The organism is Bacillus cereus group sp. MG4 (assembly GCF_040460055.1).
GTDB lineage: Bacteria > Bacillota > Bacilli > Bacillales > Bacillaceae_G > Bacillus_A > Bacillus_A wiedmannii.
This window is the reverse complement of record NZ_JARVGZ010000001.1, coordinates 1,211,103-1,266,997: the sequence shown is the minus strand read 5'-3', so window position 1 is coordinate 1,266,997 and position 55,895 is coordinate 1,211,103. Positions and strand designations below refer to the sequence as shown.

Genomic DNA, 55,895 nt, shown 5'->3' with positions numbered 1-55,895 from the left:
AGGATTTTGAATTAAATGAGTATAAACAAATTACAAACAGCTTAGAAAACCTCATTTCACAATTTAAATTTAGGTGTGAAAAATAGAAATGCATACCAATAGGCAGCAAGAAAAAGAGCATTAAGAGATAAAATTGATAAGCTATTTGAACAAGGGTTAACACTTAAAGAAGCGAATGAAAACTCAAACAGTCTTACATAATTTAGATCAAGTTGCCGGGGAGATTTAGTATTTATGTTCTTAATCAAGGTATTGAATAAAGTGAAACTGGGGGTTTTGTTCATCCCCATTGATTATCATCCCTCACCAATTGGGCTTTTACGGGCAGTTGATCCCCCACTTAATTTCATTGCTTTCTTTGAAAAATATCTTCGAGCATGAATGAAGAACAACTAAAAAATACTTATTTGAATGTAAAGTTAATACATTAAAGGAGGAGTTTAAATGGAGCAATATTTAAAAGATTTTAAGTTACATAATAAAGTACCGAGTGAACTCATTGAAAAGTATAAACACGTAGTACCAAATGAAATAATAAATTTTTGGAGTAATTATGGATTTGGTACATTTATGCAAGGATATTTTAAAAGTGTAAATCCAGAGGAATTTAAAGAGATTTTGGAGGAGAGTAGTCAAAGATATAAGGATTCAATAGTATTGTTTGCTACAGGTATGGGAGACTTGGTTATTTGGTCAGATGGATATGTTAGATTACTTAATTACAGGTATGGTATAGTAAAGACCATTATGTTTACATTTAAATTTTTCTTTCAAAATATTGCTGATTTAGAATTCAGGGATGAAGATTTATCTTGGCAGCCTTATCCCGAAGCACTTAAACAATACAATGAGTTAGAGTATGATGAGTGTTTTGGTTATACACCTCTATTAGGGTTAGGTGGAGCAGAAAAAGTAGAGAACTTAAAAAAGGTCAAATTGAAGGAACATATTCTTATTATTACTGCTTTTATGGGGCCAGTAGAGGTATAAGGTTCGTTCTAATGAATTAGACTTACTACTTATTTTCTATTTTACAAGTACATATGAAATTAAAGCACTTGGTTGTCTACTTAAGGCAACCAAGTGCTTTTTTTATTAGTGCATGCAATGCTATAAAATTATTTTATATGAATTCAAGTTAACAAAATTTGCTAATATTATATAATTGAAAATATATTAGCAAAAGAAATGGACAATACCCCATTCTTCATAAAAAATCAAGAAACATTACTTAATGGAAGTGCACGTAAATAGGGTGGAACGAACTTCGGTAGAAAGAGTAAACAATAAAGGAGATATGTAATGAAAATAAATGATGCGGATTTTGGCGAACTTGAGTTTAATAATTATGATTGGATTGGATATAAAAACATTGCTTTTTTTGGGAACGAAGTTAAGGTGATGTTAATAGTTAGGGGAGAAGATGATGGTCATTTTGAGAAAGAACAATATACGGCATATAACTTTTTAATAGATAGATGGCTACAATTACAACAAAGTATTTTAGAGTCTATATTAGATTATTATAAACAAAAAAGATATGAACTTGGTTACGATGTTGAGCCTAACGAAAGTTATCCTTTAATAGAAACAGCTACTCAAGTTCTTGAAAAAATAACCTTAGTTGGAATTTTTATTCCGGATAATGATCTTATCGATTTTCTTGATATTGGACTTACATTTGACTGTACGTGGGATATGGAAAATGGATTAGGCCTTTGTCTTATGAAAGGTGAAGTAACAGAGGTAGGTTATCAGGATGTTGTACTTTAAATTTTGAAGCCTATTTTTATAGAGACAATAATATTGTTTTATTATTCATTCGTAATATATGAGCTGCAGCTTTAAAAGAAAAACCACCAAAAGAAGTAACAGTTAAGGTTGATGTAATATACTTTGGGAATGATATGAGTCTATACAAATTTATAGTTACTTACAATATAGATGGTAAGCCAGGTAATGCAAAATTAAAAATTTTATAAAAGGAGGGAAATGTAGTATGAAAGAGTTTGAAGATAGATTTAGTGAATTGCAAACTGATATGGTATCCATATGCATGGAATATGTTAAAGATAGAGCTGATAAAGTATATATTTACGCTTCATGTGAAGTTACCAACATAGGAGCTAGTTAATACAAAATAACTAGGAGGATTCAAATAATAGAACTGAATTTTTAACTATAGGCAAAAAGTATGTATTAAATGACGATCCTATTACTAATAATGATGAGAAGAAAGTTTAATAAATAGTTTGTAGATTTATGTATAAAAGAATGTGTGAATAGAAAGGTAGTAGAATTATGAAAGAGAAAGTATCCATATGGGTTGGAAATTTTGAGAGTAAGGATGAATTTTTGAATTATACAAATAATAAATATACAGAAGATGGAGATAGTATATCTTCTAATTTCGAAAAGGACTTTAATTTGATTTATTATGATCGTGATTTAGTTGAAAAGGAATGGGTTAGTCGATCAAAAAATAATATAAAGGATTTATTGAAAGGTTTTTCTTACGTTGATCAATTTATTCAACGATTTAAGTATACAAACTGTGAAAAGAAATTTAACGCAGCCATTTTAATTTACAATATGGAATACAATGCTAAGCAAAGAAAGGTTAAATATAAAAGTAACGAATTAGAATTTGTTGGAATTTATCAATATAGTATACCTATTGATGATAGATGGTAAATTTAAAGTTGGCTATAATTATGAGTATCTTCCAGAGGTAAATTCGTATGAATGACAATATGGGAATATACAATTTAACCTCATACCTAAATCTAATTTCAAAAAGAAATATTTGGACATTCATGAAGGGAAGAAAGTTTGAGTACAGTGGATTGTACTAGTACTGGATTGAGCATATTAAAACTTATAGTAGATTAATACAAATTCATATTAGTGTAAATGTCAAGATGATCATGTACATTTTCACTTGTTTAAGCATGTACAAATTTAATCGTTTTCTTTACTGAAATGATCTTTAATTCGGTATGATTGTCCTACAATGCTAACAACGGTAGCGTGATGTAATACACGATCTAGTATGGCATTAGCTATTTTAGGGTCCTGAAAGATTTCATCCCATGATTTGAAATTTACATTTGTAGTTAAAATCGTACTACGTTTTTCATAACGCATATCAATGAGTTGGAAAAATAATTTTGCATCCTCCGGATCAATTGGTAAATACCCAATTTCATCGATGATAAGCAATTTATACTTTGTGTAGTGTTTTAATCTTGATTCTAGACGATTCTCAAGCTTTGCACGCTTCAAATTTTGAAGTAAATCATGACACTTAATAAAATAAGTGCTTGTTCGTTTTTTAGCTGCTGCTATACCTACCGATGTCGCTAAATGGGTTTTACCAACACCACTAGGTCCTAAAAATACTATGTTTTCTTGTTGTTCTAGGAAACGTAGAGAAATAAAATCTAAGATTTGTTGTTTATTAATACTTGGCTGGAATTCAAAATCAAATGCATCAATCTCCTTTCTATGAGGGAATGCGCCCATTTTTACCATAGAGTGAATCATATTTTGTTCTCTTACATCAATTTCATAGTTTGTCAGCTTAACCAGTGCTTCCACGAATGACAATTGATTATTAATACTAAAATCAACGACTTCCCCTAAATGTTGTGTCATTTGTTTTAATTTTAAATACTCTAGGTTTGTGGTTAACTGTTGATAGCTATTCTTCATTTCTATATACCTCACCAATTACTGATAAATTTTGTTTCGCCAAATTGTCAATGTTCGGATATTTTGGTAGTGACTTAGCCAATGCGTTTTTATAATGTTCTTCTTTATAATTAAGCTTAGATTGACTGATTTTATGTTGTACAATTAACTTCATGTTATGATAAACATATATTTGATTATCATAGACTTGTAGACCAACGGTCTTACCTTGATACTCAGCTGGCACTGAGTATTGATTTGATTTGTAAGATATCATTCCTGACGCATTTACTTTTACAAGCTTATGTTTAATCTTATAGGAATCTCTTATTGTACTCGTAGGGAGTGGCTGTAAGAGATTCTTTTCTTGTTTTAAGGCAAACACCGGAATCTTACCAGTTCCCTGATGAAACGTTTGATTAATTCTTTTACATAACCTTTGTACAAATTCATGCAATTCTTCAAAAGTAAACTTGCCTTGATAAGCATGAATTTCATCTAGAAGTTTCATTGGAGCTTCTATTTTTCCTTTTGTATTTGGACGTCCTGCAATACAAGGTTGTACCTTAAATCCGAAATCCTGGGCAAATTGTGCAAACTTATTATTAATTGTTCCTGAAAAATGTTCTGTTCGAGCCTCATCCATTACAGTTTTCATATTATCTGTAACGATTACCTTCGGTACGCCACCAAACGCTTCAAATGCCTCTGTCATAAATGACAGTAATACACTTTGGGATTTTGAAATATTCAAGTGGAAAACTCTAAAGCGTGAATAAGATAGTAGAAGTACAGCCACATTTACAAATATCGTTTCACCATCTTTCGTTTCAAACTTTATGCTTTCTTTCCAATCTAATTGCGCTTGTTCAGCAGGAGGTGTTTCATAACGAACCTTTCCTGGTAAGTTTGAAGCAATACGTTTACCATCCTTAAAATATTTTTTGAATTCAGGTTTCCTATTGATATAGGCACGAAAAGTAGACTGGGAACATTGCAAACCATGATTATCCGTTAGATATTGCCATAGAACCCGCATATAGTAAAAAGTTTGTTTAGATTCATCTGATAAAAGATCTACAATCACTTCATAATAGGCATCGATTTTTGATGTTCTATTTTTGGTTCCTTTTGGTATAAAGCCATTCATGTATTTATCAATGGTACGTCGATCAACCTTCAATTCTCGCGCTAGTTGACTTTTATTTATTTTCATCTTTAAGTTCTCCATTAAATTTTTAAAATTAGACAAGTCTGTAAGACTTTTAATTGTAAATTCCGTTGGAATATCTAGTTTGATATACACACTAACCACCTCAAAGTCAGTATGTAGAATCCTGTTGAAAATGTACATGCTTATTCAAGTGTTAATGTGTACATTTAAACTAGCATTTATATATTAGTTTAATAATCAATGTAAAAAGATGATGTAATACATATACTATTAGAATGAAAGCATGAGGAGAGGCAATTTATGATAATAATGAATAATTACTCCAAGGTAGGAACATATATCATGTTAGAAACTAGCGGATATTCAATAGTAGAAAAGAACAAGGTAGAGTTGGTTAGACAAGGTGTTGGAGGATTTAGTGAAGATGGACAGGTAGTTGGTATATATATTAAAAATAACAAATTATATTTTTTCTATAATGAACTTTCATTTGAAACATTGATAGGTAATTTAATTTGTGTAAATAGGTATATTTCCAAATTTGAAAGATGTTTTAGTGTAATAATAGCAGGCCGAAATATCTGCCATATAGTTTACGAGCCTTTTATTGATCCAGGAATGATCTATTATGATGCAGATCCTGAAGAGTTTGATGTGTTACTATACTTAAGTAAATTATTGAAGAACGAGGATTCTATTAAGAGATTTTTGTACGGAATGGAAATGCTAAAAGAGCAGCATAAAGAATAGTGTTTTGGGTGTGGATACATTGAACTTTAAAATGTAGTACCATTACGAGTTAATTTGAATAACGCTATAAAAAATTATCGGCATCTTTACGGAGAAAAAAAGAAGTTGAGATAAGGGGATTAATATGCAAAATATTCAACTAGCTAAAGAAATTCGTACAGCCATTAAGCAAAATAATGTTAAAGGTGTAGTTGAGTTAATTGGTTCAGATACTGAGCTCTTGAATATGTCGATGAGACCGTTTGGAACTTTTCTTCATGTTGCAGCCACACATGGAAAGCTTGAAATAGTCAAGCGACTTATAGAATTAGGTGCTGATATAAATAAGCGCGGTGATGTATATGGTGGTGGGGCACTTAACCAAGCGGCTTCAAAAGGACAGTTTGAAATTGTTAGGTATCTATTGACTTGTGGAGCTGAAATGGATACGAGTGAACCGGAAAGGAATCCTTTGTTTGGTGCTATTCAGGGTGGATATATAGATATTGTAAAACTTCTGATTGAAAATGGAATTGACATTCACGTTAAGTACACGGGAGAATATATGAAAAATATGAATGCGTTAGCATTTGCACATGAACAAGGGCAAATAGAAATAGCGAATTTATTGGATGCTACTAAAAAAGGGGCATATAAAGATACTGGGGAAAATGAAAAAACTGAGATTTTAGATTATATAACAGAACAATTCGGCCCCATTGAGGATACTATCAGTGAAATCATACCCGGTAGTAAGGTATCAATTGATATTCAAATTATATTGCCATCAAAAAAACATGATTTTATAACTCTTGTGACTACTGGGATGAGTGATTTTGCAATGGATGATTCGGAAGACAGTAAGGGATTTAAGTATGCTGAATTAGTATTAAAGTTGCCTGCAAATTGGCCAATAAACAAAACAGAATTGACGTACAAAGATAATTATTGGCCTTTGAAGTGGTTGAGAATGGCTGCTCACATACCTCATAAATATGATGGTTGGTTAGAGGAAGGGGTCATTCTTCCAAATGGAGAACCTCCAATGCCATTTGCTTCTAATACAGAATTATCATGTATTTTAATCGGTAGATCTAAAGAGGTAAGAAGTTTTGTAGATTCAGAAAATAGAATGATTAATTTTTATACTTTAATACCTATTTATACAGAAGAAAGAATCAAAGCTTTACAAAAAGGACATGAATATTTAATAGGAAAATTTGATGAATGTGGTGTTTCAGATGTACTTGATATTAAAAGAGAAAACATTGGGTTAAAAGAACAAGACTAGAGGTATTACATTTACTTGTTATAATATGTTTGATACGTAAGAATATTATGCCAGTATCCATTGACCATGGATGCTGGTTTTTTAACAGATATAAAAAATTGTAAGATTGAGTATATGTTTTTGAATGAAATTGCTTTAAAACTGGGGTATGCTGTAAATATTACTGGTAAAATTATATCATTTAGATAACTAGATACATGTGATAGTTGTAGCAAAGTAATAGCTGAATTTGCTAATAAATATAAGAATATTGAATTGGAAGTTATTCGCAATAACGATGAAAGACTTAAACTATAAAAGAGGAGTGATATCATGGAAGACTGGGAATATAATGAAATATTTGAGGTGATTAACGAAGACTATAATAATTATTTAAAATTAAATAGGGGACATGATTATGCAATAGCAAGAACTGTTAATGAATATATAAATCTTGGAAAGGTAGAAGACTTTATTGTTGATACTGCTGTAGGTGAAATATGGTTATCCAAAAATAAGGTCTTTATTGGGTATGTCGAAGGGATAACAAAGAGATTAAGTATGTTTAAAGATTTAGATGTTACAAACGAACTGACACATGAAGAAATAGCAGACTTGACTAATAGGGTAGAGAAAGTACTAGATGGTCTTAGTAAGGTTGAGATAAATTATAACCTTTATTTCGAGTAGTTATTTGCGAAATTGAACAAGAATATTTTTAAATTATGAATTAATGATTTGTTTTTTATGGATATTTACTTTGGACAACATGAATGATGATATGCTGAAATTCAGAGCCCATGAAGGTAGTACCATCATGGAGTACAATGTGCGATGATAGAATAGAAAACAAAGTACGAGCTTAGGCAAAATGAAATTTTACATAGTGGTGAATATCAACACATGGAATGGGCATGAAACCAATAAACTCGTAAGTTTTTACGTAGTAGTTGTCAATACATATAAAAGGTGCCATAGTACTCTAAAACTTACAAAATTAATGCTATTTAAAAGAGATGAACTTTGAGTACTTGATTGTCAGCTAAAGACAACAAGTGCTTTTTATTTTAAGATTACAACATAGGGTACGGGTAATGTACCTAAAGGCTATTATCAATCAAGATGCAAATGGAAAAAGGCATCGACCTAATGAGGAATATGCCTGGGAAAGGCTCCAATACGGGTAGAGAAGTAAATGGAAAGAATGGGAAATTCAATTTCATCGAAAATCCATACAAAACGTGATGCTGAAATAGAATTTATGGCAAGTGATAATAAATGGTATCCTCTAGATCAAGCAGATATGGCTCATTTAACTGATTCAGTTTCATGGTGGAATAGTACATACAGGTAGATATTATGGAGCGGAGTCCCCAAAGGTTAGAGAATGGATGTTAGACTCCAATAATTATGTATTAGATCATGATAGTTTAAATCGATTCGCAGGTACAAAGTTAAATGAAAATTACTTGCCACCAAATAAATAATTATTGGGAGGATTTATATTGGAACTCAACGATCAAGTGTATGACCAAATTGTGAGATTATGTAACGAAGGAGATGCTTTTGTTGAAAAAGGAAAAGATGATAAAGCAATAGAGAGCTATATTGCTGCTCTGGATTTGGTTCCGTTGCCGAAGACCGATTGGGAAACAAGTACATGGATTTATACAGCATTAGGAGATACTTATTTTTTAAATCGTGAGTATGAGAAAGCAAAAAGTAATTTATATAATGCGCTAAACTGTCCGGATGGTATTGCAAATCCATTTATTTTACTGAGACTTGGAGAGAGTATATTCGAGTGTGGGGAGCTTGATAAAGCTAAGGAGTATCTGTTAAGAGCTTACATTTTAGACGGCTATAAACTCTTTTTTAAGGAGGATGATAAGTATTTTGAATTGATTAAGGATATGATTTGAGGAGGGTAAATATGGCTATTTTACAATCACCTATAAAAGAAGAATTTGAAAGTCTTTTGGAAAAAAGCAATGAACAATTTCATAATGGTAACTATAATGATTCTATTGTGTTACTAGAAGAGGCATGGGATATAATACCTAATCCTAAAGGTATTTATTGTGAAGAAAGTTACCATTTAGCTAAGGATGTTATCTCTACTTGTTTTATGGTAAATGATTTAAAAAAAGCAAAGGAGTGGGCAGATAAAATATTTTTAACTGGATTTGCGCGTATAGATTCCGGTGATAAGGAATTTATTGCAGGAAAAGTTTCTTTTGAACTAGGTGATTTAGAAACCGCAAAAGAATTTTTTAGTATTGCCAATAAAAAATCAGAAGGTAGATGTTTTGGGAATCCGAAGAATACTAAGTATCTGAAAGTTTTAAAAAGTTAAATGTTTAGCTGCGTAAAAAGAATTTAAGAAGCTGATTACATTATATCTGAAACAGTATGCCTGATTTATTACCATTAGAACATAGAAAAATTGGAAAGGAGGATTAATATGGAAAGTCCAGGAGCTGTTTCTCTTTGGTTTGGAAATGGTACTAGCAAAATGGTGTTAAGAAAGTATGTAGAAATAAAATATGATAATGAGGGGAACAGAATTCCTTCGCGTTTTATGACTGATTTTCAAATAGATTTCATTGAGTATAACCAAGACTTATTAGAATGTACATATAATGAACATGTTACATCTTCTTTGCCTGAATTACTACAGAATGCTTCGTATTCTGAATCAATCATAAGTGAACTGATAGACTTTTATGGTGAAAATTTAGAAGAACAATACAATACTGTCATTAGGTTATATGATTTTGAGTATGAAGAACTTGTTGAAGAAGCAAAACTGGATGGTGGAAACCTGAAGTATATGGGATCGGTAATTTATGAAGATTAGAAGTTTAATGTAATAATAGGGATGGAGTAAAAATGACAATGATACAATTTAATTCTTATCATCAAAAAGTAGAGATAAAGAGAAATTTAGAACTTATTAACTTAGAACATAAAAAAATTAGAGAGTATGTAAATTTTGATGTATGTTCTTTTGAGCAATTAGATGAATTTCAAGTAGGATACAGCATTGACACCGATGGAAACTCCCTTGTAACCGATGAGGAAGATACTTGGGACGCAAATTGGATTGTTATTGCATATGAAACTATGTGTGGAGATCCAATTATTATTGATTTAAGTGAGGAAAGATACCCTATATCTTCACTCATGCACGGAATGGACAGTTGGAGTGGTGGCGATTTTCTTGCAGATTCCATGGAATCATTTATTAATTTTATGAAAGATATAGGTGATTTTCTAACTGAGAAACAAGTGTTAGAAGGTAAAATAATGATACAAACTAAAGAATTGGAAATATTGCTAAATGAGTTTTTGGAAAGAAATAAATTTACTGATTTTGAAATATGGCACTCTTTATTAAGTCCATTATTTGATATTGCAGAAGAATATGAGCAAACAATGGAGATAAAAGTAAAAAAGATGAAGGAAGAAGGAAAGAAAATAACGGAGATTGCTCACATGCTTAATATAAAGCCTAAAGAAGTGTATGAGTATATTAAAAAAGTTTAATAGAAACTCTTCACTTTTAAGAGAATAATCAAGCACGATGAATGGAGCAATACAGGCAGAAAATGCTTGGATTTTTTATAAAGCCGAAACAAAAAATCTGCTGAAGAAGAATCCATTTTGATCAATCTTTTTTTCAAAATGGATTCTTTTTATTTATTGTAAAACCTAGGATTAAGAGTTGTTTTTGATTAGACTTTATTTCTATTGATCATATAAATATTCTTGAAGAAGTAGAAAGAGACCTTGAGATGTGTGCACTAAATCGTTTAGTAAATGGAAAAGTGGATAATTTTTATGAAAAGGTATTTAAAGTGTATAAAATGGGAGGATGGCCTTGTGGATGGAAAGGTGAGTACATGAAAGGGAAAATGATTGTCTACTTACCAAATGAAAAATGAAGGCTTACATACCGACATACTTTATGAATTTCATGAAATCTATTGCGAAACGATTATAGAGAGAGGACAGGCGATACGTTTAAATATCTTAATAGTTTAGGAGGGATTATTAAATGATTAATTTATTTAATATTCCAGATTTGATAGAAAAGTCAGCAGCGAGTGATATTGAAATTCAAGCAGTAGAAAATCGCATGAATGTTACATTACCTAATGTATATAAGGAATTATTGAGATGTACAAATGGCTTTTCAATCGGTGGTGGGTTACTTATTTATGGTACGGAGCATATTGCAGAAAGGAACGAGGTTTGGGAAGTAGATGAGTATGCAAGGGGGTATGTCTCAATTGGTGATGACGGTGGGGGTAACGTATTTTTAATGGCTCAACATGCAGAGGGAAAAGAGGTGGTAGTAATTGATTCTGGGGACATGAATCCAAGCCATGCTACTGTAATTACCACTGATTTTAAAAAATGGGTGAATAGTGGTTGTGTAAGTGAAATAGAACAGAAAACAATACATAAGTCATCTGATATTTGTAATATAGTGTTAGTGAAAACTCCTAGTGAAGGTTTGAAAGGTTTAATAAGAATAAAGAACGTATTAGGGCTTGAGATTTCCGCAATTGATTTGCTAAAGGGTTCAAAAAATCTTCCTTATATATTAGTAGAGAGATTTCCATACGGTAAGGCGAAAAAACTCATTGAAAAATTAGCAATTGATAGTACTATACTGAGTATAGAAGTGGCTGGAAAAAACAGTTAATATTAGAGGGTAACTTTCATATGATTAGAGAAATCGATATGGATCCAAGAGAGTAAACAGGGAGAGTTAAAAATGATAATAAATGATGCAGTTTTTGGTGAGATTGAGTATACATATGGATGGATTAAGGACATTACCGTTGAATTTTGTGGAAAAGAAGTTGAAATAGCATTGATAGTGAAAGGTGAAAAAGACAGTAAGTTTGATGAAGAACAATATACTGCTTATAATTCATTATTGCAAAATTGGGAACAACTGCAGCACGTTTTTTTACAAGCGATTTTAGACTATTACAAGCAAGAGCGTCAACAATTAGGGTATGATATTGGATTTAATGAAAATTATCCGTATATCGAAACAATTGACCAATTACTTAGGAGGATCACTTTAGTTGGAATTGTAGTCCCATATGGAGATATTCATGAAGAGCGAGATATTGGGATAACTTTCGATTGTACGTGGGATACAGAGAATGGATTAGGAATACGTTTACTAAATGAAAAAGTAATTGAAGTGGGGTATCAAGACGTTGCTATTTGAATTTTTATAGGAGGTAAAAATTTTCGTTTGTAAGGTGATTTTCATTTGGGAGTAGATTATAGGAGGCAGAATTATATGGGAAATATAGAATGGAAGTATGCGGATGACTCGGTTACTGAAGAATTTGTTACAAAAATAGGAGGATTAATGGGAATCAAGTTTCCAAAAGACTATATTGATTGTGCAAAGGAAAATCATGGTGCTAATGTAATGCCATATTGTATGGATGTTGAAGGAATAGAAAGAGTTTTTGGTTCATTACTTTCATTTGATAAGGAGAGTAGTGATTATATTGTAAACGATTACTATAATTATCGTGCCACTTTGCCTAATGGTGTAGTTCCTTTTGGGGTTGATCCAGCAGGAAATTTAATTTGTTTTGATTATAAGGAACATGAAGAAAATCCAATTGTCGTCTTTTGGGAACATGAAGGTGCGTGGGAAAAAGAAGCATTGATGAAAAGCGAAGGAATCACGGCAGAAGAAGCAGAGGAAGTAGCAAGAGAAAATCTGTTTTATATTGCTGATAATTTCACTGAGTTTTTAAATAAATTACATGATTAATAGAGAATAAAAACCAAAAGATTATCTTATAAGTGTTTTTTTTCCTTGCTAGCAAAGTTAAGGAGGCAGTACTTTAGTTGTTGTAACAAGAGGAAAACTAACTAAAGTTTTGCTTTATTTTAAACTTACAATCATCAAGTGGTTGATCGCTTTATGTCACAACGAATTATTGGTAAAACCTTATAATCAAAATTTAAAAAAATTAAATAAAATGTTAAAGTATGTAATTATTTGTTTTATAATGGAATTGTATTTTGGTAAGAATATTTTAAATGTTTGCAATGTAAATCAAACAGGAGGTTGTAAATATGGGGAGGAAATATGTAATTAGGATTCTAGCTTTACTCTCTGTCATATCTCTTTTCTTTAACTTAATGTTACCAAAGGCTAGCGCAGAAATTGAAAAGATTCCATCATTGAAAACAACAGCTACAAACAAAGCTGATGGCGGAAAAGAGATGCATGCAAAGGAGTCTATCACGATCCAAGACAAAGTAGAGTACACTAACTTAGTTGTTGGTAAAGAGTACACTGTAAAAGGTAAACTAATGAACAAAGTTATAAATAAGCCATTATTAATTGATGGAAAAGAAGTAACAGCAGAGACTAAGTTTACTGCAAAAGAAACGAATGGTTTTGTAACATTAGACTTTCCTTTCGTTGGTGCAGAGCAGCAAGGAAGAGAAGTGGTAGTGTTTGAAGAACTATATGAAGATGGTGTTTTAGTGGCAACTCATGCTGACATTAATGATGTAGGGCAAACGGTTCGATTCGTAGAACCAACAATCAAGACAACAGCAACAAATAAAGCGGATGGTGGAAAAGAGATGCATGCAAAAGATTCCATCACGATTCAAGATAAAGTGGAATACAAAGATTTAATCGTAGGGAAAGAATATGTTGTAAAAGGTAAACTAATGAACAAAGTTACGAACAAACCATTATTAATAGATGGAAAGGAAGTAACAGCAGAGACTAAGTTTACAGCAAAAGAAAAGAACGGTTTTGTAACATTAGATTTTCCTTTCGTTGGTGCAGAGCAGCAAGGAAGAGAAGTGGTAGTGTTTGAAGAGGTATATCAAGACGGTGTATTAGTGGCAATTCAATCTGACATTAACGATGTGGGGCAAACGGTTCGATTTGTAGAACCAACAATCAAGACAACAGCGACAAACAAAGCAGACGGTGGAAAAGAGATGCATGCAAAAGATTCCATCACGATCCAAGATAAAGTGGAATATAAAGATTTTATTGTAGGTAAAGAATATGTTGTAAAAGGTAAATTAATGAACAAAGTAATGAACAAACCATTATTAATAGATGGAAAGGAAGTAACAGCTGAGACTAAGTTTACAGCAAAAGAAAAGAACGGTTTTGTAACACTAGACTTTCCTTTCGTTGGTGCAGAACTACAAGGAACAGAAGTAGTAGTGTTTGAAGAGGTATATGAAGACGGTGTTTTAGTGGCAATTCAATCTGACATTAACGATGTAGGGCAAACAGTCCGATTCGTAGAACCAACAATCAAAACAACCGCAACAAACAAAGCAGACGGTGGAAAAGAGATGTATGCAAACGAATCTGTCACGATCCAAGATAAAGTGGAATACAAAGACTTAATCGTAGGAAAAGAATATGTTGCAAAAGGTAAACTAATGGATAAAGCAACAAAGAAACCTTTACTAGTAAATGGTAAAGAAGTAGCAGTAGAATCTAAGTTTACGGCAAAAGAGAAGAATGGTTCTATCATACTTGATTTCACATTTAATGCTTCTAAACTACAAGGTAAAGAAGTAGTAGTATTTGAAAAACTATATCAAGATGATATTTTAGTAGCAATCAACGTTGATATTGAAGATGCGGGCCATACAGTGAAGTTCAAAGCGGAAAAATTAGGAAAACCGCAGCAGGAAAAGCCGCAATTAGAACAACCTAAAACAGGAAAAACGTCAAAAGCTGGAACATTACCAGCTACAGGTGGAAATACGTCCTTTATGTGGTTCTCAGTCGGAGCCGGTCTTTTGTTATTAACTCTTGGAGCAATATTATTTATGAAACGTAGAAATGCATAATAATTAATTAGTCTTTTAGACAGAAGGTATGGATAGGAAATATAGTCATAAAGAAGGGCTCTCTTTTGATTCGTTTTTTCAAAAGAGGGTCTTTTCTTAGTAACATGCTGGTTGGTAAACGAAATGTTACTAAGGAATATATGTATAGAACTAGATACAAGTAATAGTTGAGAAAAAAACATTGTTATTTTACTAATGGGCTTGATGTATGATTACAAAAATTAATGAAAAATGGCGTTGAAGCAGCATTTGACTTTAATCGAGAGAATACTTGTAAATAAAATAGAATTCAGCCTTTTTTCTAGTATAGGGGGGATAGTTTGTGGAAAAAGATGAAATTGCAAACTTATTAGACAGTATGTTAGATAAAGAATTAGAGGATTTAGATTCCCCTTCAGATAATGATTGGAGGGAACTGGAGAAAAAATTTGGATGTCAATTTCCTAAAGAATTTAAATGCTTTATTGAACTAATGTCTGAATATGTATTTCCAGGGGATATTTTAAATGCTTCTAGTGGTAAGACGAACGGAAATGATACTATTGAATTTATTTATGATTATGAAATGAAAGAAGGTTTTTGGAAAAACGAATTAATCCCTTTTTATAGTATAGGTAATGGAGATTACTTTTGTCTTCATTCAAAAGAGGGCCAGCAAACGGGAGTTTATTTTTATTTTCATGAAGAGAATTGTGTAACTAAGGAAGCGGATAATTTTGAAGAATGGTTAAATCAATTACCAATTTATTTGAATTAATAACTAAAGATAGATTTGTATTCTAGAAGTTAATTCTTTTATTAAACTATAAATTTTTTGAAACCCTTCAATAAACTCTACTCAAAGTATGGAGGGAAATAAATGTCATTAGAAAAAAAGATATTTATTTTAAAAAGAATACGTTTTCTGGATCATGAAGATGATAGTATTGAGCTATTTGAGGAAATCTTAAATGAAATATTGCAAATGGCAGATAATAAAGTAATTATTGATTTGTGCAGTGTATTTCATGATGAAATAGATGAACCTTCGATTGTTGGTGATTTAATTGAATCGATTTTTTATATAATCGAAAAAAATGGAGTTGAAGATGGTTTAAGTAAACTGATTGAAGGGATAAGCATTGTTTTGCCACAAGCTAAATATTGTGCTAAAAGATTCTATAGAAGTCTTCTAACTTCAGATGATTTTATTATTCCATTTATTAATGTATTGAAGAAGGCTAAAACTACAAATAAAGAAGACGTTATTAAAATTTTGAAAGAAATAAGTGAGAAACAACCAAAACAATATTTTGAAAAAGTTGATTTGATAATGGTGCAATATTAGATGTTAGTGACCCAAATAGAAATCCTCTATTCTCAGCGATTTATGGTGGGCATCTTAATATTGTAAAGTATCTTGTTCAGAATGGTATTGATAGTACTGTAAAGTATACAGGGGATACTATGAAAGAGATGGGAGCTTACGAATTTGCTATTGAAAGAGGAGAAGTGGAAATTGCTGAATATTTAAAAATATAAACTTGAGATGGAAGCTATATATTGATGTAATAGAAAAGTTGAAAACTAATGATCATATTAATTTAATTATCCAATTCATTTAAAAGGGGAAATTTATATGGACTATCAATCTGAGGTTAAGAGATTATATAGTTGTAGATTTTTAAAAAATCAATCGGAATGTGAAGAGTTTGACAGTGTATTAGAAAACTTAGCAGATTGTGATGATGAGAAGCTTATTAAAGAGTTGTGTATAGTATTTGAGGATGAAACACAAGAGGAAGAAGTTATGTTTGGTCTAGTTCATTTTATTGAAGATTTTGAAATGGGAAAATATCTAACAGAGATGCCTAGAGCTTTACCAAAAATGGTTGAGAGTGCAAAAGAGTGGGCAATGCTACTAAACATAAGAATTTTAAATAATGATTTATATAGAAGTGAGTATGCTAAAGTACTTGTAGGAATGAATCATGATATACAACTAACGATAATTAATTTACTTAATGAAATTATTGCTGATAACCCTAAAAGATTTGAGAGGACTGCCAATGAGGTTCTTAGTCAATTACAAGGAGTTCATAAAAATAAATAAGAATTGTAGAACTACTGTATTATAGATAAAACTAAGAACACCCTAGCGAAGAGCTAGGGTGTTTGTGTTATATAGTTTCACCATATGCTTCCGAATTAGGAGCAGGAGTAATCAACGAACCTTTTGTAGCGTTTCCTATAATAGAATGAAAGTGTTTAACGTTTAAATATAGTAAGAAAAACAATTAAGCTTTTATTTTATTTAAAATGGTTACTCTATTAGTAGTGAATAATAAATAATTTTGTTTTACTGTCTTAATTAAAATACGATCAGTTGTACCATATGCTGTTCCAATTCGGATTGCGCTTTTTTCTTCAACACCAGCATATGTATTATCTTCCGTTACCTCAGTGATTTCACATAATGGAATATGAATTTTAGAGAATTGCCATGAAATAATTAGTTCATCTTTTGTTTTTTCAACATGAATACCTAACATATTACCAGAACCTTTCTATAATAAAATTTTACTCGTACTATTTTATTATACAAATTTATAAATTTTATTTCTATTTTTTTACAGAGAGTATACAATTAACAACGAGAAAATGTACATTATTACTTTCATTCCTATTATAACGAATTCTACAATAGAAAACAGAACGTATATTTGGTATAATCGAAATATACTTTATGAAACGATGTACATGAGTTTGAGATTTATGAAAAAAGTAAGTAATACATAATAATACATACGCTATAGGATTCAGTTCATGTTATACAAATCAATCGTTAGAAAGGAAAAGAAGTATGAATCAAATTTCATTCGAAGATTTATTTGAAGAAGAAAACAAACCAGAAAAGGTGGAGGTAGCTGAGATTCCCGTACCTTTATCGCCCTTACAAAAGGATATTTTAGAGTTAATTAATTCTGAAGAAATAAGTGCACTTGAGTTATGCGAACAATTAATACGAGCTGGTAAAGTATCAGATGAAAGATTCACAACGAATAAGCCTAAAGCATATGGGCAAGTATGCTTACTATTAGAAGGGTTTGTTAAAGAAGAAAAGCTTATTTTTGTCAAAAGTGATGAGAAAAGAGATAGAGTATATAAATTGAAAGACGAAGATTCTAACGAATAAAATGTATAAAGTATAGAAATGAAATAAGGAAGTCCTCATATTTGTGTTGAAAGATTATTTTTACATAAGCGTGGGGATTTTTTTGAGGGAGGATGTATGAAAGATTGGGAGTATAACGAATTATTTCATGCAATTCGGGAGGCGTATGAAGAGTTATTAGATGAAGAGAGAGGGTATCGATATGCTATAGCAAAACTAGCGGATGAATTTGATAATTTAGGAAAGATTGAAGATGTTATCGTTGATACTGCCATAGGAGAACAAAAGAGTAATCGTAAAGACTACTCTTGGATTTTTTTCTTTTCTTTCTTTTCAATTTCAGAAACGGACTTTTCAGGGTCTTTTATAAGTTTTCCCAGTTCTCCAGAACGCCCAAAATCATCTTCAAAATTCTTTGTAGTACTAATATGAGCTATAAACCATAAATTTTCATCTTTATTTATATACCCTTTCAATTTAGGAACACCCATTGGACTTACATCCTGTTTTGTAAATGTAATCGATTTTACATCTTTAATATTATAATGAATATACTTCGTTACTCTTGCTTCTTGTATTTTCCAAAACTTTTCTTCTTGTTCTTTATGTTTTAAGTATTCCAAAGTAAAAAAACCTCCTGCTATGAGCAACAAAGCAGATACGACCAAAATAAATACTTTCTTCATTGGAAATCTCCTTATGAAAAATTTACGATTGCATTCTTTTTAAAAAAGGATAGGGAAGACAAAAATAGGGTAAAGACTATTCTTATTTCTGTTCGTTCTCTTCCTTTTCAATTTCGGATACGGATTTTTCAGGATCTTTTATGAGTTTTCCTAATTTTCCAGAACGCGTAAATTGGTCTTCAAAGTTTTCAGTAGTACTAATACGAGCTATGAAATCTAATTCTTTATTATTATTTATATACCCTTTTAATCTAGGAACACCCATAGGACTTACACTCTTCTCTGTAAACGTAATAGATTTTACGTCCTGAATATTATAACGAATATACTTTTCTACTCGTACTTCTTGTACTTTCCAAAACTTTTCCTCTTCTTCTTTTTGTTTTAAGTATTCCATAGTAAAATATCCTCCTGCTATAATACAAATAATGGATAAAATAATTACCAATTTCTTTTTCATTTAAAATCCCCTTGTATTTGAATATAGTTAAAATATACCATTAAATGAGTTTAGATGTATGAAGGAAAGCATAGAAATTTTAAACGATGATGAAATAACAGCCACATTACATAAATCAGTAGGTCTTTAGTGTGTTGGATAATTACGGGTAAATATCAAATTATAGTAAAATGATACCGTATTCTAAATTTATCAAGTATATAGATGTAATTATAAAGTTGAAGGAAGGTACCTTATCAAAAGATAGTTCTCCCATTATAGAAGACAAAAAAGAACAAATTCCCTACATGAGAACTTGCTCTTTTTTATACTTAATGATTTAAATTACATTTATTATTTAGCGGAGCTACTTGTAAGATTTCTTAGTTTTTAACATTTGAAGGCTTTCTTTTTTCTTCCTCTTCAATTTCAGATACGGATCTTTCAGGTTTTTTAACATAGTTATCATATAGTTCCCCAGAACATCCAAAATCATCTTCAAAATTCTCTGTAGTACTAATATGAGCTACAAACCATAAATTTTCATCTTTATTGATATACCCTTTTAATTTAGGAACACCCATAGGACTTACATCCTGTTTTGTAAATGTAATAGATTTTACATTTTTAACATTATAATGAATATACTTTGTTACTCATGCCTCTTGTGCTTTCCAAAAAATTTCTTTTTTTTCTTTATGTTTTAAGTATTCCATTGTAAAATACCCACCTGCCATGAGTAACAAAGCAGATACGACCAAAATAATTACTTTCTTCATTGGAAATCTCCTTATGAAAAATGTACGACTGTATTCTTCTTAAAATGGGATAGGGAAGACAAGAGTAGTGCAGAGACTATTGTTTTTTCTTCTCTTCCTCTTCAATTTCGGATACTGATTTTTTCGGTTTTTTAACATAGTTATCGTATAGTTCTCCAGAACATCCAAAATCATCTTCAAAATTCTCTGTAGTACTAATATGAGCTACAAACCATAAATTTTCATCTTTATTTATATACCCTTTTAATTTAGGAACACCCATTGGACTTACACTGTCTTCTTTAAATGTAATGGATTCAACATCTTGAATATTGTAATGAATATACTTTTCTACCCGTGCCTTTTGTGCCTTCCAAAAAATTTCTTTTTGTTTTAAGTATTCCATTGTAAAATCCCCTTATAAAAAACTTACCAATGCATTCTTCTTAAAATGAGACGAAGAAGAAAATAGTAGTACAAAGACTACTATTGTTTTTTTTCCTTCTCTTCTTTTTCAATTTCAGATACTGATTTTTCAGGGTCTTTTATTAGTTTTCCAAGTTCTCCAGAACGCGAGAATTTATCTTCAAAGTTTTCTGTAGTACTTATACTAGCATTAAACCACAATTCCTTATCATCATTTATATATCCTTTTATATAAGGAATACCCATTGGATTTACTTTATGTTCTGTAAATGTGATAGATTTTACATCCTGAATATTATAACGAATATACTTTTCTACTCGTACTTCTTGTACTTTCCAAAACTTTTCCTCTTCTTCTTTTTGTTTTAAGTATTCCATAGTAAAATATCCTCCTGCTATAATACAAATAATGGATAAAATAATTACCAATTTCTTTTTCATTTAAAATCCCCTTGTATTTGAATATAGTTAAAATATACCATGAAACGAGTTGAAACATATGAGTGAATTCAAAAAAAATCCAATTGCGACAGATGAAGATTATTTCGAGTTATCAAGTAACGTTTATGACGATGATTCTTTACACAAAGGAGCGGAAATAAAAGGGGTCGATGGTAAGAAATGGGTAGTTATAGAATCAATTGATGCAGATTGTCAAAAAGTAAAAAATGGATTAGAAGCTATTGCAGTAGTACCGAAAAAAGATTACAAAGAAAATGCAACACATTATGATGATATAATCCTAGCATTTCGTGGAACAGAGCCTACGCAATTAGCAGATTTCGAAACAGATATCGATCAGATTACGTTTGGAATTAAAACACATTCTAAAGTAATTACTCCAAGTAACAGTCAAACTATAAAACCTGATTCTGAAACATCATTTTTTACTGGATTAGAATGGGCTAAAAATGACATCGTAGCAAAATATAACCCTTCTTCTCTTCATACTACTGGACATAGTAAAGGTGGTGCAGAAGCGGACCTTATCGCTGCAGAATTAGAATGTTATGCAACTACATGGGCTGCACCGAATCCCTATGGTGTACTAAGTCCTGAAGCAAAAAAACGAGTAAATGAAGGGAAAATGGAAAATAAAGCAACTGATTATACACATGAAAATGACCCGATTGGTAACCACACTCAATTCGGTGCACCTCTAATTGGTAAGCAATACACAGTGAGACAGAACGATACAAAACAAGGACTTTTTACACGTTTAACTATGGACGGACACGGCAGAGATACATTTATGGGATCCTTTCATTCAAATGGAAGTCCCCTATTAAAATTAGAACCTGAAGATATTATAAGACAAGCACAAAAAATTCAAATGCTCAGTAATCGATTATCAGATATAGCAAAAAATATAGAAGAGTTTCAAAGAAGAGAAGCTGAAGCGGTTCAAAAGTTGAAAAGTCAATTAAAATATGAAACAGGGCCAGGTGGGAAATATAATCTATTAGAAGCATACGAAATAGATGAAGCCATCTCACGAATTGCTAAAACGAAAGAAGGTGGGAATGACTATTTTCACGATGTACACATGGCAGAAGAATTAATTCATCTTTTAAGAAAAGAACAAAAAAGTTTAAGTAGATTTGGGGACGAAATTAGTGATGCAGCAAATTCACTTAGGGATAAAGATAATCAATTAGCGGGGAATTTTCAGTTTAGATAAGGAGAGAATTATATGATGGATTTTATGGGGGAAATTAAAAAGATAGAAAAGCAAATCGAAAGTGTTACAGGAGATTTAGCGGATCAGGTAGTTGAGGAGTTACAAGCTGCTAAAAAACAGATTGAAAGAGAAATGCAGCGTATGATGTTAAAAACAGAAGTAGGGTTTAAATCAATAGACATTATAAAAGAAGATACATATGCTCTTCAAAAAAACATAGGGGCATTTCATGAATTACAAACAAGTCTAAGAGATATAGCAGCAGAATTAGAGAAAAGTTTTGAAAGTAAAACTGGCAGTAAAATCAATGAAGAATTAAAGAAATATGAAAAACAAATTAACAACAACATTTTTAATGAACATGTTCACTTAGCAAACAGTTGTGGGAAAAAATAAGAGAAGAAGAAAAACTAAAGATAGTTTCTATTGCTTTAATTTACTGAAAGAGATGCACTGTGTAAATGCGAGGTTTGGATTGAACAGAAAAGTGTGTCTGGTGATAAGTTATATGAATGGATAAATAATACAAATTGTATAGAAATATATGAGTTCGTTGAAGGTGAGAGTGAATTAATGGGAAAGGCTAGAGTAGGAAATTTTGAAAAAGCATATTTGGGAAATGTAAATTTAACAGGAGCGATCCTTTTAAATGGGGATTTTACGGATGCGAATTTCACTGGTGCTAAACTTGACGGTACAGTTTGGAAGGGAGCAAAGATAGAAGGAGCCAAGTTTGAAGGAAGTATGAAAAAGCAAATATGAAATATGGTGAGAAGTAAATGAATTTTGAACATTTAAAGGCCTATGATGGATAGCATACGTTATAAACGAATATTAGAAAATATCTCTCATTGTATATAGAAATTACATAATAAAAATAGAAGTATATTACGATAAAAACTTACTTTTACAAACAAGCTTATCCATTAGCTAATATTGTAAAGGAGGATTGAAAATGTTAATTGATGTGTTAACGAAGGAGTACATAATACAGAATGGCCTTGAGTTTGAAGAGTGTTTAGAATATGGGGGACCTTATGGGTTAGGAATAGTAGAGTGTGCGGATGATGATAAAGAAAAATTGTTTACTGGCTTAGCTTATGATGTTTATGAGAATGGAAATATAGAATGTTATTTCTATGTAGAAAATGGTGTTAAACAAGGAGAGTATGTGGAGTTGTATATGGATGGAAATATAAAAAGAATCAGCAATATGAATAGAAGCACGGTTGAAGGCTACCATGTTGAATTTTTTCAAAACGGAATGAAGAAGCATGAGTCTGAATGTATTGCGGGACGTGAAATGACTTTTAAAAAGTATGATGAACAAGGGAATATTGTAGAACAAAAAATAGAACCAACTGAATTCGATATATTATATGCGAAAAAATTCAGTAGCGGTTTAAACAAGTAAGAAGCACTATATTAAAAATATTGAAGATTAATAAAATAACGAATTATAATTCGATTGAGAGATAGTCGTAGAAAGATATATAGGAAATGTGAAGAGGTATCGAAATATAGAAGTATGTTTATGGTGCGAACAAACAATTATAAATGAGAAAAAAGACTTGAGGACATTCAGTGGGGGCAAGAGATGAGTAAATTAGAATGGAGATCACCAGATAAGCCTTTATTGCGAGAAAATGTAAAGAATGTGGAAAAGGAGTTGGGCATTCATTTTCCTTTAGATTATATAGAATGTGTAATGAAGAATAACGGAGCACATGTTAGCCCAGAAGTATTTGAAGTTGAGGGGAAGAGAAAAGTTTTTGATACATTACTAACTTATGATATGGATGATGATGAAAATATTATTGAGGTATTCAATGACTACAATGACACATTACCGAGTGCATTAGTGCCATTCGCATTTGATCCAGCAGGAAATTTAATCTGCTTTGATTATAAAAATCATGAAGAAGATCCAATTGTCGTTTTTGGGAACATGAGGGGGCATGGGAAAAGAAAACATTGATGGAAAGCGAAGGGATTACGGCTAAGGAGGCAGAGGAAGTAGCGAGAGAAAATGTATTCTATATTGCTAATAATTTTACGGAGTTTTTAAATAAGTTACATGATTAATAGTGGGAAAGGGATTTAAACTTATTTGGCTGTGATAAAGCAAATAAAAGGAGTAGTAAAATGAAACCGAATTATTTTATAATCGCAATGTATCCGACTGTAGCATTTAACGAAGAAGAGATATTAAATCGTCTTCTAGATGTATTTGAGTCAAATGAAAATTTTGCTCCTACTCATTGGGGGAACTGTGAAACAGTGAAGGTAGAATATAACCGTCAGGAAATTATAGAAAAAGTAATTTCGGAGCGTAGAGTATCTGAAGTTCACCTGTATCGTGATAAAACAGTGCACTAGTAACTCTAAAATCAACCATTATGTATATTTTGGAGTTACTTGACGTTAACTCTACATCAGTAGAGTTAATAAATTATTTAAATAAAAAACTGTTAATATACAACTAGAATTAATGACGGGTTATATTCACTTAAGAATATAACCCTATTTATTAGAACCAGTAGTATATAAGGAGATTATCCCACGGGTTATTTGCAAATATTAGACGAGGAATATTTGACGCTGTAAAAGAAAAAACATTGACTCTTATATCATTATTGATGTTGTCCTCAATTTTCCTCATGTAGCACTTGAAAATCAGTAACGAGTGAAACGATTTTTCCTGCTTCATCGATTCCCCAATAGGAAGGGTAAAATCCATCTCCATAACCTGAACGGAATATAATGATATTACTTCCTGTTTCCTCACACACCACACAATTTCCCCAATCTTCATCATGTTCTGTTAGTATGTCATCTATAAGATCATCATACAAACTAGTAAATTCTTCTCCTAGTTCTTGTTGTAACCTGTCTTCTATTTCTTCTAACTTACCAATTGCTTCAACATCTGCAAAGCACCCTAAGCCTGTATCAACTGGGTAACCAAAAATATATCCGTCTTCCAGTTCACTGACATTTTGTCCTGGTTTTGTTGCCATCTTCCATCCTACCGCTTTTGACTCCGACAATTTCAATTCAGCACCAGCAATGACTCCATCTTCCTTATGCCACCAAGCAACAATTGGATATGTACCTGGCTGAATTGTTTGTTCGAAGTGATTTTCATTAAAAATAAGAGGATCACAAGCAACAATTTTACCTGAAGTAACTTTCAACTGTTCTAGTGATTCGGAACGCAGGGCCTCACTATCCGGTTTAGATAATTCACGTAATAACTTTGACATAATGTTTCTCTCCCTTTCCTTTTAAAATATTTGTTGGTGCTGCCTCCCATATATTTTTACATGAGTTACATTTGTGTTCTATGGTATTTCTAGCGCCTTTATATGTTCCTATAACTTTGATATTATCGCCATGAACTTCTAAAACCTCTGCGGCATATCGTACCCGCGTTTTCTAATAGTTCCGCAACATATTCTTCATGCGTTTTACGTTTTCGGATATGTTGCTCCCCCGTACAAGTGTAGATAGAACAAACCTTTATTCATTGAAAAATATAACAAATGAATTTGACTTTAAAATTAGAACCAGTTTTGAGGATGTAAATAATAATCTACCCGTTGATTATATTATTTTAAGGGTAAAAATGCATTAATTAAAAATTCAATAAAAGAAGATCGAACTAGATAGTCTTTCTAGATTGATCTTCTTATTTTATATTCTCAAAGGATATTCCCCTTCACTGCAACTCATTGCAATATGTCTACTTCTGTGACACATTACACAATTGTACAGAGATAATGAAGTAATATGAAAAATAATATAAAGATTTTAATTTAATCCTATATATTTTTTATAAATTCTAAAAGTAAATCCCTTATTTTTGGTATGATTGACAGAGATTATTTAATTTCTTATGAATATTCTTGAAAAGGGAGTGATGCTGTATGAAATCAATAAATGTAAATGGGAATATATATCATATTGAATCTGTTCCTTTTGAAGATAAGAGTGAGCAGGATGAAGAAGGATACTACGAATATTTTTACAAAGGAGTCAATTTATCGTTTCACTCGGACAAAGAAATAATTAAAGCCCGAATTTATGACGACGAAGAAATAATATATTTCTTAAAAAATCCATTTCTTGCTTTTGGTAAAGATTTTGAAGCTATAAAAGTATATATAATTAAAGAATATAATGTAAATAAATTTAAAATTCCAGGTGAAAAAAAAGCCTATATAGAATTATAGCTATAATTCTATATAGGCGTTACCATGACCAATTATAATAAAACAGGAAAACTCACAAAGTACTTATGCCTGTGGGCTATGAAAGGAATGTATTCGAAATTGAGTAAATCAAGTGAAATAAGTAGATTTGAAAATAGATTCTCAGAAAATGTGATTGAAATAGCAGCTGTCACAGGGGTATTAGGAATCGGTGCATCAAAAGGCGGTGACAACATTTTGTGGACTGCGTCAATTGATTTGATTGCGTGGAAAGACTTACATAACAATGAAACGATTACAAAAGAAGACATACGACTCGCATGGTTGGTTGATGATGCAATAAGTTATTTCGGATAAACGTGATGTGATTTGTTAGGAGGTGAAGTTAAATGAGAAATGACTTAACATGGCCAGTACCGGATGAGCCAGTTTCAGCAGAATATATAAACAATGTGGGAAAAGAGATAAGGTATATATTTCCAAGTGACTATGTAGAATGTGCTACAAATAATAATGGTTCAGCTGTGTTACCTTATAAATTTGAAATAGGCACGATAACAAAGGTATTTGGAACTTTACTTTCTTATGATGTAGATAGTAGAGAATATATCGTTAAAGTATATAACCAGTATATTTCTACTCTGCCAAATGAATTGGTGCCATTCGCATTTGATCCAGCAGGAAATTTAATTTGCTTTGATTATAAAAATCATGAAGAAGATCCAATTGTCGTCTTTTGGGAACATGAAGGGGCATGGGAAAAGGAAACATTGATGGAAAGTGAAGGGATTACGGCTGAAGAAGTAGAGGAAGTAGCAAGAGAAAATGTATTCTATATTGCTAATAATTTTACGGAGTTTTTAAATAAGTTACATGATTAATAATACTATCCATATAAAATGGTTCGTATAAATGTAAGCAGCAATAAAAGGCGGGAGAATGATGGATTTAGAGCATTTAAAAAAAGATATTTGGTATGGAAAAGTTTCTAATCATACAATTGAAACTCTTAAGTCTAACTTAAGGGATAGTTTAACAGAGACAGAATGCTGTATTTTAATTAACGAATTGTTAAAGTTAGGTGATTTCTCCGTAAAGGGGTTACTAATTGAACTTATGAATAGTACTGGAAATGAGCTTGTTTTACATTTATGTACTAGACTATTTTGTTCAGTAGCTACTCACGATGATTTATTAGAAACGACTAATTTGAAATTCCTTTCAAGTGCTTCAGAGGATGGAGTTCATAATTTTGTAGTAAGTGCTGGTGAAACTCTTTCATATCATGTAGTACCATATCTTTTAGCGTTACTAGAAGAGTGGGAAGATACCTTTGTTGAAAAAGCTATAAGAAATGAACTTTCATGGATGCTTGGAATTGAGGACGAGTATTATGAAGTATCGTTAGAAGAATTTAATGAAGCTTATTCTGGTTTTATCGAAAATAACGATACGCAAGAATACTATTATCGTAATAGACTATCTTTTCCTGGAGATTTGGCAAAGGAGTTAGTTTCGAAAGTTATGAGTTCTTTAAGAGATAGAACTACTTATAATGTTGTTACTATACCTTTTGTTTTATCAATTTGGAGTGGAATCAAATGTCCTATTCAATACGATACGATAATAACAAATGAAAAAAATAGAGAGTTGATGTCATATATCGATGTTCTAACAAAGAAAGAATGGAAGATTGGTAAAAAGTATTTTTATGGACATGTAGTCGTATAAGAAAACGATATATGTGATGAATATAAAACCATTCTATGGCACTCTGTTAAGGAGTGATTTTTACTATAACGGAAAGCTTTGATGGATGGTATGTTTTATGGAGGAAAATAAAAAAACAACTAGTAGCTCGGCTAAATGTAAAAAGACATAAACACATCAAGAAGGTGAAAGAATGATACTACCAGAGGATTTTCGAGAGAAATGGGATGTTAATAAAGATGGCCCACCCATTACATTTCCTGAAAAAGAATTAATAAACAAAAACTTTTCAGCTGAAGTGAAACGATTTTTGTCTATAGGAGGCTTGCCGGAAACACCGCCACCATATTTAGAATTTACTTCATCTCAGTCTTTCGTAAGGTCTATTATAAATGTATTTCATATGCCAGAAGAGTTTCGGAAATATTGGTATTTAGGAACAACAAGTTCTGGAGATCCAATTTGTATAATTGAAAAACAAGAAAAAATAGTATTTCTAAATAATAGTGATGCGTATAAAGAAGTGTTTATGAATTCTTCTATACAACAATTTGCAGCATGTTTATTAGTATATTCAAAAATGATTGATAAGGCAGTAGAGATAAATGGTGAGGATGCCTTTATCGCTAATAATATACCAGGGTGTACAATAAGTTGGTTGAAGGAAGAATTGAAAAAAATTGATGATAAGTGTATGGAAAAGGGTTCTTTTTGGTTTATTGAAATTGAGAGCTTATATGAATAATTGGAAGTGAAAAAGGGATATCCCGGTATTTTTATAGTTGTAAAAAGTTATTCTAAAAGGGGGAAGTTGGGTGAATCATAGACGCAAGAAAAAGAAGCCGAAACAAATAAGAAAAGAAGCTGTTCAGATAAAACCGATAGTAGAAGAAGAAAAAACACTAAAGAAGAGTAGCAACAAGTTGGTCGATATTCTCCTAGGTATTCTTCTTTTTCCAATTCTTATATGGGCTGTCTTGGAAGGTTGTACAACACAATTAAGCAAAGGGAAGACTTTCCTTATTATCGTTTTCTTTCTCTTAATTGCAGTAGGGTTATCTATGATAGGAAACAAATAAGGGGGAGTTTAGATGTTTAAGAAGAAGGAGAAAAAAAACATTTACGTTAGACTTGTAAACACACAAGGGGAAATCATTCGAGAGTTTGATTGTACAGAAAAAGACTTGCGGAAAGTAAAAGAAAATGGTGCTGAAATTCGTGTGGTTGGAGATAACTCATATGAGATGGTAGCAACCGATGAACAACTAGAAAAATTAGCAAGAGCCGAAGCGGAAATCGAAGCAGAAATTAAGGCGTGGGAAGACGCTTTAAATGAGAGTTTGGATGAACGCGAAGAAAGAGAAGCAAGACAAAAGGAATTGAAAGAAAAGAATAAATGGAGTACAAAGAAGAAAGTGACCGTATTTGGGCTAATATTCTTTGTATTTATTGGATTACCTATTATCGAAGGGTATCAAAATAGTAAATTAGTTGAAGAAGGTACATCATTACATGCAGAAATAGTAGGTAGGCATGTAGAGGAGGAATTCATATTTACACACCCAACATTAGTAGTTGAGGTAGATGGTAAAAAGCATAATGTATGGGTAAGTGAAGAGACATATAACGGAGCAGAGTGGTTAGGTAGACTAAAAGTCATCAAAACAAAAGATGGTAAAGTGGAGAAAGACCCTAGATATGAAGGCGAAGACTTAATCACGAGTTATTAAGGGACTAGATAAGGGTAGAAGGAAATGGTTCACTAGTTGTTTTAAATAATGTAAGTGGAAAGACTCAATTTGAGGAATTTGAACTCGGGTCGTTTACAGAGGTTTCGAATAGTTTAAATGAGTTAATTTCTAGTTTGAGGTTACAAAAATAGTAAAGTGAAGAATGTTTATATGAATTATAGACCGGCTAGATGGGGTGGGAAAGTGGAATATAGTGGAATGGTTTCAGTTTGGTTTGGAATTTCTAAATCACTCCAAAATCTTGAGGATTATGTCGATATAGATTACACGATAGATGGTGATTCAGTTCATTCAAAGTTTGGGACGAGCTTTGAATTCGGTTATTATGATGAGGATAATATTGAAATTTGTTTTTATGAGAATAATAAAAGGGAAGTTGAACATATTTTAAGTGATTTTTCTTATAGTGAACGAATTATTCCTAAAATAAAAAAGCTAGTAAATGGAGATAGTTTAGCGAACGATATTAACTTTGTTATTGTTCTTTATGATTTTAAATATAATGAAGCGAAAAGAGAAGATATGTTTGATGGTTTAGAGGTTACATTTATTGGTTCTATGCCGTACAGGTAGTTTGCAGGGAGCTGCAAATTCATTTCATAAACACATAGATAAACCTTGTAAAGGAGGGATACAAATGCATGCTTTGCCAAATCGTTTAGAAGAAGTTTTGGAAGAAGATATATATAAACGGGAAGATAAAGATCAGGTGAATGAAGTAATGAATAGATTAGATGTAAAAGTGTCTAATACATTTAGAGAGTTTTATTATCGATTTGCAGGACCATTTTGGGAAGAGCACGTTCTTTATGAACTACTTGATATTATAGATGAAGAGAATAATATTGAATACTACACAATTATTGCTCGAAAGAAACATGGATTTCCTAATAAGTATTTAGTATTAACGGAAATGACAGCAAATGCTGCATTGGTCCTTGATAGTGTAACTGATAAAGTTTACTCAGTAAATTTTGAAGGTGGAGATGAATTACTTTTAAATGGAGAATTAAAGGAGAGTTGGCCAACGTTTTATAAGTTTTTGAAAGAATATTTCAAATGTTAAATGTTGATGGGAGTTAACAATAAGCAGGGACACCTTAGTAATAAGTGCGAGAGGAATGACGGATAAATGAGAGTGAACGATTCAGTTTTTGGAGAAATTGAATATAATTATGCTTGGGCTAAGTGTATGCCTATAACTTTTATAGGTAATGTAACTGAGATTGATTTGATGATAGATGGTGAAGAAGATGGGATGTTTGATGAAGGGCAGTATGTAGCGTATCAATCATTAATAAAAAATTGGGAAGAGGTACAAATAAGTTTATTGCAGTCTATATTAGACTATTACAAACAAAGGCGATGTGAATTAGGATATGATATTGGAGTGCGAGAAAATTATCAATTAGTTGAAACAACTGATCAAATACTAGAGATGGTCAGTTTAGATGGTATTGTTGTTCCGTATGCAAATATTACGGAAGGACGAGAGGTTGGAATTACATTTAATTGTACGTGGGATATAGAAAATGGTGTAGGAGTTCGTTTATTAAATGAAAAGGTAATGGAAGTAGGTTATCAGGATATTATTTTTTAATATAAGTTAGGGGATATATAACCTGAATGAAAAAGGTGTCAATCTTTATCGAATTGACACCCAGATACGAATTTGTTTAACACCTTACATATTTACGCTTAAAACCAAGTCTTCCTCTATCAAGTTCTTTCTGAATACTTTCGGAAGCATTTAACAAACTGCTTTTTTTCTTATCACGTTTCACTTCAACTATACCAACTTCTTTTGCAGTCTCGACTGCTTTTTCATGTAGTGGTACATATGAAATTGCCACGGTGTTTAGGAAATTATTCATAGCAGATTTTGTTCGTTCTGGAGAATGATGAATTGTATCTTTCACCATTTCAAGCATATCGGAAATTTTACTTTCGGAAAATTCATTGTCTTTGCGATTTCCTAAAAGCCAACAGTAGCAACTCCAGCCGGCAGACATTTTAAGCTCGTCCCCACTTGCAATCCATTGATCAGCAACGTCTTGTGCAAGATTTGACTCCGATAAAGTTACTGCTACTACATAATCAGATAGCATATAAAAATAAGCTCCATCTATCCAACGATTAAAATCCGATTCACTCATAGCTTTTGGGTCGGCAATAATGCCTGCAAAGTACATAGCATCGTAGTTGCCTGTGGCATAAAGTTCTTCAGCTAATTCTTGATTTAATTTTATTTTTTTAGCGATTGGTTTCATGGCACCTGTAGCTACGCCAAAAACTGGCTCATGCGCACCGTTAGATATGTATATTTTTTTCGTTCGTTCCTTACCTAGAGCTTCAAGTTCTTGCATAACTGTTTTAAAATCCATAGCTGTGCACTTCCTTCCTTCATGTAAGAGCCTTTTTCAGTCTTTCATATTTCTTATGTTAATACTAATTGTATTCAAGAGGTATGTCCACTTTCTAAAGGTATCGAAACCAGTTAGTAATTGTGAAGGTTTTAATTTTGTAACCGCAACAAGCTATCTATGATGGTAAGAAGGTCACTGTAAGGTAAGGAAGAATGAAAAGTATGTATAGTTTTTCCAATGAATATTTGGTATGATGGTGAATGGGAAAAATATACAAGTTGTTAGTGGCTCATAAAAGGGGGATTGAATTGAAAAGAACGCTTGAATTCGTACTAGGTTTAATTGGTGGCATTATAGGAATTATTATTTCCATACTATTAATAGTTGTAGCGTTTAATATTATGGAAGGTTTTGATTATGAACTTTTAGCTTATTATTCTATTATTTTAACGGTTCAAATAGGGTTGCTTATTTTATCATGTTTAGTAAACAAGGTTAATAATAAAGTTTATGGAGTTTGTATGATTGTGATTCCTATAGTTATGTTATTTATGTCATTATTCTTTTTACTTATTCCAACAATATTACAAATTATGTCTGGTTCATTTGCATTTAGAACACTAAAGTTAGAATCGAATGTAGGATAAATGTAATTGTTTGCGTCTGAATATTCGGTTTATTTAATGTTTTCGTTTGCAGTTCAAATTAACATAAGGTACAAAGTGGTGCGCTTTAGGAGGAGAAATAGATGGTTATTTGGTCTGGTTGGGGTTTTTTAGTCGCAATTATTGTAATTATTAATACTCTTTTGGGTAAGGTTATCTTTGGATCTATAACGGGGGACGCTACATATTTTCAAGACCATAGTTGGCCAATGGCGGTAATGTTTATTATATCAGGGGTTATGTCTTGGTATTTAGGAAAATATATTAATAAGCCAAATGGGAAAGTTTATATAGATGCCGAAACTGGTGAAAAAGTTATGTTTAACAAAAAGCACTCACTATTTTTTATAAAAATGGAATATTGGGGACCGATTTTAGGAGTTATTGCGATTGTAACTTTAATTACAAGATAAAAAAAGAGGATGGATATAGTAAGAGTAACTTATTCAAGTAAAAGGAGAAATCAGTCATGAATGCAAAGAAATTACTAGGGGTAGCAGTTCCGGTCATGTTGTTATTTGGTTGTGGAGTGTCTGAGAAAACGAATACTTCTAAACAGGAGAAAACGGAAGAGTCTAAAGTAAAAGAATCGAAGTCTAATAGTAAGAAAGAAAAAGTTTCAAAGGAAGACTATCCTAATAAAGTGTATAAATTAGGGGTAGAGTTTGATAAGTTGTTTGCGGAGCATAACAATATTACAAGAGAGGTTTTTGACGGTAAGAAAAAGAAATCAGATGTAGTAGATAGTGTGAAAGAATTAAATAAAATGTTAGATAAATTCGAGTCGATAGATCCCCCTGCAGAGTATGTAAATCAACAAAAGGATTTTGAAAAAGCAATTGGTTATTTTAGAGAGTCTTTTTCTTTAATAAATGAAGTATTCACCCGAAAAGAAAAAAGAGAAAAAGGCGATAAAACTGATAAAGAGTTAATCGAGAAATCCGAAAAGTTAGTGAAAGAAGGAGATATTTACTGGCTTAAGGCATTCAAAGATCTTGAAGGGGATATTAAAATCGGTGACGGTACAGTATCTGTGAAAGATTTGAAAGAGTTAGATAAGAAAGCTGGAATTAATACGGATAATGTTATGAAGAATGTGAAAGATGGTACGGAATTAATCGGTAATTGGGGATTCAAAGGAACAGACGGTTTCATTATGTCACTCATTCTAAAAGGTGATAAGACATTTGAAACGTATGGTAAAGGTGAGTATCCAAATAAAAAGAATTATATTGAAGGAACTTGGGAATATGATAAGGAAGCTTTTACAATCTATTTACATCTCAATAAACGTTTAGTAGACGGTGTAGAAGATAAAATTCAAAAAAAGAAAATAGCATATAAAGTTCAAGATTATGATGGGGAAAACTTACGATTATTTAATGAGACTTCATTCAATACAATTAAGTATGTGAAGCAAAGGTAAAGTTATGTAGGACTAGGTTTAAATGGCCTGGTCCTTAATTAAATTGTGGGAATGCAGCGAATATTTTATCGTTGGCTTTGCCTATTTTATATCATGTTATGTTTTAATAAATTGATAAACGGAATTTAAATGTAAGTATGAGGAGTTGCTTATAAATGATAAAGAAATTTACTAGAGTAGTACTAACTACGGTGATGCCAATTAGTCTTATCATGGGTTGTGGGAACGCTGAAAAAACTAAAGCAGAAGAGACGAAAGCGGTACTATCTGAGAAGAAGGACTATATGGATTATTCATATGGTAGCAAAGGTATATTAGTAAGCGGCAAAGCGAAAGAACGTCAACAATACGAGGTTGGGTATATAGATGACAACAAGTTAATTGGGGTTGATGAAAATATTGAGGACTGTATGATTTTAGATAATAAAGATGAAGCAAGTCTCGTTTGGAAACAAATAGAGCGTGGATCCATTATTGAAGTACAATATGGTAAGGACCGCAATGATATTGTAGGCGTACAATTAGTAGGAGATCGTGAGTCATACGAAATTAGTGATAAGTTTGATCGAAATACGATAAATGAGATTGTTGAAAACGTTAAAGGAAATTTGTAATAGATGTATTTCGATAGTAGGGGGTCCCTTATCATGAAATTGTGAATCAACGGCATTTTTTATATGAAAATGCCGTTGATTTGTGTTAAAAAATAAGTGCTACTCTATAGTCTTGTAGAAAAACACGCATTAAACATAAATGAATTATTCTTCGTTCAGCTGTGATGATCGCCGTAATGTTATTATCCAAAATAAAAGAGCACAAGTACTAACAGATACACCTAATATGCATACTCCATCCCAACCATGTTTTGCATACGTATTTGTTGAAAGAATTGCACCTGTTGCACTACCGATAGAATAAAAAATCATGTAACTGGCAGTGAGTCGACTTCTTGCTTCGGGACGCACTGTGAACAGCATACTTTGATTGGTGACATGTACAGCTTGCACGGCTAAATCTAGAAGGATAATGCCGAAAACTAGTAACAATAGAGAGTGGTTAATAGATTTAATTAGAAGCCATGAAAGTACTAATAATAATAAGGCTATGCCAGTTGTTCTTTGGCCTAATCCTTTATCAGCTAATCGTCCAGCTTTAGTAGCAGCTAATGCACCCGCCACTCCAGCAAGACCGAACGCACCAATAGCTGTATGTGAAAGATTATGTGGTGTAGCACTTAGGGGCAATACTAAAGAAGTCCATAAAATACTGAATGAAGTGAAAATAAGCAATGCTAATATTCCGCGAATGCGTAAAAGTCGTTCTTCTATAAATAATAAGAAAACAGAGTATATTAATTTTCGGTAAGATAGAGTTGTCACTTTTTTATGTTCAAAAGTAGGTAAATTTCGGTGTAACAAAAAAGTTACGCAGAGTAAAAGGATAGCAGAGGTGAGATAAACGGACCGCCATCCAGCTAAATCCGTTAATAAACCTGCAAATGTACGAGCAAGAAGAATACCTATTACAACGCCACTTGTAACGAAACCTACTATGCGTCCACGTTCTGCTGGATTAGCTAAAATTGATGCATATGCGACAAGTGTTTGCGTAACAGTTGCAAGAATTCCTACTAAGGCCATACCTATAAAAAGTACGATGGTTGAGGGGGCAACTCCAATTATAATTAAAGCGATAACGGATAAAAGCATTTGGACAATTATTATTTTCTTTTGGTTTAATAAGTCACCAAGTGGAACGAATAAAAGTAATCCAAGTGCATAACAAACTTGAGTAATAGTAATTACAATACCGATAGTTGAATGACTAATCTTAAATTCATTTGATAAAGAATCAAGAAGTGGATGAGCGAAATATATATTTGCCACCGCCATTCCGCAAGCTATTGCGAATAATAGAGTCATATAACGAGAAATTGTTGCATGAACAGGTGAATGTATATGAGTGTGAGTATGTTTTCGAATGGTCATCATTTTTTCTTTACTATTCATAAAATCAGCTCCTTTTTGTATTGTTAAAAATAACGTACCGAACGGTATGTTATTTTGTAAGTAAAATATAATCTTGAAGAAACATATATGTCAAGTTTATTTTGAATTTAATGTGATTTTTTGACACATCGTTTATAATTTAATACGATATATACTATACTGATTGGTACACAAATGGTGATGTGTAATCTTAATAACTAGATGTAGAAAGGAGATTGTTTTAAATGGCACGACTACGCGAATTTGATGAAGAAAAAGCTTTGGATGCTGCTATGCAACTCTTTTGGGAGAAGGGATACGCAGCTACCTCGTTAAGCGATTTAACTGCTAAAATGGAAATACAAAAGCCTAGTTTATATTCAGCCTTTGGTGATAAAGAGGGATTATTTGAAGCGGCATTAAGGAGATACACAAATTTACATGCGGCTAATATACGAACAAAACTTCAAAATAAACAGTCTGTAAAAGAAGCTATTCGGACATTTTTTGACAATATGGTGGAAGAGGAATATAAAAAAGATTTCAGTAAAGGTTGTTTTTGTATTAACACAATGGTCGAACTTGCTCCTCATAATGAAAAATTTGAAGTACTTACTAGAGAACATCAAATGTATCTTGCAGTTATTTTTCAAGAATTAATTACGAAAGGAATTCGATCAGGAGAACTGCAAAATGATTTGAACGCTAAAGCAGTAGCGCAAACATTAGTCACATCCTTAATTGGATTAACAGTGTTAATGAAATCACGTCCAGAACGTTCTGTTATAGATAATTCGGTATCAATAATAGTATCGTTAGTGAAATGATCTTTGGGTGAAGTGTTAATCAGCAAATTAGATATTAAGAAAGTCGATTCCTTATTAACATAAGAAATCGACTTGTTATAATTACTTATTTTGTAAGTTGTCTTTCCAAAAATTATAGCTATTATCAATAACTTCTTTTAATTTGAAATAGTTTTCCCAAGTATCTTTCACGTGGTAGAGAGTTTCTTGATCTATAAAAACGTCTGAGTAATCAATTATATACTTCCATTCCTCATCATTATTAAAGTAATACATGGCGAATTGGTTGCCCTCATCATTTAACATGTCGTCTGCCAAAACACCATCCCAATTCATATAAATTTCTGTGCCAGTCATTTGTCTAAGTTTAAACTGGTTAATTTCGTCTTGAGACTCTTCTTCAAATTCTTTACTACATAAATGATGTTCAATTATCCATCCTAAAAACATACCAGTATGTACAAAAGCTTGATCGATTGGTAAGTCCTCAGGAAAATTACCTTCATAATGGTACTTCGCTTTATCATAAACCATCGTATGTAACAATCAGTTCATCCCCTTTAACGTATTATCTCATAAATTCGTACTATTTGTTTTAATATTTTAACTATTTTTCAAGCCATTAGATTATTCGAGTTTGAATATATCATTGAGATTGTGAAGGTTATTTCCTTAAACTGAAGGGCAATAATGATCAATTAAAAAGAAAGGTAAAGTTAGCGAAAAGAACAAGGGTTGAAGAACGTATGGATTCATTCATTCATTGTAATCCATTATAAGGTGTTACGTGGCGTGTTATTTGAGAAGTAAGAATGATTTCATCAAAAAAATCCATTGGAGTTCCAATGGATTTATACATTACAATTTTATCGAGACCTCATTCAACATCATAACAAATTATAAATAAACAGTCTATATTTTGGGTTGGATTTTTTATATAGTTTGGTTGACAGCAAAACTATATAAAAGGGGGTGTTATTCATTGGGAAACACTTGTCACCTTGATCAATCTGATTTACAGGAGTATATGCAAAAGGTATTTGGTACCAGTTATTTGGTTTCTAATGTAACGAAAATGCATGGCGGTGCACAAAAGGTAGTCTATAAGATTGACTGCAGCAATGGATTTTCCAGCGTTCTGTATGTGTGGGATCTTACCATGAATTATTTTCAAGAAGAAATAGCAAACGGAGATATACATGAACAATCCTATAGTAGTGATTTATTTGAATTAAATAACAAGTATTTAATTCAACAGGGAATTCAAACCCCCATTCTATATGATCTGAATAAGGAAAGAAACCGTTATCCTTATGATTATGCTCTCGTTGAATATGTAAATGGACAAAAGGCAGAAGTGTATTTTCAAAATTCCGATTCATATGTAAAAGATAAATTGTTTCAGCGGTTAGGAGATATGCTGACAGGCATGCATGCCAATGAGAGAAATACTCATGGGAAAGTGAATCAAAGTGGAATCAACACGAAAAAATGTCATCACTTGCAAATGAAGCATACAAAAAAAGATTTAGATTACGCATCCCAACATATTGACAGCATCAAGGCAAGTCATAGCAAGCTACTCGATACATTGTACGAGCTTGAATCAAAAATTGAGCCAAGAAATCGATATGGATTTATACATGGGGAACTAGGCCCTGATCATGTATTAATTAATGACGAACTAGAACCTTATTTGATTGATATCGAAGGAGCAAAGTTCTTTGATATTGAGCATGAGCATAGTTTTTTACAGTTTCGATTTGGGGATTATTATCGATATTTAAAGAATGATACTCTTGATCCCAACAGGATGTTATTTTATCGGTTACATCATCATATAGCCTTAACTTCAGGCGGCTTGAGATTGCTTCACAGAGGGTTTCCAAATCAACAATTTGCAAAAGATCTAACCGATTACCATTCCCATTGTACACTGCGTTTTATTGAAGGGTGATGTCTTTAAGTTAAATATTATCTTTCCTTATAACGACAAAACTACCATGATAGTAGTTATGAAAAATTATAAAGATTCTTCTTGTTGAAGAAAAGCAGTAAAAGGTATCCTCATCTATTTTTGAGAAGTAGTAGTGTGTATGAGGGTAAGTGCTTTTGACGGCAATTGCAATTGGTTATAAAATAATGTCTGTTAAGGGATTTTATAGAAACTATCATTCACCTGCTGGGGATAAAATGAAAGTATTTATTAAAGGGTGGAATAAACATAGTTTTATACATACATAGTAGATTTATAGTTTTTCACGAATGAGAAAATAAAGGGAGGTTAGGATGCTTACACGAACTGTGTAGGTATTTCATACAGCAATGAATATTAAAAAACGAGTAATCACACTATCAACAAGTTTAGTAATGTTAGGGAGCACTCCTTTAGCAATATCAGCAGAAGAGAGTAAAAAAACCTCAAACTGATCAACTTCGTATCGCACAAGGAGAACGTGGAACGAGTGGGTTAAGTTATTCTAATTTCAATCTAGAAACTCCAGATCACATGCAAATTAACGAAGCGGAAGTATCAGAGAATGAGAAAATTCTTTTAGAACAATATAAACATAAACATGATGAAACAGAAGAGTTACATAAAATGAAAGAAGCAAAAAAAGGTTAAGTAGCGGAAGATGAAGCTATTTCAAACATTGAATAGGCATTTGAACATGTAGACGGTCGAAATGATGGTTCTACTCGCGAAATGAAGCCGGTTGAAAAGCCAAGAGCTATTCAATATAGTGCGTCGATGACTATAAAGAAATATGGAACACTTTACAAATCAACATTTAATCACATACAAACAGCATGTTCAACGATTATGCAGCTTACAGGTAGTTACTGGTGTTGGAAATAATGAGTTTAATTCTAAAGGTACAACAGCTGCCTTTTTAGTGAAGATGTTAGACTCTATGCAGAAATAAATGAATGGTATGTAGAAGGTTGTATTGATGCAAGAAAAAATAATAAAGACTTTAAAGGAGCTATCCAAAATGAAAATTTGGAACAGCTCCTTTTTTATTTTAGCCCCTATGAAGCCCCTTCCAAGCCCCTCATAAGCACCTACCAAGTAATAAATCACTAAGAAAAAACAAAACAAAAACAACTACAAGAACAAAAAAGCGCGAAAAAATAAAACCGGCGTTGTAGTAGTTAAAAAAATTTGGAATTCAAATGCAAAAACAAAGCGCTCATTCCTATATGTATATTGAAGGGTTGAATTCTGTCTTTTTATGAATAAAAGGAGGGGGTAAACATATGGCGGTGTACCGTAATGTGCAGGTGAACTTTTGGCAAGATGAATTCATATTAGATTTAACGCCAGAGGAGCGTTATTTTTACATATACTTGTTAACTGGTACGAAAACGAAGCAATGTGGAATTTACGTATTACCGAAGCGTGTGGCAGAACTGGAAACAGGCTACAGTATGGAAACTGTTGAGAAGTTGTTAAATAGATTTGTTGCATATGGAAAGATTTTATACGATGCGGAAACGAAAGAGTTATACATACTAAATTGGCTACACTATAACCCTATTTTAAATACGAATGTAGAAAAGTGTGTGTTACGGGAATTAAAGACTGTGAAAAATAAAGAGTTCATACATACGTTTTTACGTAAATGTCTTGAAGAAGAATGGAAGATTCCATTGTTATTGCAGCATTTTGGTATGCCGGCAGAAGAGGACAATAGTAGTTTACAAGAAGTTACTGAGGAGAAGGAAGAAGAGATAGAAGAGGATACTTCGCATAGTGAAGTTTATAAGTTTTACGAACAACATATAAGTAGTCTATCTCCGTATATCGTGAAGGAATTGAAAGAGTGGATACAAAAAGTTTCAGGAAAGACAGTAATAGAGGGGCTTAAAATTGCATTTGAACATAATAAGCGAACGCTTGCTTATGTGAAGGGGATTTTAAGGAATTGGTATAAGAAAGGACGAGTAGATTTCATTGAAGGAAAGGAAGGTTTACATAAGAGAGCAGTATGTAGTTTGTATGATCCATAGTATGAGAAAGTATGGGTTTTCAACTTTTCTAAAAGGTGCTTCCTTAAATAGAAGCGAATAGTTTGAGAAAGGAGGGGTTATATGGAAGTTCTCATAAAGAAGAAACGAACTAGAGGTAAGAGAATTTTTATTTGGTCTAGTAGTATCGTTCTTTTGTTATTTATTTGTACAGTGATTTTTTTGAACATATATACGCTAAGTTCTGTGCCAAAGATAGATGGGACGATAAAGCTAGAGGATTTACAACATGCTGTTCAGGTAAAACGGGATAGTAAAGGGGTACCGCATATTAAAGCGGAAAATGCACATGATTTATATTTTTCGCAAGGGTATGTACAAGCGCAAGATCGTTTGTTTCAAATGGATTTAAGTAGAAGGCAAGCTTCTGGGATGTTGAGTGAAGTTGTAGGGGAAGCAGCTGTTGATCGAGATAAGTTGTTTCGAACGCTCGGTTTACGGCGAGCAGCCGAAGCGTCTGTTAGTCAATATGACGGGGAAGCGAAATATGCCCTGCAGTCATTTGCTGATGGGGTGAACGCTTTTATACGCGAGGCGAAAGAGGAAAAGAAATTGCCGGTTGAGTTTACTATATTAGGATATGAGCCTACTGAATGGTCCATTGTTGATACGTTAACGATTGGAAAGTATATGGCGTTTGACTTAGGCGGACATTGGCACGGACAGGTATTTCGATATTGGGCGCTGAAAAATTTACCGAAAGAGCAAGCAAATGAGCTATTTCCTACATATCCGAAAGATGCACCTAGATTGCTAGCTGAACTGAAGAATACAAATGTGGACGTAGCACAAAGTTTTGCAAAAACGATCATTCCGCCAGAGTTTAATGGTAGCAATAACTGGGTCATAAGCGGTGAGAAGAGTGTGTCTGGTAAGCCAATTTTAGCGGATGATCCTCATTTATCTCTTGCAACGCCTTCTATTTGGTATCAATCGAAACTTGAAATGAAAGATTTACATGTGAGTGGTGTTATTTTCGCTGGAGTACCGGGTGTTATATTAGGTCACAATGACAAAATAGCATGGGGCGTTACGAATACAGGTCCTGATGTACAAGATTTATATATTGAGAAGCGAAATCCTAATAATGAAAATGAATTTTTATATAACGATAAATGGGGAAAAGCTACAGTTGTTGATGAATCTATTAAAGTAAAAGGCGGGAAAACAATTCCGTATAATGTGACGGTTACGAGGCATGGTCCAGTCATTTCAGAGTTTGCGGATAAAGGAAAAGAGAAAACGAAAACAGTATTCGCTTTGAAATGGACTGCTTTGGAGCCTTCTGCTGAATTAAAGGCTGTATTAAATATGAATAAAGCGAAAGATTGGAATGAGTTTGAAACGGCAATTCAAGATTTTCATACACCAACTCAAAACTTTGTATTTGCATCAAATGACGGCACAATTGCGTATAAAGCAAATGGAAATATACCAGTGCGTAAAAAAGGTGATGGGAGTTTGCCAGTGCCAGGGTGGACAGATGAATATGAATGGGAAGGGTATATCCCATATGATCAACTGCCAAAAGTAATAAATCCAAAACAAGGGTTTATTTCAACTGCGAATAATAAAATTGTGGATGATCATTATCCGTACCATATTAGTAATACGTGGGCACAGCCATATAGACAAATGCGTATTCAAGAATTTTTACAAGAGAAAGAAAAGTATACGGTGAAAGATTTAGAAGAGTTACAGATGGATCAAAAAAATTTATACGGGAAAGAATTTGCCCCTATATTTTTAAAAGAGTTAAATAAAGCATCGTTAAATGAAGTAGAGAAAGAAGGCGTAAAACAATTAACAAAGTGGAATTTTTACGATAGTAAAGATGAAGCAGCACCATTAATATTCCATTTGTTAATGAAAGAGATTTCAAATACGTTATTTTCAAAAGAAATACCGAAAGATGTGATTGAGTTATTTGAAGGGAAGTCACAAGTTGTTGATGAATTGATTCGAAAAGAAGTAGCGGGAGAAAATAGCGCTTGGTTTACGAAGTACGGAGGCTTCACGAAAGTTGTGCATACATCGTACGAAAATGTAATGAAGAAACTACAGAAGGAATATGGCCCTGATGTTGCGGAGTGGAAGTGGGGCGATTACCATCAACTGGCGTTCACACATCCAATTTCAAAATCATCTAGTATGTTAGCGTTACTTGCATTTAATCGTGAAAAACCAGTTCCAATTGGCGGAAGCCAAGTTACCGTTCAAGCAGCGAGTTACGGAGATAACGGTATTGTCAATCATGGAGCTTCTTGGCGATTCGTGATTGATACGAAAGATATGTCAAACGGTTATCATATCGTAGGGCCAGGACAATCAGGACATTTTAGAAGCGATTGGTATCATGATCAAATAGATGATTGGGTAAACGGAACGTATCATACGACTACATTGAATACGGATGAAATAGAAGGGAAAGTGTTAACTTTACAACCGAAATAATGTTCGAAGAGGCTCTTACTATAGGTAAGGGTCTCTTTTTTGTCGTGTGACAAAATTTGACAAAAAATTCTGTAGAACTTTGTTATAATTTTTTTGGAATATTTTGTTTAAGGTTTTACAGCAATAGTGATACATGTATTCTAAATTAAAGGGTTTTATAGGGGGATAAATACAAGAATGAACGACATGGAGAAATATCGAGAGAAAATTAAAGTGATTTCTTTTGATAGAGAAAAAAATCAAATGGTTGAAGTGGAAGAGAGTAAAATAACTTTTGATGATGTTGGCGGAATGGAAGATATTAAAAAGAAAATCAATATGGATTTTATTATGCCGATTAACAATCCAGAGTATTTTCAAGCTTTCGGTAAGAAAGTAGGAGGCAGTTTATTATTTTATGGGCCGCCTGGATGTGGTAAGACATTTTTAGCGAGAGCAGTTGCAGGTGAGATAAACGCTAATTTTATTCATTTAGAGTTGCAAGCAATACTATCGATGTGGTCAGGAGAAGCAGAGAAAAATTTACATGAAGTGTTCGAAGAGGCAAGAAAAACAAAGCCTTGTATTTTATTTATAGATGAGTTAGACGCATATGGCGGGAATAGACAGAAGATGGGTGCTCATCATCAAAGAACGTTAGTTAATCAATTGCTAGTGGAGATGGACGGAAGCAATTCTTTTAATGAAGGTGTTTACATAATTGGGGCAACAAATACACCATGGTATATTGACCCAGCGTTACGACGACCAGGCCGTTTTAATTCACTTGTTTTTGTGGCACCACCAAATAACGAGGAAAGACTGACAATACTGGAGTTGAAAACAAAGGATAAACCGAGAATGGAATTGCAGTTAGATTTTGTTTCGAAGTATGCAGAGCATTTTTCAGGAGCAGATTTAACATATTTAGTGGAAGATGCTATTAATGAAGCTATTCAACGTTCATTTGAAACGGGACAGTTACAACCCTTATCCAATGAAGATTTATTAAAAGCAATGAAAAAACGGCAACCGACAACTTTAGACTGGTTCTCAACCGCAAAAAATTATGCAACGTTTAGTGATGTAAATAAAGATTTTGACAAAGTATTAGAGTATATGGAAGAACACCAATTGAAATAAATGATATTAGATTGGAGGGAAAGGAATAGATGGAGGAGCAACTTAGGAGAATCTCGCACTTATTGAAGCTTGGTGATGTTGAGCTTGCAAAAGAAGAAGCGGAATGGATGATTAAAGAAGATCCAGAAGATGCTACTGGTTATATTTGTTTAAGTCATGTGTACTACTTTGGATTTCGACAAATTGATGAAGCAAGTAAATATTTAGAAGATGCACTAAAAATAGATCACTTAGATGAAAATGTTTTGTTAACAGCGTTAGATATTTTTTATGCGCAAGAAAATTTTGAGAGATTAAAAGAGATAGCAGAAATAGGGATAAAAAATTATCCGGAAGAAGGCGTATATTACTTTTATGTGGGTGAGGCAAAAGTACATATAGAATCGCTTAATAAAGGTGAGGGTGTTGCAAAACTCATAAATATTCAAAAATAAATGCATAAAAAAATCCGTTTTCCTGGAAGAATGATAGTACCCTAAACTATCTCCAGAAAGGACGGATTTACTAGTATGATAACCAATTTTGATCACAATCAATCCATTTTACACATTTTATTTGCCTACGTAGACAGTTTAACCATTGGAGGCGTTCCGCCTATTACAGGCCGCCCACCTATCTGTAGAAAAGCTTTACTCAAATGTTTTTTTGTGAAAACGGTATTCCAAATCAATTCATTACGTAAGTTAACTCGCTTTTTGCATCAATATCCTTCATTTCGTGTATCTTGTGGTCTTTCCTTTGTTCCTCATATATCCACTTTCTCACGTGTAGGAACTTGGTTTCGCAATGAAGGTATTCCGTTGATTCATAAACAAACTCTTGAAGAAATGAATTTAGGATTAATTCCGTGTGTTTTAATTGATAGCACTGCCTTACGGAGTAGTTTATATGATTCCCAAGCAAAATGGGGGAAATCTACTCGTTATGGTTGGTATAAGGGATATAAAGCTCATGTCTGTTCTACACCAGAAGGTGTTGTATTGTCGTATGCATTTACAACAGCGAACGTACATGATAGCAAAATGGCTCCTGTATTGCTTCAAGATATACAAAATCAAAATGTGTTATTTTCCATTGCAGATGCTGCTTATGATAGTCAGCGCATTTATGAAATTGCAAAAACATGTGATATTTTTGCGGTGAATCCAATTAACCCACGTAATGGCGAACAAAGCAAAAGTACACATCGCCGTGTATTATCTCATTTTGCACAAACCATCTTTGGCAAACAGTTGATGAAAGAGCGTGGGAAAATTGAACAACAGTTTGGTCATCTCAAAGATAAAGGGCTGGAACAGCCACGTTGGTATGGTCAAAATCGCTATTTATTACATGTTCAGCTAGTTTTTCTGATTCATAACATTGCATATTTATTTTAGTTTTGCAACACCCTCAAAGGTATTACATACTATAACAAAGCGATAGAGTTAGAACCTGAAAATGATATGTATGTAGGAAGATATGCTTTTATTCTTTTAAGTTATTATCCGAAACGAATAGAAGAGGGTATAAAGGCGGAAAAACGTGCGTTAGAGCTAAATCCAGAAAATGTAACAAATCTAGTCTCTTTTGCAAATGTAGCAAAAGAAAAAGGGAATTTTAAAAAAGCAAGAATGCTAGCTGAAACTGCAATACGATTAGAGCCGAATCATGAAGGTGCCTACAAAATTTATAGAGATACAATTGGAACGAAAAATAAGTATTGTGCTTTTATGGCAAGTTTTACGTATACATTTTGGAAGTCATTTTCTAAGTTTTGTAAAATATTTTCGTTTACAAGTAAGAAGAGTCTTAAATTATATTATATTTTAGTTGTTTTAAGCCTTTTAGGATGGATAATCCTCCCTGTATATTTAACAGGTTGGTATGCCGGTTCCGTGTATATAGTTATTTTTATGATGTATATCATTTCATCTATTATAAAAGGGCGGATTCATAAAGAAGTAGGACTAGGAACACGCTTTGATGCTGAATACAATGTGAAAAAAAATAAAATCATTCGAAATCGTGAAATTTCCAATATGGAAAGTACAGTTAAAAAAGGAGAAGCTACTACTATTCCAGCTGCGAAACTATCAAAAGAAGAACTGGAAGCACAGCTAGAGGGCTTTTGGAGTAAAGGAACTGTGTATGAGGGGCAGCAAGAGGTTGCTGCAGCAGTGAAAGAACCAGCTTTATCATCAGCTGAACATAAAAAGATTCAATCCTATTCAGATATTGAATCACCAAAATATAATAAATGGTATATTTGTTTAATTGTCGTTTTATCGATCTCCTTTATATTTAAAGTTGGGAAATTGTATAACTTAAATAATACAAATGCGGTGAATACGACGCCACAAATGAGTCAAGAAACGAAGGATATTATTGTAGAGCAACAAGATAAAGCGCTCAAAGATAAAAAAGAATCGTTCGATAAGTTAGAAGTAGTAACTGTTTTATACGTATTAAGAAAAGGTGATTGGAATGGAAGTACAATCGAGGGAGCTATAGAGAAAAGTTATGTACCGGTTATGTTAGAAAAAGTAGGACAACCAGCCGGGGAGAAGTTAAAAAAAGCAACTCCTATGAAAATATATAAAGAGGATACAAGAACGTATGTATTACTTCAAAATGGAGATAGCTCTTTTATCATTGAAATAACAGCAAGAAAGTTAACTCATATTTACGGTGAGAACTGGAATAATGCGCAAGAAGAGATGCAAAAATATGAAGAGCTACTAGGGAAAATAGAGTCACAAGGCGTTGAAGCAGGGGGGATTTAGCATGAGTATTAAAGTAGTAAGGGCAACGGGGATGATGGGAGGAGCAGCAAGAGTCGCTGTAAAGGTAGATAATGAAGTAGTAATGAAACTTGAAAATAATGAAGAATATACGCTTCCTTTTGAGGGAGATGAAGCAAATATAAAAGTAAAACAATTCTTTTTTGGGAGTAAAGAAAAGAAAGTAAAGGATGGCGATATAGTAGAAATTAAGATTAATAGTATCGCCATTTTATTCATGATTGTGTCAATAATGGCTGTTGTATTTGGTTCTTCAATGGGTATAAATATAGTTGTTTTTGGTGTTATAGGAGCGTTAGTTACGTTAGTATATGGATGGAATAACTGGTTTAGTTTAGAAGTTAAATAAGTATTGTATCTGTTTTGTGTTAATTCATTTCATTTACTATACATAAAGTGTAATTATTTTTAATAGAGGACGGGGAGAATCATTATGAAGAAAATAATTGTAGCATCTAGTTTGGCGTTAATAGTAGGTTTGACAACTGGTTGTAGTAGTGAAAAAACAAGTGGGCCTAAAACTACATCTGTACAAAAAGAAAAAGAGTTAGTAGCGAAAGACATTTTTAAAAAAGCGGGTGATAAATTAAAACAAGAAGAATATCTCACTTTAACGTCTCTTATGTCAATGAAGGGGAACAGCCAATCAGAAGAGATTAAAATGAACATTCAAATGGAGCCAAAACGAAAGAATTCTAGAACGGAAATGAAAATAAGTGGAACAGATATTGTAACGTACGAAGTAGATGGAAAGGTCGCTGTTCAAGTGAAAGACCCTGGTACAGGAGAGTTAGTTACGATACCTAATGATCAATTTAATGTTGATGACGTAATGGTAAGTAAAAATTTACTTAATGAGTTAGATTTACCGGAAGATTTAGCTAAAAAAATGAAAGCAAAGAAGGAGGGAGATACATATAAGCTTACACTTGACTTAAAGGGGAAAGAAGCAGTAGATACATTACAGAAAATTAATGGAGATATGAAAAAATTAACGGACGGATTTAATATGGATGCGTTCACTGTTGAATATATCATAACGAAAGATTATAAATTTGAAGAGATGCGTACAATTATAAATGTAAGTGAACGTAATACAGATAAGAAATCTAGTGCGGATAAAGAAAAATTGGATACAGTTGTGAGTATAAAAATTGATTCATTTGAAAAATTTGATCCAATTAAGTTGCCTGAAGGAAGTCAATAAATTCAATCATATAAAGGTAAAAAAGGAGCGGAAATACGCTCCTTTTTTTATTTACCTTACTATTTTTAGGAGGTTAGTATGAATAAGGTGCGGATAAAGGGTGAATAGCATTTTTATTGATGAAATTTCATTAAATATTCTTGTGGAATATATGTGAAACATTGTATAGAATAAGCAAGAATGCCAAAAATTATAGGAGGAAAGTTGTGAAGAAAAATAAGAGTTTAGTAAGTTTTTTAGGGGTGTTTATTATGTTGTTTTCTTTTTGTTTTCAAGGAAATGTACAGGCAGATGTAAATACTGTCCAATCTGGAAAAATCAAATCAGGAAATGTAACGGTATGGGAAGTTGGAAATGTAGCGAAAGTTTTAGCTGATGTAGAGCGTTTAAATTTAAATACAGTAAATGTACCAATTCAAGTAGATATTCCGAATGTAACTTCTACGAACATGGTAATTAATCAAGCGCAAAAGCAACAGGCTATTCTTTTAATTCAAGAATTATTAAAGCGTAATATTCAAGTTATTGTGGAACCGTTCCCATATATTCAGCAAGGAAATGTTGGGGAAACGGAATGGAATCCGAGTAATATTAATGATTTCTTCTGGAATTGGAAGACGGTTATTCTACAAGACATCTTTAATTCAATTACAAGTAAATACAATGTGTACGGGCTCAAGATTGCTTCTAATTTTGTGAATATGGAATATGCAGAAGGATATTGGAGCGATACGATTGATTTCGTCCGTCAGCAGTATAAAGGAAATGTTTTGTATCAAATGAATTGGTGGTTAACAGCAAGCTTTGATCCTTCTTATGAAGCGAAGTTTAAAGAGAAAATCAATCGTCCGTATTTAAAAAAGGTGGATATTGTAAGTATTGATAGTTGGTTTGAAGTTTCAGGAAAAAGAAATCCAACATATGAAGAAGTAAAGAAAAGTTTATTTGCGACGACAGTGTATAATCGTGGGCAAAATGTTGTGCAGCAGTTAGAACAATTACATAATGCAACAGGAAAACCGGTTTATTTTGGTGGATTTAACGTTCCGGCGCGTGAACTTGGACTACAAAATCCGTGGAATCCAGATGTATCTAATGTGTTTTCAAAGGACGTACAATTAAACGGATGGCGTGCTTACCGAGATGTATTAGAAACGAAACCGTATTTTAAAGGTTTTTCAATTTGGTTTATTGGCTCTCATAATAGTACGCATGCGTATCAAATACATAGTAAAGAAGCAGAGGCAGTTATTAACGGCTGGTACCGAAAATAATTTTTATAAAGTAGGTAAGTTTTGAATTTTACCACATATATTTCTAGTGAAAGGCCTTTCACCATCTTATCACCTAGGGGGCAATCATAATGAAATTTTTGTCTTACCTTACAGTAATTTTGGTGATTCTTGGCGGTTTGAATTGGTTGTTTGTAGCGTTAGATTACAATGTAGTTGAGAAATGGTTTGGTTCTATGCCGGCGCTTGTGGACACTATTTATTGGCTCATTGGTCTTTCTGCTATTTATCAAATTTTTGATCGGTTCTTCACGGACAATTAGCAATTATACTTTATTACTAGAGTGTTAAGTACGATTATGTACTTAACACTTTTGTATGTTTATAAAAAGTAGTTTGCAGATGCAAGCGATTCCATTGCTTCTTACGCCGTAATAATAGAAAACAAATTGACCACGTATTATATTTTAGGTTATAATTCAGAAAGTTTAAAAATTAATAAAAATAAGAAATAGGGAGGTTATTAGGGTGATGGAGAGAGTATATAATTTTTCAGCTGGACCATCAATACTCCCTTTGCCAGTTTTAGAGAAAGTGCAAAAGGAGCTTGTAAATTATAACGGGACAGGCATGTCTATTATGGAAATGAGTCATCGATCTTCTTATTTTCAAAGTATTATAGATGAAGCGAGTAGCCTAATTCGTGAATTAATGAACATTCCTGATGAGTATGAAGTACTGTTTTTACAAGGCGGTGCGTCATTACAATTCTCTATGATACCGCTGAATGTAATGAATACGTACAAAAAAGCAGGGTACGTATTAACTGGCTCATGGTCTAAAAAGGCGATGCAAGAAGCTGAAAAAATAGGGGAAGTACAAGTGCTTGCTTCTTCTGAAAAAGAGAAGTTTACTACAATTCCTAAACTGGATGGTTTACCGAATGATGAAAAACTAGATTATGTACATATAACAACGAACAATACAATCGAGGGGACGAAATATGTGGACATTCCACATTTAGATAAAGTACCGCTCGTTGCGGATATGTCCTCAAATATTTTATCAGAACGATATGATGTTTCAAAGTTTGGTCTTATATATGCGGGAGCACAAAAGAATTTAGGGCCAGCGGGCTTAACAATTGCTATTATAAAAAGAGATTTAATTGGGGGAGCAGATCGCTCTTGTCCTACGATGTTAAACTATGAAACTTACAGCAAAAATAACTCCTTATATAATACACCGCCATCCTTTAGTATTTACGTAACGAAACTTGTACTAGAGTGGTTGAAAGAGCAAGGCGGGGTATCTGCGATTGAAGAACAGAATAGAATGAAATCTTCACTTCTTTACAATTTCTTAGATGAATCAAAATTGTTTACTTCACCAGTTGATCCTACGTATCGATCACTTATGAACATTCCGTTTACAACACCGTCAGAAGAGCTGAACAATCAGTTTTTACAAAGAGCGAAAGAACGCGGTCTCGTTACGCTAAAAGGACATCGTTCAGTCGGTGGTATGCGTGCAAGTATTTACAATGCGATGCCAGTACACGGTGTACAGCAATTAGTAAATTATATGAAGGAATTTGAACTTGAGAATAGATAGGGAGATGGGGTTATGTTTCGTGTTCAAACGTTAAATCAAATTGCGGAAAAGGGTTTGCAAGTCCTTGATGGAGAGCGTTATGAAGTAGGGGATAGAATGGATCACCCAGACGGTATTTTACTTCGCAGCTATTCTTTACATCAAGAAGAATTTTCAAAAGACTTAAAGGCGATTGCAAGAGCTGGTGCTGGTGTAAATAATATTCCTGTCGAGCGATGTACAGAAAAAGGGATTGTCGTATTTAATACGCCAGGAGCTAATGCCAATGCAGTAAAGGAACTCATTATCGCCAGCCTTATTATGTCTTCACGTAACATTATTAATGGAGTAAGCTGGACGAAAAATTTAGAGGGTGAAGAAGTACCGCAGCTTGTTGAATCAGGAAAAAAACAATTCGTTGGATCAGAAATTGCAGGGAAACGTCTAGGCGTTATCGGCCTTGGCGCAATCGGTGCTTTAGTCGCGAACGATGCGTTAGCTTTAGGGATGGACGTTGTCGGATATGATCCTTACATTTCAGTTGAAACAGCATGGCGCCTTTCTACACATGTACAAAGAGCATTTAGTTTAGATGAAATTTTCGCAACATGTGATTATATTACACTTCATATTCCTCTTACGAATCAAACGAAGGGGATTATTGGTGAACATGCTGTAGAGAAGATGAAAAAAGGAATGCGTTTATTCAATTTCTCTAGAGGAGAACTTGTAGATGAAAAGGTTCTTCAAACAGCGTTAGAAGAAGAGGTTATTGCGCATTACGTAACGGACTTCCCGAATGAGAATGTGATAAAGATGAAAAATGTAACTGCGACTCCTCACCTTGGTGCATCTACATCTGAATCAGAAGAAAATTGTGCGGTCATGGCAGCACGTCAAATACGAGAATATTTGGAGACAGGAAATATTCGTAATTCAGTAAACTATCCAAACGTAGAACTGCCGTATATTGGAAAGAAACGAATTACAATTATGCATCAAAATGTTCCGAACATGGTAGGACAAATTACAGGATGTTTAGCAGAGCATCATATTAATATTGCAGATATGATTAATCGTAGTAAACATTCTTGGGCATACACAATGATTGATATTGATAACGGAATTGATGATATAATAAAAGAGAATATAGTGGAAAATATAAGCAAAATTACAGGTGTTGTAGCCGTTCGAATGATTGTGTAAAGGAGTGAGGAAAACTTGGCAAAAATCCGACCGTTTCGGGCCATTCGTCCAGTAGAAGAAAAAGCAGCAGAAGTTGCAGCTTTACCGTATGACGTATTAAATAGTGAAGAAGCAAGAGAGGTTGTAAAAGGGAATCCATTTTCTTTCTTACACGTTGATAAAGCAGAAATTGATTTAGACCCAGCACTTTCACCGTACGATGATCGTGTATATGAAAAAGCGGATGAAAATTTAAATCAATTTATACGAGAAGAAGTATTCATTCAAGACGAAGAGCCAGCATTATACATTTATGAACTGACGATGCAAGGAAGAACGCAGTCAGGTCTTGTCGTTTGTACATCTATCGATGAGTATGAAGATGATACAATTAAAAAACATGAAAGAACGCGTCATGAAAAAGAACTAGATCGCATTCGCCACGTAGATGTGTGTGATGCAAATACGGGTCCTATCTTTTTAACATATCGTACAAAAGAAGAAATAAAGCGTTTCATCGCCAGCTGGAAAGAAGAGCATGCGCCAATCTATACATTTACAGCAGAAGACGGCGTTAGGCACGTTGCTTGGAAAATAGCTGATGAAGAAGTAATTGCTACTTTAGTAAACGCATTTGAAGATATTCCTAGTCTTTACATTGCAGATGGGCATCATCGCTCAGCATCAGCAGCAAAAGTAGGGCTCATGCGAAGAGAACAATATCCGAATTACACAGGAGAAGAAGAGTTTAATTTCTTCCTATCTGTATTATTCCCTCACGATGAATTATCCATTTGGGACTATAACCGAGTTGTGAAAGATTTAAACGGCTTATCAGAAGAACAGTTTTTAAATCAAATCACGCAATACTTTTATGTAGAAGAAGCAGCTGTTTCTCCGTATAAACCAAATGAGCCAAAAACTTTTGGAATGTATGTAAATGAGAAGTGGTATAAGCTTACAGTGAAAGAGGAAACGTTTGATGCGAACGATCTCGTTAAAGGTTTAGATGTATCTATTCTGCAAGATCATTTATTAAGCCAAGTACTTGAAATACACGATCCGCGATCTGATTCACGCATCGATTTTGTCGGAGGAATCCGCGGATTAGAAGAACTAGAACGCCTTGTAAATAGCGGTGAATATAAAGCAGCGTTTTCATTATATCCGACATCAATGGAAGCTTTATTATCAATCGCAGACGCTGGAGAAATTATGCCGCCGAAGTCAACGTGGTTTGAACCGAAACTGCGTAGTGGGTTGTTTATACATTCTTTAAAGTAAATATAGACTTCTTTAGATTGAAAAACCGAAATGATTATAGTTTCGGTTTTTCTTATTTTGGCTCAGTTAACGTTACATGTTGATTTTCATGTTAAGATTGAAATATGTAACGACAGGTCGCTACAAAAAACGGAGGAAATACGATGAAAATGCAACTGCAAGAAAGTTTTTATGTTGAGTTAAAAAATGCAATTCGTTGTCATTATAACGAAATTATAGCTAGGTGCGGTGTTGACACAATATATGGGTACTCCATATTAACAGACGATTGTGTCAATAGCATTGGACCAGTGGCTAATAAAGAAAGACTAATCAAAGTTAATAAGTCGGACCCTTTATACAATTATTATAGATACGGAGCTGTTGAGTGGAGCGAATGGGACGATTTTGAAATGTTTGATGAAGTGCACAAAATTATCAAGAAATATCATGATATCGTCGAAGATGACTTTAACATACGAGTAAATACACTGTTGAAAGAAACGTTAAATGTGTTAATGGAACTTGAATCAGAAGGCTTGTTTGGAGACAGAGATGATAATCGATTTATTGTCATTTGTGTAACTGATTCATCGAACGAAATCATGATTGAATCAGCTCGATTGCTTAATACATTAAAGACATACGAAGAATATGCTTCAGAATTTGCATAAGAATGAATATAAGTAAAACTGCGCTCTATAAGAGGCGATTTTCATTTAATCAAAAGTCACAAATTAATAGTAACAATTCGTTGTGACGTAACCATTGAACAATTTGAGCCCGATGAAAAAAATCATACAAAAATTATAGCGATATTTACATGTAGGAATCAACTTGAAAAGGAAGTTATGAAGGGGAGTTTTTCGGGGATTATTCTTTAATTGATAGGAAAAGTAATGAATAAGCCCGTCAACAAAAAGGACATTCCTAGTATTACAAGAAATGTCCTTTCCACTAAATTATAGGGTATTTTGCTAAAATTCAAACTCTAAAATCAGTTTACTAGTTTGACCTGTAAACTGATAATGATAGGACCCCCGCAGATTTTCTAAGTTACCGGTAGCTTTAATAATTGTTCCTGGGGAATCTAAATTTCCTTTATCGAATATTCCTTGCTCTATAGCTGTAAATGTCCCTTGTTGCCCCTTATAAATTCCTTCAAAGTGTAAAAATCCAGAAATTTTAGCAGTAGCCAAGTGACCATCATTTATATTTGAGTCTAAATAATATAATAAGTATTCAACAAAAGCTTTTCCTTTTAATTCACCATCAATATCATATTCAACATGGGCAATATTAATAGGGAAATCTTTTCTAGTATCATCGATTGGTTTTTCATCCCATTTACTTACTGTAAATGTTACTTCCATAAACGTAATCTCCCTCCAATTATATACTTTTAAAAAGTATCAATTCACAGTCATATCTCATAGGAGTGTTTTTATTTATTCCACGCCACTCTCTAAAATAGAAAAGGATACATTTTCACAATCAATTTCTGCCATCGCGCCGTATGGTAAAATAAACTTCGGCTCGGTATGGCCAAAATTTAAATTATAAAGAATCGGCAAATCTTCTAAATTATGTTCTTTCATTACTTGCAGTATTTCGTGTTTATATTCTTCATAATACATTTCGTCTTTTGGTTTACCAAAAATGATGCCCTTTGCTTTTTGCAGAATGCCTTGTGCTGCATAATTTCGTAACCAATACTTTATATAGCTTGGTTCTGGATGGTCTTCAGAAGTTTCAAAGAAAAGGATACGATTCTCCCAATATTTTTTCTCAGGCCAAAGCTCCGTTCCTTTTGCAAATTCCAATACTTCTATACAACCACCAATTAAGCGTCCTTGTACGGTAGTAGAGCCTTGAAGTAGTTCATAGCCATTGTTTTGTTGCATCGTACGCCTTGTATCTTTATTTACCTCTATCCATTCTAAACGCTCACTTGTCCATTCATGAGCTGGTTGAATCTCGCCAATTGTCTCATTTGAAAAGAGAGTCCGATTTACCATTTCAACTGTATATGGATCCATCTCTATATTTTCGGAAAAATCGGTCAAAATTGCTGGACCGTATAAAGAGGAAAGACCTGCTTTATGGCAAAATAAATGTGAAATAGTAACGTCAGAGTATCCCATAAAAATTTTCGGGTTTTCACGTATTACATTAAAATCTATATAAGGAAGTAAGCG

At 32.9% G+C, this 55,895-nt stretch carries 67 protein-coding genes and 12 pseudogenes (2 of these 79 cut by a window edge); 65 read left to right on the top strand and 14 right to left on the bottom strand.

Going from position 1 to position 55,895, the window contains the following annotated elements:
* From QCI41_RS06660 to QCI41_RS06640, 5 genes are all read left to right on the top strand, one after another.
* Positions 1–86 carry the end of a SecY-interacting protein Syd gene (locus QCI41_RS06660; protein ID WP_353837874.1) on the top strand. It extends 451 nt beyond the left edge of the window, so 86 of the gene's 537 nt are visible here — the last part of the coding sequence; its start codon lies beyond the left edge, outside the window; the stop codon is at positions 84–86.
* A gap of 358 nt (positions 87–444) precedes the next feature.
* Complete coding sequence (locus QCI41_RS06655; protein WP_106075001.1) at positions 445–990, top strand: T6SS immunity protein Tdi1 domain-containing protein; 546 nt, start codon at positions 445–447, stop codon at positions 988–990.
* Between the two features lie 312 nt (positions 991–1,302).
* Positions 1,303–1,773, top strand: coding sequence for a DUF6985 domain-containing protein (locus QCI41_RS06650; protein WP_353837875.1), 471 nt, complete (start codon positions 1,303–1,305; stop codon positions 1,771–1,773).
* Between the two features lie 226 nt (positions 1,774–1,999).
* A complete protein-coding gene (locus QCI41_RS06645; RefSeq protein ID WP_353838894.1) occupies positions 2,000–2,134 on the top strand; it encodes a hypothetical protein in 135 nt (44 codons plus the stop codon).
* Positions 2,135–2,301: 167 nt separating this feature from the next.
* Positions 2,302–2,694 carry an immunity 22 family protein gene (locus QCI41_RS06640; protein ID WP_353837876.1) on the top strand — a complete coding sequence of 131 codons (393 nt, stop codon included), beginning with the start codon at positions 2,302–2,304 and terminating at the stop codon, positions 2,692–2,694.
* Positions 2,695–2,961: 267 nt separating this feature from the next.
* Here QCI41_RS06640 and istB read toward each other — a convergent pair whose 3' ends face one another.
* Complete coding sequence (istB, locus tag QCI41_RS06635) at positions 2,962–3,714, bottom strand: IS21-like element IS232 family helper ATPase IstB (RefSeq protein WP_098866930.1); 753 nt, start codon at positions 3,712–3,714, stop codon at positions 2,962–2,964.
* Complete coding sequence (gene istA, locus QCI41_RS06630) at positions 3,704–4,999, bottom strand: IS21 family transposase (RefSeq protein WP_353836570.1); 1,296 nt, start codon at positions 4,997–4,999, stop codon at positions 3,704–3,706. The genes istB and istA overlap by 11 nt, the downstream gene beginning before the upstream one ends.
* Positions 5,000–5,167: 168 nt before the next feature.
* On the opposite strand from istA, the gene QCI41_RS06625 reads away from it, so the two are divergent.
* From QCI41_RS06625 to QCI41_RS06540, 18 genes and pseudogenes are all read left to right on the top strand, one after another.
* The gene (locus QCI41_RS06625; protein WP_353837877.1) at positions 5,168–5,617 is read left to right on the top strand and encodes a hypothetical protein; all 450 of its coding nucleotides are present in this window, start codon (positions 5,168–5,170) and stop codon (positions 5,615–5,617) included.
* Positions 5,618–5,741: 124 nt separating this feature from the next.
* Complete coding sequence (locus QCI41_RS06620; protein ID WP_353837878.1) at positions 5,742–6,887, top strand: suppressor of fused domain protein; 1,146 nt, start codon at positions 5,742–5,744, stop codon at positions 6,885–6,887.
* A 201-nt stretch (positions 6,888–7,088) separates the two neighbouring features.
* Positions 7,089–7,184 (top strand): annotated as a pseudogene (locus QCI41_RS06615) (deaminase domain-containing protein); the annotation flags it as partial.
* 15 nt (positions 7,185–7,199) lie between these two features.
* Entirely contained in the window at positions 7,200–7,556 is a 357-nt protein-coding gene (locus QCI41_RS06610) for an Imm3 family immunity protein (RefSeq protein WP_353837879.1), read from the top strand.
* A gap of 505 nt (positions 7,557–8,061) precedes the next feature.
* Positions 8,062–8,220 carry a hypothetical protein gene (locus QCI41_RS06605; protein ID WP_353837880.1) on the top strand — a complete coding sequence of 53 codons (159 nt, stop codon included), beginning with the start codon at positions 8,062–8,064 and terminating at the stop codon, positions 8,218–8,220.
* A 151-nt stretch (positions 8,221–8,371) separates the two neighbouring features.
* Entirely contained in the window at positions 8,372–8,788 is a 417-nt protein-coding gene (locus tag QCI41_RS06600) for a tetratricopeptide repeat protein (RefSeq protein WP_353837881.1), read from the top strand.
* Between the two features lie 11 nt (positions 8,789–8,799).
* A complete protein-coding gene (locus tag QCI41_RS06595; protein WP_283793120.1) occupies positions 8,800–9,222 on the top strand; it encodes a hypothetical protein in 423 nt (140 codons plus the stop codon).
* A 108-nt stretch (positions 9,223–9,330) separates the two neighbouring features.
* Entirely contained in the window at positions 9,331–9,726 is a 396-nt protein-coding gene (locus QCI41_RS06590; protein WP_353837882.1) for an immunity 22 family protein, read from the top strand.
* A 32-nt stretch (positions 9,727–9,758) separates the two neighbouring features.
* Positions 9,759–10,415: an SMI1/KNR4 family protein gene (locus tag QCI41_RS06585; protein WP_353837883.1), complete on the top strand. Its 657-nt coding sequence runs from the start codon at positions 9,759–9,761 to the stop codon at positions 10,413–10,415.
* A 194-nt stretch (positions 10,416–10,609) separates the two neighbouring features.
* Positions 10,610–10,813, top strand: a pseudogene (locus QCI41_RS06580) (cytoplasmic protein); the annotation flags it as partial.
* 113 nt (positions 10,814–10,926) lie between these two features.
* The gene (locus QCI41_RS06575) at positions 10,927–11,580 is read left to right on the top strand and encodes an SMI1/KNR4 family protein (RefSeq protein ID WP_353837884.1); all 654 of its coding nucleotides are present in this window, start codon (positions 10,927–10,929) and stop codon (positions 11,578–11,580) included.
* A gap of 72 nt (positions 11,581–11,652) precedes the next feature.
* Positions 11,653–12,120, top strand: coding sequence for a DUF2004 domain-containing protein (locus tag QCI41_RS06570; protein WP_353837885.1), 468 nt, complete (start codon positions 11,653–11,655; stop codon positions 12,118–12,120).
* 75 nt (positions 12,121–12,195) lie between these two features.
* Entirely contained in the window at positions 12,196–12,684 is a 489-nt protein-coding gene (locus QCI41_RS06565; protein ID WP_353837886.1) for an SMI1/KNR4 family protein, read from the top strand.
* Between the two features lie 308 nt (positions 12,685–12,992).
* The gene (locus QCI41_RS06560) at positions 12,993–14,756 is read left to right on the top strand and encodes a VaFE repeat-containing surface-anchored protein (RefSeq protein WP_353837887.1); all 1,764 of its coding nucleotides are present in this window, start codon (positions 12,993–12,995) and stop codon (positions 14,754–14,756) included.
* Positions 14,757–15,078: 322 nt separating this feature from the next.
* Complete coding sequence (locus QCI41_RS06555; protein ID WP_353837888.1) at positions 15,079–15,513, top strand: SMI1/KNR4 family protein; 435 nt, start codon at positions 15,079–15,081, stop codon at positions 15,511–15,513.
* Positions 15,514–15,615: 102 nt separating this feature from the next.
* Positions 15,616–16,083 (top strand): Imm30 family immunity protein, encoded by a 468-nt coding sequence (locus QCI41_RS06550; protein WP_353837889.1) that lies wholly within the window; start codon positions 15,616–15,618, stop codon positions 16,081–16,083.
* A pseudogene (locus QCI41_RS06545) lies at positions 16,062–16,277 on the top strand (ankyrin repeat domain-containing protein); the annotation flags it as partial. The gene QCI41_RS06550 and the pseudogene QCI41_RS06545, both read left to right, overlap by 22 nt.
* 97 nt (positions 16,278–16,374) lie before the next feature.
* Entirely contained in the window at positions 16,375–16,848 is a 474-nt protein-coding gene (locus QCI41_RS06540) for an Imm30 family immunity protein (protein WP_098069143.1), read from the top strand.
* A 184-nt stretch (positions 16,849–17,032) separates the two neighbouring features.
* Here QCI41_RS06540 and QCI41_RS06535 read toward each other — a convergent pair whose 3' ends face one another.
* Positions 17,033–17,287, bottom strand: a complete 255-nt coding sequence (locus QCI41_RS06535; RefSeq protein WP_000900620.1) for a SunI/YnzG family protein — start codon at positions 17,285–17,287, stop codon at positions 17,033–17,035.
* Between the two features lie 311 nt (positions 17,288–17,598).
* Between QCI41_RS06535 and QCI41_RS06530 the strand changes: the two genes are divergently transcribed.
* Together QCI41_RS06530 and QCI41_RS06525 are read left to right on the top strand one after the other, a co-directional pair.
* Positions 17,599–17,931 carry a DUF3895 domain-containing protein gene (locus tag QCI41_RS06530; protein ID WP_353837890.1) on the top strand — a complete coding sequence of 111 codons (333 nt, stop codon included), beginning with the start codon at positions 17,599–17,601 and terminating at the stop codon, positions 17,929–17,931.
* A 96-nt stretch (positions 17,932–18,027) separates the two neighbouring features.
* Positions 18,028–18,192 (top strand): annotated as a pseudogene (locus QCI41_RS06525) (Imm3 family immunity protein); the annotation flags it as partial.
* A 20-nt stretch (positions 18,193–18,212) separates the two neighbouring features.
* On the opposite strand, the gene QCI41_RS06520 reads toward QCI41_RS06525, so the two are convergent.
* The 5 genes and pseudogenes from QCI41_RS06520 to QCI41_RS06500 all read right to left on the bottom strand — a co-directional run bounded on the left by QCI41_RS06520 (position 18,213) and on the right by QCI41_RS06500 (position 20,660).
* The gene (locus QCI41_RS06520; protein ID WP_353837891.1) at positions 18,213–18,596 is read right to left on the bottom strand and encodes a DUF1433 domain-containing protein; all 384 of its coding nucleotides are present in this window, start codon (positions 18,594–18,596) and stop codon (positions 18,213–18,215) included.
* Positions 18,597–18,678: 82 nt separating this feature from the next.
* On the bottom strand, positions 18,679–19,056 hold the full coding sequence (locus QCI41_RS06515) for a DUF1433 domain-containing protein (protein ID WP_353837892.1): 378 nt from the start codon (positions 19,054–19,056) through the stop codon (positions 18,679–18,681).
* Positions 19,057–19,418: 362 nt separating this feature from the next.
* A pseudogene (locus QCI41_RS06510) lies at positions 19,419–19,814 on the bottom strand (DUF1433 domain-containing protein).
* Between the two features lie 76 nt (positions 19,815–19,890).
* Positions 19,891–20,199, bottom strand: a complete 309-nt coding sequence (locus QCI41_RS06505; protein WP_353837893.1) for a DUF1433 domain-containing protein — start codon at positions 20,197–20,199, stop codon at positions 19,891–19,893.
* 80 nt (positions 20,200–20,279) lie between these two features.
* The gene (locus QCI41_RS06500) at positions 20,280–20,660 is read right to left on the bottom strand and encodes a DUF1433 domain-containing protein (protein ID WP_353837894.1); all 381 of its coding nucleotides are present in this window, start codon (positions 20,658–20,660) and stop codon (positions 20,280–20,282) included.
* Between the two features lie 58 nt (positions 20,661–20,718).
* On the opposite strand from QCI41_RS06500, the gene QCI41_RS06495 reads away from it, so the two are divergent.
* From QCI41_RS06495 to QCI41_RS06470, 6 genes and pseudogenes are all read left to right on the top strand, one after another.
* Complete coding sequence (locus tag QCI41_RS06495; protein ID WP_353837895.1) at positions 20,719–21,900, top strand: cytoplasmic protein; 1,182 nt, start codon at positions 20,719–20,721, stop codon at positions 21,898–21,900.
* 12 nt (positions 21,901–21,912) lie between these two features.
* Positions 21,913–22,296 carry a hypothetical protein gene (locus QCI41_RS06490; RefSeq protein WP_000968638.1) on the top strand — a complete coding sequence of 128 codons (384 nt, stop codon included), beginning with the start codon at positions 21,913–21,915 and terminating at the stop codon, positions 22,294–22,296.
* A gap of 195 nt (positions 22,297–22,491) precedes the next feature.
* Positions 22,492–22,662: pseudogene (locus QCI41_RS06485) on the top strand (pentapeptide repeat-containing protein); the annotation flags it as partial.
* A gap of 193 nt (positions 22,663–22,855) precedes the next feature.
* A complete protein-coding gene (locus QCI41_RS06480) occupies positions 22,856–23,314 on the top strand; it encodes a toxin-antitoxin system YwqK family antitoxin (RefSeq protein WP_353837896.1) in 459 nt (152 codons plus the stop codon).
* Between the two features lie 183 nt (positions 23,315–23,497).
* A pseudogene (locus tag QCI41_RS06475) lies at positions 23,498–23,985 on the top strand (SMI1/KNR4 family protein).
* Positions 23,986–24,045: 60 nt separating this feature from the next.
* Positions 24,046–24,276, top strand: a pseudogene (locus QCI41_RS06470) (hypothetical protein); the annotation flags it as partial.
* A gap of 272 nt (positions 24,277–24,548) precedes the next feature.
* Here the strand turns inward: QCI41_RS06470 and QCI41_RS06465 are convergent.
* Positions 24,549–25,166, bottom strand: a complete 618-nt coding sequence (locus QCI41_RS06465; RefSeq protein ID WP_353837897.1) for a DUF4241 domain-containing protein — start codon at positions 25,164–25,166, stop codon at positions 24,549–24,551.
* A 663-nt stretch (positions 25,167–25,829) separates the two neighbouring features.
* Here QCI41_RS06465 and QCI41_RS06460 point away from each other — a divergent pair.
* The 11 genes and pseudogenes from QCI41_RS06460 to QCI41_RS06410 all read left to right on the top strand — a co-directional run bounded on the left by QCI41_RS06460 (position 25,830) and on the right by QCI41_RS06410 (position 31,175).
* Positions 25,830–26,135 (top strand): hypothetical protein, encoded by a 306-nt coding sequence (locus QCI41_RS06460; protein WP_353837898.1) that lies wholly within the window; start codon positions 25,830–25,832, stop codon positions 26,133–26,135.
* 78 nt (positions 26,136–26,213) lie between these two features.
* A pseudogene (locus tag QCI41_RS06455) lies at positions 26,214–26,453 on the top strand (DUF7021 domain-containing protein); the annotation flags it as partial.
* 50 nt (positions 26,454–26,503) lie between these two features.
* Positions 26,504–26,995 (top strand): SMI1/KNR4 family protein, encoded by a 492-nt coding sequence (locus QCI41_RS06450; protein WP_353837899.1) that lies wholly within the window; start codon positions 26,504–26,506, stop codon positions 26,993–26,995.
* A gap of 61 nt (positions 26,996–27,056) precedes the next feature.
* Complete coding sequence (imm47, locus tag QCI41_RS06445) at positions 27,057–27,845, top strand: Imm47 family immunity protein (RefSeq protein WP_353837901.1); 789 nt, start codon at positions 27,057–27,059, stop codon at positions 27,843–27,845.
* Positions 27,846–28,017: 172 nt separating this feature from the next.
* The gene (locus QCI41_RS06440) at positions 28,018–28,569 is read left to right on the top strand and encodes an SUKH-4 family immunity protein (protein ID WP_353837902.1); all 552 of its coding nucleotides are present in this window, start codon (positions 28,018–28,020) and stop codon (positions 28,567–28,569) included.
* 70 nt (positions 28,570–28,639) lie between these two features.
* Positions 28,640–28,903: a hypothetical protein gene (locus tag QCI41_RS06435; protein WP_353837903.1), complete on the top strand. Its 264-nt coding sequence runs from the start codon at positions 28,640–28,642 to the stop codon at positions 28,901–28,903.
* A 12-nt stretch (positions 28,904–28,915) separates the two neighbouring features.
* Complete coding sequence (locus tag QCI41_RS06430; protein WP_000473561.1) at positions 28,916–29,554, top strand: hypothetical protein; 639 nt, start codon at positions 28,916–28,918, stop codon at positions 29,552–29,554.
* An 8-nt stretch (positions 29,555–29,562) separates the two neighbouring features.
* Positions 29,563–29,706: pseudogene (locus tag QCI41_RS06425) on the top strand (SecY-interacting protein Syd); the annotation flags it as partial.
* A 19-nt stretch (positions 29,707–29,725) separates the two neighbouring features.
* The gene (locus tag QCI41_RS06420; protein ID WP_048544725.1) at positions 29,726–30,148 is read left to right on the top strand and encodes an immunity 22 family protein; all 423 of its coding nucleotides are present in this window, start codon (positions 29,726–29,728) and stop codon (positions 30,146–30,148) included.
* 64 nt (positions 30,149–30,212) lie between these two features.
* Positions 30,213–30,641, top strand: coding sequence for an SMI1/KNR4 family protein (locus QCI41_RS06415; RefSeq protein ID WP_353837904.1), 429 nt, complete (start codon positions 30,213–30,215; stop codon positions 30,639–30,641).
* A 66-nt stretch (positions 30,642–30,707) separates the two neighbouring features.
* Positions 30,708–31,175, top strand: coding sequence for a DUF6985 domain-containing protein (locus QCI41_RS06410; protein WP_353837905.1), 468 nt, complete (start codon positions 30,708–30,710; stop codon positions 31,173–31,175).
* A 76-nt stretch (positions 31,176–31,251) separates the two neighbouring features.
* Here the strand turns inward: QCI41_RS06410 and QCI41_RS06405 are convergent, their stop codons facing one another.
* A complete protein-coding gene (locus QCI41_RS06405; protein ID WP_353837906.1) occupies positions 31,252–31,959 on the bottom strand; it encodes a DNA alkylation repair protein in 708 nt (235 codons plus the stop codon).
* A gap of 290 nt (positions 31,960–32,249) precedes the next feature.
* On the opposite strand from QCI41_RS06405, the gene QCI41_RS06400 reads away from it, so the two are divergent.
* The 4 genes from QCI41_RS06400 to QCI41_RS06385 all read left to right on the top strand — a co-directional run bounded on the left by QCI41_RS06400 (position 32,250) and on the right by QCI41_RS06385 (position 34,646).
* Positions 32,250–32,588, top strand: coding sequence for a DUF4064 domain-containing protein (locus QCI41_RS06400; RefSeq protein WP_063261426.1), 339 nt, complete (start codon positions 32,250–32,252; stop codon positions 32,586–32,588).
* A 101-nt stretch (positions 32,589–32,689) separates the two neighbouring features.
* A complete protein-coding gene (locus QCI41_RS06395; RefSeq protein WP_353837907.1) occupies positions 32,690–33,019 on the top strand; it encodes a hypothetical protein in 330 nt (109 codons plus the stop codon).
* Positions 33,020–33,075: 56 nt separating this feature from the next.
* On the top strand, positions 33,076–34,032 hold the full coding sequence (locus tag QCI41_RS06390) for a DUF3994 domain-containing protein (RefSeq protein WP_353837908.1): 957 nt from the start codon (positions 33,076–33,078) through the stop codon (positions 34,030–34,032).
* 155 nt (positions 34,033–34,187) lie between these two features.
* Positions 34,188–34,646: a hypothetical protein gene (locus tag QCI41_RS06385; protein WP_353837909.1), complete on the top strand. Its 459-nt coding sequence runs from the start codon at positions 34,188–34,190 to the stop codon at positions 34,644–34,646.
* A 144-nt stretch (positions 34,647–34,790) separates the two neighbouring features.
* Here QCI41_RS06385 and QCI41_RS06380 read toward each other — a convergent pair whose 3' ends face one another.
* Positions 34,791–36,041 carry an MFS transporter gene (locus tag QCI41_RS06380; protein ID WP_353837910.1) on the bottom strand — a complete coding sequence of 417 codons (1,251 nt, stop codon included), beginning with the start codon at positions 36,039–36,041 and terminating at the stop codon, positions 34,791–34,793.
* 224 nt (positions 36,042–36,265) lie between these two features.
* Here QCI41_RS06380 and QCI41_RS06375 point away from each other — a divergent pair, with 224 nt between their 5' ends.
* Entirely contained in the window at positions 36,266–36,847 is a 582-nt protein-coding gene (locus QCI41_RS06375) for a TetR/AcrR family transcriptional regulator (protein WP_046958008.1), read from the top strand.
* 81 nt (positions 36,848–36,928) lie between these two features.
* On the opposite strand, the gene QCI41_RS06370 is transcribed toward QCI41_RS06375, so the two are convergent.
* Positions 36,929–37,372, bottom strand: coding sequence for a DUF7832 domain-containing protein (locus tag QCI41_RS06370; protein ID WP_353837911.1), 444 nt, complete (start codon positions 37,370–37,372; stop codon positions 36,929–36,931).
* Between the two features lie 481 nt (positions 37,373–37,853).
* On the opposite strand from QCI41_RS06370, the gene QCI41_RS06365 reads away from it, so the two are divergent.
* From QCI41_RS06365 to QCI41_RS06280, 18 genes and pseudogenes are all read left to right on the top strand, one after another.
* Entirely contained in the window at positions 37,854–38,783 is a 930-nt protein-coding gene (locus QCI41_RS06365; RefSeq protein WP_353838861.1) for a phosphotransferase, read from the top strand.
* A 368-nt stretch (positions 38,784–39,151) separates the two neighbouring features.
* Positions 39,152–39,605, top strand: a pseudogene (locus QCI41_RS06360) (S-layer homology domain-containing protein); the annotation flags it as partial.
* On the top strand, positions 39,595–39,753 hold the full coding sequence (locus QCI41_RS06355) for a hypothetical protein (RefSeq protein WP_353838895.1): 159 nt from the start codon (positions 39,595–39,597) through the stop codon (positions 39,751–39,753). The pseudogene QCI41_RS06360 and the gene QCI41_RS06355, both read left to right, overlap by 11 nt.
* Before the next feature lie 334 nt (positions 39,754–40,087).
* Positions 40,088–40,840, top strand: a complete 753-nt coding sequence (locus QCI41_RS06350; RefSeq protein ID WP_353837912.1) for a DnaD domain-containing protein — start codon at positions 40,088–40,090, stop codon at positions 40,838–40,840.
* 81 nt (positions 40,841–40,921) lie between these two features.
* Complete coding sequence (locus tag QCI41_RS06345) at positions 40,922–43,312, top strand: penicillin acylase family protein (protein ID WP_353837913.1); 2,391 nt, start codon at positions 40,922–40,924, stop codon at positions 43,310–43,312.
* Between the two features lie 177 nt (positions 43,313–43,489).
* Entirely contained in the window at positions 43,490–44,434 is a 945-nt protein-coding gene (locus tag QCI41_RS06340) for an ATP-binding protein (protein ID WP_000999215.1), read from the top strand.
* A 29-nt stretch (positions 44,435–44,463) separates the two neighbouring features.
* The gene (locus QCI41_RS06335) at positions 44,464–44,868 is read left to right on the top strand and encodes a tetratricopeptide repeat protein (RefSeq protein ID WP_353837914.1); all 405 of its coding nucleotides are present in this window, start codon (positions 44,464–44,466) and stop codon (positions 44,866–44,868) included.
* Between the two features lie 75 nt (positions 44,869–44,943).
* The gene (locus tag QCI41_RS06330) at positions 44,944–45,813 is read left to right on the top strand and encodes a transposase (protein WP_353836336.1); all 870 of its coding nucleotides are present in this window, start codon (positions 44,944–44,946) and stop codon (positions 45,811–45,813) included.
* A 66-nt stretch (positions 45,814–45,879) separates the two neighbouring features.
* Positions 45,880–47,199, top strand: coding sequence for a tetratricopeptide repeat protein (locus tag QCI41_RS06325; protein ID WP_353837915.1), 1,320 nt, complete (start codon positions 45,880–45,882; stop codon positions 47,197–47,199).
* 1 nt (position 47,200) lies between these two features.
* A complete protein-coding gene (locus QCI41_RS06320) occupies positions 47,201–47,566 on the top strand; it encodes a hypothetical protein (protein ID WP_098209234.1) in 366 nt (121 codons plus the stop codon).
* 84 nt (positions 47,567–47,650) lie between these two features.
* Complete coding sequence (locus tag QCI41_RS06315) at positions 47,651–48,424, top strand: DUF6612 family protein (RefSeq protein WP_353837917.1); 774 nt, start codon at positions 47,651–47,653, stop codon at positions 48,422–48,424.
* A gap of 206 nt (positions 48,425–48,630) precedes the next feature.
* A complete protein-coding gene (locus QCI41_RS06310) occupies positions 48,631–49,698 on the top strand; it encodes a glycoside hydrolase family 113 (protein ID WP_046954818.1) in 1,068 nt (355 codons plus the stop codon).
* Between the two features lie 89 nt (positions 49,699–49,787).
* Positions 49,788–49,979, top strand: a complete 192-nt coding sequence (locus QCI41_RS06305; RefSeq protein ID WP_000670803.1) for a DUF378 domain-containing protein — start codon at positions 49,788–49,790, stop codon at positions 49,977–49,979.
* Between the two features lie 208 nt (positions 49,980–50,187).
* Positions 50,188–51,270, top strand: coding sequence for a 3-phosphoserine/phosphohydroxythreonine transaminase (gene serC, locus QCI41_RS06300; RefSeq protein ID WP_353837918.1), 1,083 nt, complete (start codon positions 50,188–50,190; stop codon positions 51,268–51,270).
* Positions 51,271–51,282: 12 nt separating this feature from the next.
* Positions 51,283–52,455, top strand: a complete 1,173-nt coding sequence (locus QCI41_RS06295) for a 3-phosphoglycerate dehydrogenase family protein (protein ID WP_353837919.1) — start codon at positions 51,283–51,285, stop codon at positions 52,453–52,455.
* 15 nt (positions 52,456–52,470) lie between these two features.
* On the top strand, positions 52,471–53,718 hold the full coding sequence (locus QCI41_RS06290) for a DUF1015 domain-containing protein (protein WP_353837920.1): 1,248 nt from the start codon (positions 52,471–52,473) through the stop codon (positions 53,716–53,718).
* A gap of 143 nt (positions 53,719–53,861) precedes the next feature.
* A complete protein-coding gene (locus tag QCI41_RS06285; protein WP_353837921.1) occupies positions 53,862–54,371 on the top strand; it encodes a DUF4303 domain-containing protein in 510 nt (169 codons plus the stop codon).
* 72 nt (positions 54,372–54,443) lie between these two features.
* Positions 54,444–54,581 (top strand): annotated as a pseudogene (locus tag QCI41_RS06280) (enoyl-CoA hydratase); the annotation flags it as partial.
* A 93-nt stretch (positions 54,582–54,674) separates the two neighbouring features.
* Here QCI41_RS06280 and QCI41_RS06275 read toward each other — a convergent pair.
* The gene (locus QCI41_RS06275; RefSeq protein WP_000454105.1) at positions 54,675–55,070 is read right to left on the bottom strand and encodes a DUF3224 domain-containing protein; all 396 of its coding nucleotides are present in this window, start codon (positions 55,068–55,070) and stop codon (positions 54,675–54,677) included.
* 75 nt (positions 55,071–55,145) lie between these two features.
* Positions 55,146–55,895, bottom strand: the 3' portion of a protein-coding gene (locus tag QCI41_RS06270; RefSeq protein ID WP_353837922.1) for a S66 family peptidase. It continues 282 nt past the right edge of the window; only the last 750 of its 1,032 coding nucleotides appear in the window; its start codon lies beyond the right edge, outside the window; the stop codon is at positions 55,146–55,148.

What these genes read in the sequence shown, in the direction of transcription:
- QCI41_RS06655 (WP_106075001.1), top strand. Translation starts at nt 445, where the DNA reads ATGGAGCAATATTTAAAAGATTTTAAGTTACATAATAAAGTACCGAGT.
- QCI41_RS06650 (WP_353837875.1), top strand. Translation starts at nt 1,303, where the DNA reads ATGAAAATAAATGATGCGGATTTTGGCGAACTTGAGTTTAATAATTAT.
- QCI41_RS06645 (WP_353838894.1), top strand. Translation starts at nt 2,000, where the DNA reads ATGAAAGAGTTTGAAGATAGATTTAGTGAATTGCAAACTGATATGGTA.
- QCI41_RS06640 (WP_353837876.1), top strand. Translation starts at nt 2,302, where the DNA reads ATGAAAGAGAAAGTATCCATATGGGTTGGAAATTTTGAGAGTAAGGAT.
- istB (WP_098866930.1), bottom strand. Translation starts at nt 3,714, where the DNA reads ATGAAGAATAGCTATCAACAGTTAACCACAAACCTAGAGTATTTAAAA.
- QCI41_RS06625 (WP_353837877.1), top strand. Translation starts at nt 5,168, where the DNA reads ATGATAATAATGAATAATTACTCCAAGGTAGGAACATATATCATGTTA.
- QCI41_RS06620 (WP_353837878.1), top strand. Translation starts at nt 5,742, where the DNA reads ATGCAAAATATTCAACTAGCTAAAGAAATTCGTACAGCCATTAAGCAA.
- QCI41_RS06610 (WP_353837879.1), top strand. Translation starts at nt 7,200, where the DNA reads ATGGAAGACTGGGAATATAATGAAATATTTGAGGTGATTAACGAAGAC.
- QCI41_RS06605 (WP_353837880.1), top strand. Translation starts at nt 8,062, where the DNA reads ATGGAAAGAATGGGAAATTCAATTTCATCGAAAATCCATACAAAACGT.
- QCI41_RS06595 (WP_283793120.1), top strand. Translation starts at nt 8,800, where the DNA reads ATGGCTATTTTACAATCACCTATAAAAGAAGAATTTGAAAGTCTTTTG.
- QCI41_RS06590 (WP_353837882.1), top strand. Translation starts at nt 9,331, where the DNA reads ATGGAAAGTCCAGGAGCTGTTTCTCTTTGGTTTGGAAATGGTACTAGC.
- QCI41_RS06585 (WP_353837883.1), top strand. Translation starts at nt 9,759, where the DNA reads ATGACAATGATACAATTTAATTCTTATCATCAAAAAGTAGAGATAAAG.
- QCI41_RS06575 (WP_353837884.1), top strand. Translation starts at nt 10,927, where the DNA reads ATGATTAATTTATTTAATATTCCAGATTTGATAGAAAAGTCAGCAGCG.
- QCI41_RS06570 (WP_353837885.1), top strand. Translation starts at nt 11,653, where the DNA reads ATGATAATAAATGATGCAGTTTTTGGTGAGATTGAGTATACATATGGA.
- QCI41_RS06565 (WP_353837886.1), top strand. Translation starts at nt 12,196, where the DNA reads ATGGGAAATATAGAATGGAAGTATGCGGATGACTCGGTTACTGAAGAA.
- QCI41_RS06560 (WP_353837887.1), top strand. Translation starts at nt 12,993, where the DNA reads ATGGGGAGGAAATATGTAATTAGGATTCTAGCTTTACTCTCTGTCATA.
- QCI41_RS06550 (WP_353837889.1), top strand. Translation starts at nt 15,616, where the DNA reads ATGTCATTAGAAAAAAAGATATTTATTTTAAAAAGAATACGTTTTCTG.
- QCI41_RS06540 (WP_098069143.1), top strand. Translation starts at nt 16,375, where the DNA reads ATGGACTATCAATCTGAGGTTAAGAGATTATATAGTTGTAGATTTTTA.
- QCI41_RS06535 (WP_000900620.1), bottom strand. Translation starts at nt 17,287, where the DNA reads ATGTTAGGTATTCATGTTGAAAAAACAAAAGATGAACTAATTATTTCA.
- QCI41_RS06530 (WP_353837890.1), top strand. Translation starts at nt 17,599, where the DNA reads ATGAATCAAATTTCATTCGAAGATTTATTTGAAGAAGAAAACAAACCA.
- QCI41_RS06520 (WP_353837891.1), bottom strand. Translation starts at nt 18,596, where the DNA reads ATGAAGAAAGTATTTATTTTGGTCGTATCTGCTTTGTTGCTCATAGCA.
- QCI41_RS06515 (WP_353837892.1), bottom strand. Translation starts at nt 19,056, where the DNA reads ATGAAAAAGAAATTGGTAATTATTTTATCCATTATTTGTATTATAGCA.
- QCI41_RS06505 (WP_353837893.1), bottom strand. Translation starts at nt 20,199, where the DNA reads ATGGAATACTTAAAACAAAAAGAAATTTTTTGGAAGGCACAAAAGGCA.
- QCI41_RS06500 (WP_353837894.1), bottom strand. Translation starts at nt 20,660, where the DNA reads ATGAAAAAGAAATTGGTAATTATTTTATCCATTATTTGTATTATAGCA.
- QCI41_RS06495 (WP_353837895.1), top strand. Translation starts at nt 20,719, where the DNA reads ATGAGTGAATTCAAAAAAAATCCAATTGCGACAGATGAAGATTATTTC.
- QCI41_RS06490 (WP_000968638.1), top strand. Translation starts at nt 21,913, where the DNA reads ATGATGGATTTTATGGGGGAAATTAAAAAGATAGAAAAGCAAATCGAA.
- QCI41_RS06480 (WP_353837896.1), top strand. Translation starts at nt 22,856, where the DNA reads ATGTTAATTGATGTGTTAACGAAGGAGTACATAATACAGAATGGCCTT.
- QCI41_RS06465 (WP_353837897.1), bottom strand. Translation starts at nt 25,166, where the DNA reads ATGTCAAAGTTATTACGTGAATTATCTAAACCGGATAGTGAGGCCCTG.
- QCI41_RS06460 (WP_353837898.1), top strand. Translation starts at nt 25,830, where the DNA reads ATGAAATCAATAAATGTAAATGGGAATATATATCATATTGAATCTGTT.
- QCI41_RS06450 (WP_353837899.1), top strand. Translation starts at nt 26,504, where the DNA reads ATGAGAAATGACTTAACATGGCCAGTACCGGATGAGCCAGTTTCAGCA.
- imm47 (WP_353837901.1), top strand. Translation starts at nt 27,057, where the DNA reads ATGGATTTAGAGCATTTAAAAAAAGATATTTGGTATGGAAAAGTTTCT.
- QCI41_RS06440 (WP_353837902.1), top strand. Translation starts at nt 28,018, where the DNA reads ATGATACTACCAGAGGATTTTCGAGAGAAATGGGATGTTAATAAAGAT.
- QCI41_RS06430 (WP_000473561.1), top strand. Translation starts at nt 28,916, where the DNA reads ATGTTTAAGAAGAAGGAGAAAAAAAACATTTACGTTAGACTTGTAAAC.
- QCI41_RS06420 (WP_048544725.1), top strand. Translation starts at nt 29,726, where the DNA reads ATGAATTATAGACCGGCTAGATGGGGTGGGAAAGTGGAATATAGTGGA.
- QCI41_RS06415 (WP_353837904.1), top strand. Translation starts at nt 30,213, where the DNA reads ATGCATGCTTTGCCAAATCGTTTAGAAGAAGTTTTGGAAGAAGATATA.
- QCI41_RS06410 (WP_353837905.1), top strand. Translation starts at nt 30,708, where the DNA reads ATGAGAGTGAACGATTCAGTTTTTGGAGAAATTGAATATAATTATGCT.
- QCI41_RS06405 (WP_353837906.1), bottom strand. Translation starts at nt 31,959, where the DNA reads ATGGATTTTAAAACAGTTATGCAAGAACTTGAAGCTCTAGGTAAGGAA.
- QCI41_RS06395 (WP_353837907.1), top strand. Translation starts at nt 32,690, where the DNA reads ATGGTTATTTGGTCTGGTTGGGGTTTTTTAGTCGCAATTATTGTAATT.
- QCI41_RS06390 (WP_353837908.1), top strand. Translation starts at nt 33,076, where the DNA reads ATGAATGCAAAGAAATTACTAGGGGTAGCAGTTCCGGTCATGTTGTTA.
- QCI41_RS06385 (WP_353837909.1), top strand. Translation starts at nt 34,188, where the DNA reads ATGATAAAGAAATTTACTAGAGTAGTACTAACTACGGTGATGCCAATT.
- QCI41_RS06380 (WP_353837910.1), bottom strand. Translation starts at nt 36,041, where the DNA reads ATGAATAGTAAAGAAAAAATGATGACCATTCGAAAACATACTCACACT.
- QCI41_RS06375 (WP_046958008.1), top strand. Translation starts at nt 36,266, where the DNA reads ATGGCACGACTACGCGAATTTGATGAAGAAAAAGCTTTGGATGCTGCT.
- QCI41_RS06365 (WP_353838861.1), top strand. Translation starts at nt 37,854, where the DNA reads ATGCAAAAGGTATTTGGTACCAGTTATTTGGTTTCTAATGTAACGAAA.
- QCI41_RS06355 (WP_353838895.1), top strand. Translation starts at nt 39,595, where the DNA reads ATGGAACACTTTACAAATCAACATTTAATCACATACAAACAGCATGTT.
- QCI41_RS06350 (WP_353837912.1), top strand. Translation starts at nt 40,088, where the DNA reads ATGGCGGTGTACCGTAATGTGCAGGTGAACTTTTGGCAAGATGAATTC.
- QCI41_RS06345 (WP_353837913.1), top strand. Translation starts at nt 40,922, where the DNA reads ATGGAAGTTCTCATAAAGAAGAAACGAACTAGAGGTAAGAGAATTTTT.
- QCI41_RS06340 (WP_000999215.1), top strand. Translation starts at nt 43,490, where the DNA reads ATGAACGACATGGAGAAATATCGAGAGAAAATTAAAGTGATTTCTTTT.
- QCI41_RS06335 (WP_353837914.1), top strand. Translation starts at nt 44,464, where the DNA reads ATGGAGGAGCAACTTAGGAGAATCTCGCACTTATTGAAGCTTGGTGAT.
- QCI41_RS06330 (WP_353836336.1), top strand. Translation starts at nt 44,944, where the DNA reads ATGATAACCAATTTTGATCACAATCAATCCATTTTACACATTTTATTT.
- QCI41_RS06325 (WP_353837915.1), top strand. Translation starts at nt 45,880, where the DNA reads ATGTATGTAGGAAGATATGCTTTTATTCTTTTAAGTTATTATCCGAAA.
- QCI41_RS06320 (WP_098209234.1), top strand. Translation starts at nt 47,201, where the DNA reads ATGAGTATTAAAGTAGTAAGGGCAACGGGGATGATGGGAGGAGCAGCA.
- QCI41_RS06315 (WP_353837917.1), top strand. Translation starts at nt 47,651, where the DNA reads ATGAAGAAAATAATTGTAGCATCTAGTTTGGCGTTAATAGTAGGTTTG.
- QCI41_RS06305 (WP_000670803.1), top strand. Translation starts at nt 49,788, where the DNA reads ATGAAATTTTTGTCTTACCTTACAGTAATTTTGGTGATTCTTGGCGGT.
- serC (WP_353837918.1), top strand. Translation starts at nt 50,188, where the DNA reads ATGGAGAGAGTATATAATTTTTCAGCTGGACCATCAATACTCCCTTTG.
- QCI41_RS06295 (WP_353837919.1), top strand. Translation starts at nt 51,283, where the DNA reads ATGTTTCGTGTTCAAACGTTAAATCAAATTGCGGAAAAGGGTTTGCAA.
- QCI41_RS06285 (WP_353837921.1), top strand. Translation starts at nt 53,862, where the DNA reads ATGAAAATGCAACTGCAAGAAAGTTTTTATGTTGAGTTAAAAAATGCA.
- QCI41_RS06275 (WP_000454105.1), bottom strand. Translation starts at nt 55,070, where the DNA reads ATGGAAGTAACATTTACAGTAAGTAAATGGGATGAAAAACCAATCGAT.